At 71.7% G+C, this 56,250-nt stretch carries 54 protein-coding genes (2 of these 54 running past the window's edge); 25 read left to right on the forward strand and 29 right to left on the reverse strand.

The genetic code is table 11. The features are described from left to right. Both EDF55_RS07055 and uxaC read left to right on the forward strand, forming a co-directional pair. On the forward strand, positions 1-478 hold the final stretch of the coding sequence (locus EDF55_RS07055; protein WP_123654221.1) for a LacI family DNA-binding transcriptional regulator. 566 nt of this gene lie to the left of the window's left edge; 478 of the gene's 1,044 nt are visible here — the last part of the coding sequence; its start codon lies off the left edge, out of view; it ends in the stop codon at positions 476-478. A 35-nt stretch (positions 479-513) separates the two neighbouring features. Further along, entirely contained in the window at positions 514-1,944 is a 1,431-nt protein-coding gene (gene uxaC, locus EDF55_RS07060) for a glucuronate isomerase (protein WP_123654222.1), read from the forward strand. On the opposite strand, the gene EDF55_RS07065 is transcribed toward uxaC, so the two are convergent. The 4 genes from EDF55_RS07065 to EDF55_RS07080 form a co-directional block, all read right to left on the reverse strand. After that, positions 1,941-2,804: a sugar phosphate isomerase/epimerase gene (locus EDF55_RS07065; RefSeq protein WP_123654223.1), complete on the reverse strand. Its 864-nt coding sequence runs from the start codon at positions 2,802-2,804 to the stop codon at positions 1,941-1,943. The two genes, uxaC and EDF55_RS07065, sit on opposite strands and share 4 nt — an antisense overlap. A 73-nt stretch (positions 2,805-2,877) precedes the next feature. Next, positions 2,878-3,255, reverse strand: coding sequence for a type II toxin-antitoxin system death-on-curing family toxin (locus tag EDF55_RS07070; RefSeq protein ID WP_123654224.1), 378 nt, complete (start codon positions 3,253-3,255; stop codon positions 2,878-2,880). Positions 3,256-3,301: 46 nt separating this feature from the next. Continuing rightward, positions 3,302-4,009, reverse strand: coding sequence for a response regulator transcription factor (locus EDF55_RS07075; RefSeq protein WP_123654225.1), 708 nt, complete (start codon positions 4,007-4,009; stop codon positions 3,302-3,304). Next, positions 4,006-5,271 carry a sensor histidine kinase gene (locus EDF55_RS07080; RefSeq protein ID WP_123654226.1) on the reverse strand — a complete coding sequence of 422 codons (1,266 nt, stop codon included), beginning with the start codon at positions 5,269-5,271 and terminating at the stop codon, positions 4,006-4,008. Before EDF55_RS07080 ends, EDF55_RS07075 begins: the two co-directional genes overlap by 4 nt. A 215-nt stretch (positions 5,272-5,486) precedes the next feature. Between EDF55_RS07080 and EDF55_RS07085 the strand changes: the two genes are divergently transcribed. After that, complete coding sequence (locus EDF55_RS07085) at positions 5,487-5,726, forward strand: SHOCT domain-containing protein (protein ID WP_123654227.1); 240 nt, start codon at positions 5,487-5,489, stop codon at positions 5,724-5,726. 3 nt (positions 5,727-5,729) lie between these two features. On the opposite strand, the gene EDF55_RS07090 is transcribed toward EDF55_RS07085, so the two are convergent. Further along, positions 5,730-6,257 carry a gluconokinase gene (locus tag EDF55_RS07090; protein WP_123654228.1) on the reverse strand — a complete coding sequence of 176 codons (528 nt, stop codon included), beginning with the start codon at positions 6,255-6,257 and terminating at the stop codon, positions 5,730-5,732. Between the two features lie 112 nt (positions 6,258-6,369). On the opposite strand from EDF55_RS07090, the gene gndA reads away from it, so the two are divergent. Continuing rightward, the gene (gndA, locus tag EDF55_RS07095) at positions 6,370-7,827 is read left to right on the forward strand and encodes an NADP-dependent phosphogluconate dehydrogenase (RefSeq protein ID WP_123654229.1); all 1,458 of its coding nucleotides are present in this window, start codon (positions 6,370-6,372) and stop codon (positions 7,825-7,827) included. 302 nt (positions 7,828-8,129) lie between these two features. Here the strand turns inward: gndA and EDF55_RS07100 are convergent, their stop codons facing one another. After that, positions 8,130-8,813 carry a hypothetical protein gene (locus tag EDF55_RS07100; protein WP_123654230.1) on the reverse strand — a complete coding sequence of 228 codons (684 nt, stop codon included), beginning with the start codon at positions 8,811-8,813 and terminating at the stop codon, positions 8,130-8,132. A 159-nt stretch (positions 8,814-8,972) separates the two neighbouring features. Between EDF55_RS07100 and EDF55_RS07105 the strand changes: the two genes are divergently transcribed. Next, a complete protein-coding gene (locus EDF55_RS07105) occupies positions 8,973-10,475 on the forward strand; it encodes a molybdopterin-dependent oxidoreductase (RefSeq protein ID WP_123654714.1) in 1,503 nt (500 codons plus the stop codon). A gap of 60 nt (positions 10,476-10,535) precedes the next feature. Here the strand turns inward: EDF55_RS07105 and EDF55_RS07110 are convergent, their stop codons facing one another. The 10 genes from EDF55_RS07110 to EDF55_RS07155 form a co-directional block, all read right to left on the reverse strand. Next, positions 10,536-11,315 (reverse strand): putative protein N(5)-glutamine methyltransferase, encoded by a 780-nt coding sequence (locus EDF55_RS07110; protein ID WP_123654231.1) that lies wholly within the window; start codon positions 11,313-11,315, stop codon positions 10,536-10,538. 8 nt (positions 11,316-11,323) lie between these two features. Further along, positions 11,324-12,301 (reverse strand): ribose-phosphate diphosphokinase, encoded by a 978-nt coding sequence (locus EDF55_RS07115; protein WP_123654232.1) that lies wholly within the window; start codon positions 12,299-12,301, stop codon positions 11,324-11,326. 91 nt (positions 12,302-12,392) lie between these two features. Continuing rightward, positions 12,393-13,820, reverse strand: coding sequence for a bifunctional UDP-N-acetylglucosamine diphosphorylase/glucosamine-1-phosphate N-acetyltransferase GlmU (gene glmU, locus EDF55_RS07120; RefSeq protein WP_123654233.1), 1,428 nt, complete (start codon positions 13,818-13,820; stop codon positions 12,393-12,395). A gap of 297 nt (positions 13,821-14,117) precedes the next feature. Then, entirely contained in the window at positions 14,118-15,488 is a 1,371-nt protein-coding gene (locus EDF55_RS07125; RefSeq protein ID WP_123654234.1) for an MFS transporter, read from the reverse strand. A gap of 142 nt (positions 15,489-15,630) precedes the next feature. Beyond that, complete coding sequence (locus EDF55_RS07130; protein WP_123654235.1) at positions 15,631-16,698, reverse strand: NAD(P)-dependent alcohol dehydrogenase; 1,068 nt, start codon at positions 16,696-16,698, stop codon at positions 15,631-15,633. After that, the gene (locus tag EDF55_RS07135) at positions 16,695-17,981 is read right to left on the reverse strand and encodes an ROK family transcriptional regulator (protein WP_123654236.1); all 1,287 of its coding nucleotides are present in this window, start codon (positions 17,979-17,981) and stop codon (positions 16,695-16,697) included. The genes EDF55_RS07130 and EDF55_RS07135 overlap by 4 nt, the downstream gene beginning before the upstream one ends. 11 nt (positions 17,982-17,992) lie before the next feature. Then, complete coding sequence (locus tag EDF55_RS07140) at positions 17,993-19,018, reverse strand: sugar phosphate isomerase/epimerase (RefSeq protein WP_123654237.1); 1,026 nt, start codon at positions 19,016-19,018, stop codon at positions 17,993-17,995. A gap of 55 nt (positions 19,019-19,073) precedes the next feature. Next, positions 19,074-20,177, reverse strand: a complete 1,104-nt coding sequence (locus EDF55_RS07145; RefSeq protein ID WP_123654238.1) for a Gfo/Idh/MocA family protein — start codon at positions 20,175-20,177, stop codon at positions 19,074-19,076. Beyond that, a complete protein-coding gene (locus EDF55_RS07150) occupies positions 20,174-20,869 on the reverse strand; it encodes a ThuA domain-containing protein (protein ID WP_123654715.1) in 696 nt (231 codons plus the stop codon). The genes EDF55_RS07145 and EDF55_RS07150 overlap by 4 nt, the downstream gene beginning before the upstream one ends. A gap of 20 nt (positions 20,870-20,889) precedes the next feature. After that, positions 20,890-22,071 (reverse strand): Gfo/Idh/MocA family protein, encoded by a 1,182-nt coding sequence (locus tag EDF55_RS07155; protein WP_123654239.1) that lies wholly within the window; start codon positions 22,069-22,071, stop codon positions 20,890-20,892. 97 nt (positions 22,072-22,168) lie between these two features. Here EDF55_RS07155 and xylA point away from each other — a divergent pair, with 97 nt between their 5' ends. The 3 genes from xylA to EDF55_RS07170 all read left to right on the forward strand — a co-directional run bounded on the left by xylA (position 22,169) and on the right by EDF55_RS07170 (position 25,893). Beyond that, positions 22,169-23,362, forward strand: coding sequence for a xylose isomerase (gene xylA / locus EDF55_RS07160; protein WP_123654240.1), 1,194 nt, complete (start codon positions 22,169-22,171; stop codon positions 23,360-23,362). A gap of 61 nt (positions 23,363-23,423) precedes the next feature. Further along, positions 23,424-24,887, forward strand: a complete 1,464-nt coding sequence (xylB, locus tag EDF55_RS07165) for a xylulokinase (protein WP_123654241.1) — start codon at positions 23,424-23,426, stop codon at positions 24,885-24,887. A gap of 13 nt (positions 24,888-24,900) precedes the next feature. After that, complete coding sequence (locus EDF55_RS07170; protein ID WP_123654242.1) at positions 24,901-25,893, forward strand: acetylxylan esterase; 993 nt, start codon at positions 24,901-24,903, stop codon at positions 25,891-25,893. 3 nt (positions 25,894-25,896) lie between these two features. Here the strand turns inward: EDF55_RS07170 and EDF55_RS07175 are convergent, their stop codons facing one another. Then, the gene (locus EDF55_RS07175; RefSeq protein WP_123654243.1) at positions 25,897-26,505 is read right to left on the reverse strand and encodes a DUF308 domain-containing protein; all 609 of its coding nucleotides are present in this window, start codon (positions 26,503-26,505) and stop codon (positions 25,897-25,899) included. A 136-nt stretch (positions 26,506-26,641) separates the two neighbouring features. Between EDF55_RS07175 and EDF55_RS07180 the strand changes: the two genes are divergently transcribed. The 7 genes from EDF55_RS07180 to EDF55_RS07210 all read left to right on the forward strand — a co-directional run bounded on the left by EDF55_RS07180 (position 26,642) and on the right by EDF55_RS07210 (position 33,705). Beyond that, complete coding sequence (locus tag EDF55_RS07180; RefSeq protein WP_185017208.1) at positions 26,642-27,244, forward strand: DUF308 domain-containing protein; 603 nt, start codon at positions 26,642-26,644, stop codon at positions 27,242-27,244. Further along, complete coding sequence (locus EDF55_RS07185) at positions 27,241-28,728, forward strand: basic amino acid/polyamine antiporter (protein WP_123654245.1); 1,488 nt, start codon at positions 27,241-27,243, stop codon at positions 28,726-28,728. The genes EDF55_RS07180 and EDF55_RS07185 overlap by 4 nt, the downstream gene beginning before the upstream one ends. 34 nt (positions 28,729-28,762) lie before the next feature. Beyond that, a complete protein-coding gene (locus EDF55_RS07190; protein WP_123654246.1) occupies positions 28,763-30,043 on the forward strand; it encodes an arginine deiminase in 1,281 nt (426 codons plus the stop codon). Continuing rightward, positions 30,040-31,143 (forward strand): S1C family serine protease, encoded by a 1,104-nt coding sequence (locus tag EDF55_RS07195; protein ID WP_123654247.1) that lies wholly within the window; start codon positions 30,040-30,042, stop codon positions 31,141-31,143. Before EDF55_RS07190 ends, EDF55_RS07195 begins: the two co-directional genes overlap by 4 nt. Positions 31,144-31,179: 36 nt before the next feature. Beyond that, complete coding sequence (locus EDF55_RS07200; RefSeq protein ID WP_123654248.1) at positions 31,180-32,052, forward strand: universal stress protein; 873 nt, start codon at positions 31,180-31,182, stop codon at positions 32,050-32,052. Beyond that, entirely contained in the window at positions 32,049-32,795 is a 747-nt protein-coding gene (locus EDF55_RS07205; RefSeq protein ID WP_123654249.1) for a hypothetical protein, read from the forward strand. Before EDF55_RS07200 ends, EDF55_RS07205 begins: the two co-directional genes overlap by 4 nt. 70 nt (positions 32,796-32,865) lie before the next feature. Continuing rightward, on the forward strand, positions 32,866-33,705 hold the full coding sequence (locus tag EDF55_RS07210; RefSeq protein ID WP_123654250.1) for a hypothetical protein: 840 nt from the start codon (positions 32,866-32,868) through the stop codon (positions 33,703-33,705). A gap of 316 nt (positions 33,706-34,021) precedes the next feature. Here EDF55_RS07210 and EDF55_RS07215 read toward each other — a convergent pair whose 3' ends face one another. From EDF55_RS07215 to EDF55_RS07255, 9 genes are all read right to left on the reverse strand, one after another. Beyond that, positions 34,022-34,618: a hypothetical protein gene (locus EDF55_RS07215; RefSeq protein ID WP_123654251.1), complete on the reverse strand. Its 597-nt coding sequence runs from the start codon at positions 34,616-34,618 to the stop codon at positions 34,022-34,024. A 5-nt stretch (positions 34,619-34,623) separates the two neighbouring features. Next, the gene (locus EDF55_RS07220) at positions 34,624-34,953 is read right to left on the reverse strand and encodes a hypothetical protein (protein WP_123654252.1); all 330 of its coding nucleotides are present in this window, start codon (positions 34,951-34,953) and stop codon (positions 34,624-34,626) included. 8 nt (positions 34,954-34,961) lie between these two features. Then, on the reverse strand, positions 34,962-35,459 hold the full coding sequence (locus EDF55_RS07225) for a hypothetical protein (protein WP_123654253.1): 498 nt from the start codon (positions 35,457-35,459) through the stop codon (positions 34,962-34,964). 101 nt (positions 35,460-35,560) lie between these two features. Further along, the gene (locus EDF55_RS07230; protein ID WP_123654254.1) at positions 35,561-37,462 is read right to left on the reverse strand and encodes an alpha/beta hydrolase; all 1,902 of its coding nucleotides are present in this window, start codon (positions 37,460-37,462) and stop codon (positions 35,561-35,563) included. Further along, positions 37,459-37,791 carry a hypothetical protein gene (locus EDF55_RS07235; protein ID WP_123654255.1) on the reverse strand — a complete coding sequence of 111 codons (333 nt, stop codon included), beginning with the start codon at positions 37,789-37,791 and terminating at the stop codon, positions 37,459-37,461. Before EDF55_RS07235 ends, EDF55_RS07230 begins: the two co-directional genes overlap by 4 nt. An 88-nt stretch (positions 37,792-37,879) precedes the next feature. Next, complete coding sequence (locus EDF55_RS07240; protein WP_123654256.1) at positions 37,880-40,363, reverse strand: glycoside hydrolase family 3 N-terminal domain-containing protein; 2,484 nt, start codon at positions 40,361-40,363, stop codon at positions 37,880-37,882. Then, positions 40,360-41,244 (reverse strand): carbohydrate ABC transporter permease, encoded by an 885-nt coding sequence (locus EDF55_RS07245; RefSeq protein ID WP_123654257.1) that lies wholly within the window; start codon positions 41,242-41,244, stop codon positions 40,360-40,362. Before EDF55_RS07245 ends, EDF55_RS07240 begins: the two co-directional genes overlap by 4 nt. Beyond that, positions 41,241-42,263, reverse strand: a complete 1,023-nt coding sequence (locus EDF55_RS07250; RefSeq protein WP_123654258.1) for a carbohydrate ABC transporter permease — start codon at positions 42,261-42,263, stop codon at positions 41,241-41,243. The genes EDF55_RS07245 and EDF55_RS07250 overlap by 4 nt, the downstream gene beginning before the upstream one ends. 8 nt (positions 42,264-42,271) lie before the next feature. Then, the gene (locus EDF55_RS07255) at positions 42,272-43,567 is read right to left on the reverse strand and encodes an ABC transporter substrate-binding protein (RefSeq protein WP_123654259.1); all 1,296 of its coding nucleotides are present in this window, start codon (positions 43,565-43,567) and stop codon (positions 42,272-42,274) included. A 159-nt stretch (positions 43,568-43,726) separates the two neighbouring features. Between EDF55_RS07255 and EDF55_RS07260 the strand changes: the two genes are divergently transcribed. Then, positions 43,727-44,755 carry a LacI family DNA-binding transcriptional regulator gene (locus tag EDF55_RS07260; RefSeq protein WP_123654260.1) on the forward strand — a complete coding sequence of 343 codons (1,029 nt, stop codon included), beginning with the start codon at positions 43,727-43,729 and terminating at the stop codon, positions 44,753-44,755. Between the two features lie 206 nt (positions 44,756-44,961). Here EDF55_RS07260 and EDF55_RS07265 read toward each other — a convergent pair whose 3' ends face one another. Next, positions 44,962-45,903: a helix-turn-helix transcriptional regulator gene (locus tag EDF55_RS07265; protein WP_165931451.1), complete on the reverse strand. Its 942-nt coding sequence runs from the start codon at positions 45,901-45,903 to the stop codon at positions 44,962-44,964. A gap of 119 nt (positions 45,904-46,022) precedes the next feature. On the opposite strand from EDF55_RS07265, the gene EDF55_RS07270 reads away from it, so the two are divergent. Both EDF55_RS07270 and EDF55_RS18730 read left to right on the forward strand, forming a co-directional pair. Next, on the forward strand, positions 46,023-46,481 hold the full coding sequence (locus tag EDF55_RS07270; RefSeq protein ID WP_123654262.1) for a MarR family winged helix-turn-helix transcriptional regulator: 459 nt from the start codon (positions 46,023-46,025) through the stop codon (positions 46,479-46,481). Between the two features lie 155 nt (positions 46,482-46,636). Continuing rightward, on the forward strand, positions 46,637-46,786 hold the full coding sequence (locus EDF55_RS18730; RefSeq protein WP_185017210.1) for a hypothetical protein: 150 nt from the start codon (positions 46,637-46,639) through the stop codon (positions 46,784-46,786). Between the two features lie 139 nt (positions 46,787-46,925). Here the strand turns inward: EDF55_RS18730 and EDF55_RS07275 are convergent, their stop codons facing one another. After that, complete coding sequence (locus tag EDF55_RS07275; protein WP_260235851.1) at positions 46,926-47,942, reverse strand: LacI family DNA-binding transcriptional regulator; 1,017 nt, start codon at positions 47,940-47,942, stop codon at positions 46,926-46,928. Between the two features lie 133 nt (positions 47,943-48,075). Between EDF55_RS07275 and EDF55_RS07280 the strand changes: the two genes are divergently transcribed. Genes EDF55_RS07280 through EDF55_RS07300 form a run of 5 tightly spaced genes read left to right on the forward strand, consistent with a single transcriptional unit; the run spans position 48,076 to position 53,140 of the window. Next, positions 48,076-49,311, forward strand: coding sequence for an ABC transporter substrate-binding protein (locus EDF55_RS07280; RefSeq protein WP_123654263.1), 1,236 nt, complete (start codon positions 48,076-48,078; stop codon positions 49,309-49,311). A gap of 2 nt (positions 49,312-49,313) precedes the next feature. Continuing rightward, a complete protein-coding gene (locus EDF55_RS07285) occupies positions 49,314-50,297 on the forward strand; it encodes a carbohydrate ABC transporter permease (protein ID WP_123654264.1) in 984 nt (327 codons plus the stop codon). Then, positions 50,290-51,171, forward strand: coding sequence for a carbohydrate ABC transporter permease (locus EDF55_RS07290; protein WP_123654265.1), 882 nt, complete (start codon positions 50,290-50,292; stop codon positions 51,169-51,171). The genes EDF55_RS07285 and EDF55_RS07290 overlap by 8 nt, the downstream gene beginning before the upstream one ends. Before the next feature lie 35 nt (positions 51,172-51,206). After that, on the forward strand, positions 51,207-52,037 hold the full coding sequence (locus tag EDF55_RS07295; RefSeq protein ID WP_123654266.1) for a ThuA domain-containing protein: 831 nt from the start codon (positions 51,207-51,209) through the stop codon (positions 52,035-52,037). Between the two features lie 35 nt (positions 52,038-52,072). Beyond that, positions 52,073-53,140 carry a Gfo/Idh/MocA family protein gene (locus tag EDF55_RS07300; protein WP_123654717.1) on the forward strand — a complete coding sequence of 356 codons (1,068 nt, stop codon included), beginning with the start codon at positions 52,073-52,075 and terminating at the stop codon, positions 53,138-53,140. Between the two features lie 142 nt (positions 53,141-53,282). On the opposite strand, the gene EDF55_RS07305 is transcribed toward EDF55_RS07300, so the two are convergent. Further along, on the reverse strand, positions 53,283-53,747 hold the full coding sequence (locus tag EDF55_RS07305; protein ID WP_165931453.1) for a MarR family winged helix-turn-helix transcriptional regulator: 465 nt from the start codon (positions 53,745-53,747) through the stop codon (positions 53,283-53,285). 166 nt (positions 53,748-53,913) lie between these two features. Between EDF55_RS07305 and EDF55_RS07310 the strand changes: the two genes are divergently transcribed. Both EDF55_RS07310 and EDF55_RS07315 read left to right on the forward strand, forming a co-directional pair. Then, positions 53,914-56,067 (forward strand): MDR family MFS transporter, encoded by a 2,154-nt coding sequence (locus EDF55_RS07310; protein WP_185017212.1) that lies wholly within the window; start codon positions 53,914-53,916, stop codon positions 56,065-56,067. 4 nt (positions 56,068-56,071) lie between these two features. After that, positions 56,072-56,250, forward strand: partial view of a TetR/AcrR family transcriptional regulator gene (locus EDF55_RS07315; RefSeq protein WP_123654268.1) — the 5' end (the start) only. 403 nt of this gene lie beyond the right edge of the window; only the first 179 of its 582 coding nucleotides appear in the window; it begins with the start codon at positions 56,072-56,074; its stop codon lies beyond the right edge, outside the window.

The following is a 56,250-nucleotide window of genomic DNA, read 5'->3' on the forward strand; positions in this document are numbered from 1 at the left end:
GGACAGCTCGTGGTCGAACGAGCGCCGCTGGAAGGCGCTCGTGCAGGTCGCGAAACGCCTCGACGTGCGGGTCGCCCGGATCGGCCCGCACGCGCCGTTCGTCGACTCCGGTGCCGCCGCCGCGGACGCCGCCGTCAACGCCGGCGCCACCGCGTGCATCGCCTTCAACGACCTCATCGCCATCGGGATGCTCGGCCGGCTCCGGGAACGCGGCATCCGCGTCCCCGAGGACATCAGCATCGTCGGCTGCGACGACATCTTCGGCGCCGACTTCTGCAACCCGCCGCTCACCACGATGACGTCGCCGATCGAGCGCGCCGGCCGGGTCGCGATCACGATGCTGCTCGGTCGGCTCGGCGCCATCCCCGCCGAGCAGCTGCCCGGCGAACGCATGCGCGGAGCCGTCGCGCTGCCCACCCACCTGACCGTCCGCGAGTCCACCGGACCCGCGCCTTCCGCGCGTCCGCGTGCGTCCTGACCGCGCCGCCGCGCGCCTTCCCTGAGGAGTCGACGATGACCCAGCACACCCCGACCGCCACCGTGCTCGCCCCGCACCCCGACCGGCTGTTCCCCGCCGACCCGGCGACGCGCACGATCGCGCGGACCGTCTACGACGCGGTCAAGGACGCCCCGATCATCTCCCCCCACGGCCACGTCGACGCGTCGATGATCGCCGCCGACGAGCCGTTCCCGGACCCCGCAGCGCTCCTCATCACGCCCGACCACTACGTGCTCCGGCTCCTCCACGCGAACGGGGTGCCGCTCGACGCGCTCGGCCGCGACCCGCAGGCGACCCCGAGCGGGCGGTCGATCTGGCACCAGCTCGCGTCGCACTGGGACGACTTCCTCGGAACCCCGGTCCGGTACTGGTTCGAGACCGAACTGCACGACGTGTTCGGCCTCGACCAGGAACCGTCCGCCGCGAACGCCGACGCGCAGTACGACCGCATCGCCGCAGCGCTCCGCGAGCCCTCGTTCCGGCCGCGCGCCCTCTTCGACACCTTCGGCATCGAGGTCCTCGCCACCACCGACGCCCCGACGGCGGACCTCGCCGCGCACGCGCGGCTCGCCGCCGACCCGTCGTTCACCGGCCGGGTGGTCCCCACGTTCCGTGCGGACGCCGTCTTCGACCCGTCGCGACCGGACTGGAGGCACGTGGTCACGTCGATCGGCGAGGCCGCCGGCATCGACACCGGTTCCCACCACGGGCTCCTGGCAGCACTGCGCGCACGTCGCCAGCACTTCATCCAGCACGGCGCCACGGCCACCGACACCGGGGTGCTCGACGCCGGTTCCGCCCCGCTGCCCGCCGCCGAGCGCGAACGGATCCACACCGCGGCGCTCCGCGACCCGTCGTCCGTCACCACGGCGGACGCCACCGCCTACCGGCACGACATGCTCTTCCGCTGGGCCGAGATGAGCGTCGACGACGGACTCGTCATGCAGCTGCACCCCGGGGTGATCCGGAACCACCACACTCCGACCCTGGAGCGCTTCGGACCCGACACCGGACACGACCTGCCCGCCGTCGGCGCGTTCACCGAACCCCTGCGTCCGCTCCTCGAGGCGTTCGGCACCGCACCCGGCTTCCACCTCGTGCTCTTCACCGTCGACGAGACCGTGTTCTCCCGGGAGATCGGTCCCCTCGCCGGGTTCTACCCCGCCGTCTACGCGGGCGCGCCGTGGTGGTTCATCGACACCCCGGCCGCGATCGGACGCTACCGGGGCGCCGTCACCGACTCGGCGTCGTTCACGAAGACCTCCGGGTTCATCGACGACACCCGCGCGTACTGCTCCATCCCCGCGCGGCACGACATGGCCCGGCGCGCCGACGCCGCGTACCTGGCCGGACTCGTCGTCACGCACCAGGTCTCCGAGGAGGACGCCGTCCGCACGGCACGCCGGATCGTGTCCGACATCCCGAAGGCGACGTTCAAGCTCTAGACACGCTGCTCCGTCGTTGCCGGGTGCTCGGTCACAGCGCGGTGCTCGGTCGCAGCGCGGTGCTCGGTCGCAGCGCGGACGAGGGCCAGGGCCGCCGCCATCCGCGGCTCCGGGTCCCCGTCCCAGCGGCACTCCAGGGAGACCCGGCCGCGGTAGCCGCCGTCGTGCACCGCCGCGAGGAACGCCGGCCACGGCCACGCCGATGCGGAGTCCCCCGGGGGCTCGCGGTCGTGGTCGGAGACGTGCACGTGGCCGATCCGCGCGGCCAGGTCGCGCACCACGTCGAAGGACTCCGACTCCGCCTGGACGTGGAAGAGGTCCGCGACGACGTCGACGTCCTCGAGGTCGTGCTCGTCGAGGAACGCCACCGCCTCGGCGATGGTGTGGACGAGGTTCGTCTCGCTGCGGTTCAGCGGCTCGAGGACGATCCGGAGGTCGTGCTCCGCAGCGGTGTCCCGCGCCGACCGGACGACCCGGGCGAAGCGCTCGCGTGCCACCGCGACGGGCATCCCGTCCGGGGCGGTCCGTGCGGTGCCCGAGCCGAAGACGATCACCGCGCCTGGTTCCGCGACCGAGGCGACGATCGGGAGCACCTGGGCGAAGTAGTCGTCGACGCGGTCGGGCTCCGCGGTGAGGAGCGGCAGGTCCGGTGGGACGAACAGCGCGAAGGAGGGGAAGCCCTGTCCCGCGTAGAACTCGTTCCTCCGCCACCGGTCGCTGTGCTGCGCCCCGCCGTGCTGCGCTTCGCCGTGCACGGCGAGGTTGCTCGTGATCGCCGGTTCGACGTGGTCTGCGCCAGCTCGTCGTGCCGCTTCCGTCAGTTCCGCTCCGGCGACGATGCCGATCCCGCTGAAGGCCATGCGCCCATGCTGCTCCGGGTCGGGAACCACCGGGCTCGTTGCCACCTGTTGCCACGCCGGCAGTCCCCGCGTGTCACGGTGCCGAGACGAACCCCTCCAGGCGCTCCGCGATCGTGTGTACGTCGTCGAGACGGCCCTCGGCGATCGCGACGATGAAGTCGTAGGACTCGTCGTTCGACATCGTCAGCGTCCGGCCGTTCACCCCGAGGAACACGACGAGGACCATCAACCCGAGCCCCTTGTTCCCGTCGACGAGGGAGCGGTTCCGGACGACGGAGTGCACGAGTGCAGCGGCCTTGTCGACGAGCGTCGGGTACGTGTCCCGTCCACCGACGGTCGCGGCGGCGCGGGCGAGCGCAGCCTCGAGGAGTCCGGGATCGCGCACCAGGACGTCGCCACCGATCGTGCGCCGAGCGATGTGGAGCGCTTCGTCCAGCGTGAGGTGGATCATCGCGTATCAAGGTTGGTATCGCGGGGCGCCTTGCAGTCGAGGAGCATCAGGCGCTCCAGCCGGGAGTGGCGAGGCCGGTCTCGTAGGCGAAGACGACGAGCTGGGCGCGGTCCCTGGCGCCGAGCTTGATCATCGCGCGGGACACGTGGGTCTTCGTCGTGGCCGGGCTGACGAAGAGCCGCTCGGCGATCTCGGCGTTCGTCAGCCCGGCGGCGACGAGTCGCATGACCTCGCGCTCCCGGTCCGTCAGGACGTCGAGTCCGGGAGCCAGCGACGCGGGCTTGGCGTGGGTCGCATAGGCCTCCACCAGGGACCGGGTGGCTCCGGGTGAGAGCAGCGACTCCCCCGCGACCACGGTGCGGATCGCCCGGAGGAGTTCGGCGGGCTCGGTGTCCTTGACGAGGAACCCGGCAGCGCCGCCGCGGATCGCCTCGAACACGTAGTCGTCCTCCTCGAAGGTCGTGAGGACGATGACGTGGACGCCCGCGAGCGCCCGGTCCGCGGAGATCCGCCGCGTGGCTTCGAGACCGTCGGTCCCCGGCATCCGGATGTCCATGAGCACGACGTCGGGTCGCTCACGGGTGACGACGTCGACGGCCGTGGAGCCGTCCGGTGCCTCACCGACGACCGTCATGCCCGGCTCGGCGTCGACGAGCGCTCGGAGGCCGGCGCGGATCAGTCCCTGGTCGTCGACGAGGACGACCCGGATCGGATCCGGCACGGGCGTGGTGGCGGGCGCGGTGTCACTGGTCATCCGGTCCCTGCTTCCCCGATCGGCAACCGCGCGACGACGCGCCACCCGCCGTCCGCTGTCGGCCCGGCGTCGAGGCTGCCCCCGACCGCCGCCGCGCGCTCGCGCATGCCGGTGATGCCGTTTCCGTGCTCCCTGGACGGAGCGCTCGTCCGGCGGAGCGCCGGCTCGGTCGCCGTGCCGGACGCCGTGGCCGGTGCATCGGTCACGCTGATCTCGAGGAGGTCCGCGCCGACGTCGACGAGGACCACGGCGGAGTGCTCGGGCGCGTGCTTCATCACGTTCGTCACGGACTCCTGCACGATGCGGAAGGCGTTGCGGTCGACGACCCCACCGACGACACCGACGTCGCCGTGGACATCGAGCCGGACGTCGACGCCGGCATCACTGGCCCGTGCCACGAGGTCGGGGATCCGATCGAGCCCCGGGGTCGGGTTGCGTTCGGATCCCGTCGGGCCGTCGACCGCGCGGAGCACACCGAGGATCGTGCGGAGTTCGACCAGGGCCTGCCTGCTGGTGTCGCGGATGCTCGTCAGGGAGTCCCGCGTCTGCTCCGGCAGCGCGGCGCCGAGGTGGAGTGCGACCCCGGCCTGCAGGTTGATCAGGGACATGCTGTGCGCGACGGAGTCGTGGAGTTCCCGGGCGATCCGCACGCGTTCGTCGTCGGCACGCTGGCGTTCGGCTGCGGCGCGGGCATTCCGGGCATCGGCGGCACGGGCGACCCGGACACGGACCAGTTCGGTGATCGCGATCGTCGCCGTGAGCCACGCCAGGCTCAGCGTCATCGTGGTCACCGTCGGGAACGGCGCCCGACCCATCAGGGTGTCCGCCGTCGGCAGGAGCACCTGGGCAATGCCCGCGGCGACGTAGACCGGGATGCGGTGCCCGCGGAACCACGCGTTCGCGAGTGCCATCGTGAGCGCCGCGACGAAGGGACCGCGGGGGCTGACGACCAGCGCGAAGCCGATCGTCGTGCCGAGCGTCACCGCCAGCACCGCGACGGGCCACCGCCACCGGAACGGCAGGACGACGACGCCGGCGACGAGGAGCGCCACCGCCAGCGGACCGAGCGCCACCGCGCCGACCCCGGCATCGACATGCCGTGCCCACGGGGGCCCGGTGCCGTCCGCGAACCCGCCGGAGAACCGCGATGCCACGAGGGTGCCGACGATCTGCACCAGGGCGACCGGGAGGACACGACCGACCCGCGCGAAGCGTCGTCGACCGGCCCAGGGGCGGTCGAACAGTGCGGTGTCGGTGGTCATGCGTCGAGCCTAGGGTCGGCACGGATCGGGGGCATCCGGCACCAGCCGGACCTGTGGACTACTCCCCCGGGCGTAGTCGGCTGTGGAGAACCACGTGCACTACGACCGCGGGAGCAGGCGGAAGTGGGGTCGGGTGGCGGACGCGTGACGAGCCTCCAGACCGGAGCCTTGGAGGGTCGCAACTGCGACACCCGAACCGCCCCCAGGAGGCCCTCATGCTCACCACACTCGCCGTCGCCGCGCCGTACATGCACGGCGGCGGGTTCCCGTTCTTCGTCTTCCCCGCGTTCTTCTTCTTCGTGTTCCTGGTGGCGTTCCTGGTCTTCGGCGTCTTCCGCCGCGGCAGCTGGCGCGCGCTCGCCGACGCACGGTCGGTGCTCGCCGACCGGTTCGCGCGCGGCGAGATCAGCGCCGAGGAGTACCGGTCACGCCTGTCCGAGCTCAGCCGGAAGTAGCAGTCAGGGCAGGACGTCGAGGATCGCCGCGACGGTCTCGTCCACGGAACCGTGGATCGGGATCGACGCGGCGGCCTCGTCGGCCTCGGGGCGCTCGAGCGTGGCGAACTGCGAGTCGAGCAGCGAGTTCGGCATGTACTCGTGGTGCCGGTGCGACTGGCGCTCGTGGATGAGCTCCTCCGAGCCGTCCAGATAAGCGATGAAGAGATCCGGCGCGCTGTCGCGGAGCCGGTCCCGGTACGTCCGCTTCAGCGCCGAGTTCGCCATCACGCAGCGCTTGCCGCCCGCCTCGACCTCGACGATCCGCGCTGCGCAGGCGTCGAGCCAGGGCCAGCGGTCCTCGTCGGTCAGCGGGATCCCCTGCCGCATCTTCTCCTTGTTGGCAGTGGGGTGCAGCCCGTCGGCGTCCACGAACTCGCACGTCTCGCCCCGGTCCTGCAGGGCTGCGGCGAGCGCTTCGCCGACGGTCGACTTGCCGGAGCCGGAGACGCCCATCACGAGCACGGGCGGTCGGACGGATCGGTCGCTCATCCCTCCACCGTATGGAACTCGGTGAACAGTCTCCACAGGTTGCCGTAACACCGATGCGGTCACAGCCCGGGGACCGTAGGTTGGGCGCAAACGTCAGGACAAAGGAGTGGACGTGGCTGACAGCAACGAACAGGCGAACATCGGCGTGATCGGTCTCGCCGTCATGGGGTCGAACCTCGCACGCAACCTCGCGTCGCGTGAGGGCAACACCGTCGCGGTCTACAACCGCACATACGCACGGACCGAAGAACTCCTCAAGGAGCACGGCGACGCCGGCTTCATCGCGTCGGAAGACATCGACGGCTTCGTCGCGTCCCTGTCCAAGCCGCGGACCGCGATCATCATGGTGCAGGCCGGCAAGGGCACCGACGCGGTGATCTCGCAGCTGGCGGAGAAGTTCGAAGAAGGCGACATCATCGTCGATGGCGGCAACGCGAACTTCCACGACACCATCCGGCGCGAGCACGACCTGCGCGAGAAGGGCCTGAACTTCGTCGGCACCGGCATCTCCGGTGGTGAAGAGGGCGCGCTGAAGGGCCCGTCGATCATGCCGGGCGGCTCGATGGAAGCCTGGGAGACCCTCGGCCCGATCCTCAAGTCGATCGCCGCGGTCGCCGAGGGCGAGCCCTGTGTGACCCACATCGGTACCGACGGCGCCGGGCACTTCGTGAAGATGGTGCACAACGGCATCGAGTACGCCGACATGCAGCTCATCGCCGAGTCCTACGACCTGCTCCGTCGCGTCGGGGGCCTCTCGGTCGAAGACCTCGTCGCGGTGTTCCAGGAGTGGAACGGCGGCGACCTGGAGTCCTACCTGATCGAGATCACGGTGGAGGTCCTCAAGCAGCGGGACGCCGACTCGGGCAAGCCGCTCGTCGACGTCATCCGCGACGAAGCGGGGTCGAAGGGCACCGGCGTCTGGACCGTGCAGAACGCGGTCGGGCTCGGCATCCCGGTGTCCGGCATCGGGGAAGCGGTGTTCGCCCGCGCGGTGTCGTCGAAGCCGTCGCAGCGTGCAGCGGTCCAGAAGTCGATCACGAACCGTCCGTCCATCGCCGAGGTACCGGACACCTTCGCCGACGACGTCCGCGCGGCGCTCTACGCGTCGAAGGTCGTCGCGTACGCGCAGGGCTTCGACCTGATCATCGCGGGGGCGAAGGAGTACGGCTGGGACATCAACCTCGGCAACGTCGCGAAGATCTGGCGCGGTGGCTGCATCATCCGTGCACAGTTCCTCAACCGCATCGTCGAGGCCTACGACAAGAACCCGTCGCTCGAGTCGTTGCTGGTCGACCCGTACTTCGCGAACGCGGTGGCCGAGGGCGAAGCCGCCTGGCGTCGCATCGTCGGCATCGCCGCGGCGTCGGGGATCCCCGCGCCCGGGTTCTCGTCCGCGCTGTCGTACTTCGACTCGCTCGCGTCCGAACGGCTGCCCGCGTCGCTGATCCAGGGGCAGCGCGACTTCTTCGGTGCGCACACGTACCAGCGGATCGACAAGGACGGCACGTTCCACACGCTGTGGTCCGAGGACGACCGTCGCGAAGTCGAGCAGGAGCCGTCGACGCACTGACTCGCTGCCGCACGGAACGGGTCTCGCCATGCGGCGGGGCCCGTTCTGCGTGCTGGCGGGGTGCGGCGGCGGGCAGGCGGCGGCGTGCGCAGGCGGGCGGCCGTCGGCCGTCAGGCCGTCAGGCCGTCAGGCCGTCAGGCCGTCAGGCCGTCAGGCCGTCAGGCCGTCAGGCCGTCAGGCCGTCAGGCCGTCAGGCCGTCAGGCCGTCAGGCCGTCAGGCCGTCAGGCCGTCAGGCCGTCAGGCCGTCAGGCCGTCAGGCCGTCAGGCCGTCAGGCCGTCAGGCCGTCAGGCCGTCAGGCCGTCAGGCGACGATGCGCTCCCGTGCGAGCTCGGCGAGGAGCCGCTCGAGCTTCGGTCCGCGACCGAGCAACCGGCGTGAGCCCGGCGCCGTCCGGACGTAGAAGGTCGCGACGGCGATCGAGTCGTCGGCCCGCACGTAGTGCATGGCGATCGCGCAGGCGTTCCGGTCAGACGGTGTCGGCACGTCCTCGAGCCCGACGTGCATCACCCGGCTCCACCGGATCACGAGCAGCCGGGTCGCCCGCCGTTCGTCGAGTTCCCACAGGGACGCCTCGGTCGCCCCGAACGCCCAGGTGATGCGGTGTCCGAGCGTGACCTCGGACCGCGCTTCCTCGACCATGGTCCGGAGCTCGTTCGTCGGTGCGGCCGGGACCAGCCACACCGTGGGGTCGATCCGCCGGATGGCCAGCGCGAGCGACTCGTCCTCGCGCCGGCGGCGGAGGCCCTGCATGCGGAGCACCCCGGCCAGGATCACGCTCACCCCGAGCGCGATGACGATCACCTCGGCGATGCCGAACGCCGTGAGGTCCGCTTCGGGGGTCCGTGCGACGACGACGATCCGCGCGACGAGGAGCGCAGCCCAGACCCCGACGATGACCCAGCGCACGATCGCGAGGCGCCGAGCCGGTGACGACGTGTGCCGGGCGCGTCCGTCCCGTGGGACACGGTCGGGTCGGCTCAGCACACCCTGATCCTCGCACGCCGCACTGCACGGCGACACCGAGGAGGGGTGAACGCACGGCACCAACCGTTCACAGGACGACGGACCTACGATCAGGACGTGCCCACCAGCGGAACGTCGCTCCGGCCACGCCTGCTGGCTGCGGTCACCGGTGTCGTGGCGATGCTCGCGTTCCTCGGGGCCGCCGAACTCGGGGCGCTCGTCCTCGGCGGTGCCGGCAGTCCGCTCGTCGCCGTCGGTTCAGCCGTCATCGACCTCGCCCCGGCCGGCGCGAAGAACACCATGGTCGCGCTCTTCGGCACCGGCGACAAGGTCGCGCTCTTCGTGCTGATGGCCGTCCTGATGACCGCGATCTCCGCCGGCGCCGGGATCCTCGAGCGCGCCCGGCCACCCTTCGGTGCCCTGGTCTTCGCCGCCGGTGGTGCTCTGTCACTCCTCGCGGTGACCACACGATCGGGTGCCGGCCAGTTCGACGGCGCTCCGAGCATCATCGGCGTCGCTGCAGCGGTCGTCGTGCTGCGGCTCGTCATGGCCCGACTCCGCCGGTGGGAACTCGTCGCCGCGACCCCGACCCGCGCCGCGTCCGCCATGCCGGAACGCCGGGCGTTCATCGTGTGGTCGGTCACCGCCGGTGCGCTCGCGCTCCTCGTCGGCACCGGAGCACGACTCGGCTCGGCCGCGATGCAGCGCGCAGCGGCCATCCGACGAGCGGTACACCTCCCAGCGCCGAAGACGGCGTCCCCGGCGGTACCGGCCGGAGCCTCCCTCGACGTCACCGGGATCACCCCCTACGTCACGCCGAACGCCGACTTCTACCGGATCGACACTGCGCTCCGCGTCCCCTCGATCGACCCGGCCGACTGGAGCCTCCGCATCCACGGCGCCGTCGAGCACGAGATCGAACTGACCTGGGACGACCTGCTGGCACTTCCCCTCGAAGAGCACATGGCGACGCTGAGTTGCGTGTCGAACGAGGTCGGCGGGGACCTCATCGGCAACGCACTGTGGCTCGGCTACCCGATCCGCCACCTGCTCGCGAAGGCCGCCCCGACCGGCGACGCCGACATGGTGCTCTCCCGGAGCATCGACGGATTCACCGCCGGTACCCCCCTCGACGTGCTGCAGGACGACGGGACGGCGGCGCTCCTCGCCGTCGGCATGAACGGCGATCCGCTGCCGGCGGAGCACGGCTTCCCGGTGCGGATGGTCGTGCCCGGGCTGTTCGGGTACGTCTCGGCGACGAAGTGGGTCACCGAGATGGAGGTCACCCGGTTCGCCGACGCGCAGGGCTACTGGACGCCGCGCGGGTGGTCGGAGCGCGGGCCGGTGAAGCTGGAGTCCCGCATCGACACCCCGGCCAACGGTGCGACCGTGCAGGTGGGCGACCGCGTCCCGATCGCCGGCGTCGCCTGGCAGCCGCACACCGGTGTGAAGGCCGTGCAGGTCAAGGTCGGAGCCGAGGACTGGCAGGACGCCGAACTCGCCGACTCGGTCTCCGCCGACACCTGGCGGCAGTGGGTCTACCGGTGGACCGCCACGAAGGGCTCGCACGAGGTGCAGGTGCGCGCGGTGAGCACCGACGGTGAGGTGCAGACGAGCGTCCAGCGACCGCCGGCGCCGAACGGTGCCACCGGCTGGGACACCGTCACGCTCACCGCGCGCTGACGCGCCCGCGGCCGCGCGCGGCCGTGCGGGCGCAGCGCGGGCGCGCGGGCGCAGCGCGGCTCAGGCCGGGAGGGTGGCCACGACGCAGGTGCCGTCGACGTCGTCGTCGTGCTCGATGCGCGCGGTGAAGCCGGCGTCGGTGAAGGCCGCGGCGGACACCGGTGCTTGGGCCTCGGACACCTCGATGACGACCGAACCGCCTGCACGCAGCCACTCTCCCGCGCCGAGGGCGATCCGGCGGTGCAGTTCGAGGCCATCCCCGCCACCGTCGAGCGCGACACGGTGCTCGTGGTCGCGTGCTTCGACCGGCATCGTGGCGATGGCGTCCGTCGGCACGTACGGGGCGTTCACCGCGATGACGTCGACGGCCCCGCGGAACCGGTCCGGCAGCGGCGCGAAGAGGTCGCCGCGCACCACGATCCCGCGGTCGCCGATGTTCTCCGCGGCGATGTCGACGGCATCCGGGTCGATGTCGGACGCGACGAGGTCGAGCGCTCCGACGCGCTCGAGGAGCGCGACCGCGATGGCACCCGCACCGCAGCACAGGTCGACCACCCGGTCGTAGCGGTGCAGGAGCCGAGCGGCCTGTTCGACGACGACCGCGGTCCGGGCACGCGGGACGAAGACGCCCGGCGTCACACGGATGCGGTGCTCGTCGAACGCGGCCCAGCCCAGGACGTACTCGAGCGGTTCCCCCGCGAGTCGACGCTGGACCAGGGTGCGCAGCCGGGCGGGGTCGCCGTCGCCGGCGGCCAGGAGGAGATCGGCTTCGTCCTCGGCGAAGACGCTCCCCGCCGCCCGGAGTCGGGCGGCGAGGGCGTCACGCGCAGGGTGTGGCACGGGAGCCGTCAGGCGGCGCCGTCGAACATCGAGGTGACCGAGCCGTCGTCGAAGACCTCGTGGATGGCGCGGGCGAGGAGCGGCGCGATCGGCAGGATCTCGAGGCGGTCCCAGCGCTTCTCCACCGGCACCGGGAGCGTGTCCGTGACGACCACACGGTCGATGAACTCACTCTGCAGGAGCTCGGTGGCGGGGTCGGAGAACACGGCGTGGGTCGCGGCGACGACGACACCGATCGCGCCGGCGGCCTTGAGGGCCTCTGCTGCCTTGGCGATGGTGCGGCCGGTGTCGATGAGGTCGTCGACGAGCAGGCACCAGCGGCCGGAGACGTCACCGACGATCTCGTGCACGCTGACCTGGTTCGGGACGAGCGGGTCGCGGCGCTTGTGGATGATCGCGAGCGGCGCACCGAGCTTCTCGGACCAGATGTCGGCGACGCGGACGCGCCCCATGTCCGGCGAGACGACGGTGAGCGTCGACGGGTCGAGGATCTGCTTGAAGCGCTCGAGGAGCACCGGCATCGCGAAGAGGTGGTCGACCGGGCCGTCGAAGAAGCCCTGGATCTGCGCGGCGTGCAGGTCGACGCTCATGATCCGGTGCGCGCCGGCGGCCTTGAACAGGTCGGCGACGAGTCGCGCCGAGATCGGCTCACGACCGCGGCCCTTCTTGTCCTGCCGGGCGTAGGGGTAGAACGGCGCGACGACGGTGATGCGCTTCGCCGAGGCACGCTTCAGGGCATCGACGATGATGAGCTGCTCCATGAGCCACTCGTTGATCGGTGCGGTGTGCGACTGGATGACGAAGGCGTCACAGCCGCGGACCGACTCGTCGAAGCGGACGTAGAGCTCGCCGTTCGCGAAGGTCCGGGCATCGGTGGGGACCAGGTCGACGCCGAGTTCCTCTGCGATCTCCGCGGAGAGAGCCGGATGTGCCCGCCCCGAGACGAGGACGAGTCGTTTCTGGCCGGTCGTTTTGATTCCGGACAAGTGCCGTACTCACTCCCTGACCCCGAGGGGCCGTGTGTCCAGGACCCGTCGCCGGGCCCTCTTGTGGCGGCGGATCGCCGTCGAGAAGGTGTCATTCGCCTCGCGCACGCCGAGCTGCCTCGGCCGCCGGCGTGCCGGGTCGGTGTTCTTCGACCCAGTCGTCGGTGTTGCGCTGTGGGGCGTAGCTGATCGCGAGCGACCCGGCCGGCACGTCCTTGCGGACGGTGGTGCCTGCGCCGGTGTACGCCCCGTCGCCAATCCTAACCGGGGCGACGAAGACGTTGTGCGAACCGGTGCGGACGTTCGACCCGACCTCGGTCCGGTGCTTGTCGACGCCGTCGTAGTTCGCAGTGATGGTGTTGGCCCCGATGTTGGAGTTCTCTCCCACCTCGGCGTCACCGATGTAGGACAGGTGCGGCACCTTGCTGCCCCGGCCGATCTTCGCGTTCTTGGTCTCGACGAAGGTGCCGATCTTGCCGCCGTCGCCGAGGATCGTGCCCGGGCGGAGGTACGCGAACGGTCCGACGGAAGCGCCGTCGCCGATGACCGCAAGGGTGGCGTCGGTGCGGTTCACGGTGGCACCCACGCCCACCTCGGTGTCGCGGAGGGTCGTGCCGGGTCCGACGACCGCGCCCGACGCGATCGCCGTCGCGCCGATGAGCTGCGTGTCCGGCAGGATCTCGGCGTCGGGTTCGATCGAGACGTCGAGGTCGATCCAGGTCGACGTCGGGTCCTGCACGGTGACGCCGGCAAGCTGGTGACGGCGGACGATGCGGTCGTTCAGCACGCGGGCGGCGTCCGCGAGCTGCGCGCGGTCGTTGATGCCGGCGAGGAGCCAGGGGTCATCGAAGGTGACAACGTCGACGCGCCCCCCGCGCGACGCGATGAGAGCCGGTGCATCGGTGATGTACTTCTCGCCCTGCACGTTCGCCGTGGTGAGCGACGGAAGCACCGTGCGGAGTTGTGCGAGGTCGAAGGCGTAGATCCCGGCGTTCGTCTCCGTGATCGCGCGCTGTTCGTCGGTGGCGTCCTTGTGCTCGACGACCCCGGCGAACCCGCCGTGCTCGTCGCGCAGGATGCGCCCGAGGCCGGTCGGGTCCGGAGCGATCGCGCTGACGAAGGTGGCGGCGTTCGCGCCGGCGTGGTGCACGTCGACGAGGCGACGGAGCGACTCGGCTTCGACGAGCGGCACGTCGCCCGAGAGCACCACGACCGCACCGTCGAAGTCGGCGGGCAGCGCTGCCACCGCGACTTCGACCGCGCGCCCGGTGCCGGGGACGTCGTCCTGGTCCACGACGATGGCGTCGGGCATGCGCTCCGTGACCTCTGCCGCGACCAGTTCACGCTCGTGCCGCACGACCACGGCGATGTGCGCGGGCTCGAGCGACTCGGCGGTGCGCAGCACGTGGGCGATGAGGGGCAGGCCGGCGAGCCGGTGGAGCACCTTCGGGGTGGACGACTTCATGCGCGTGCCCTGCCCGGCGGCGAGGACGACGACGGCGATCCGCTGGTCGGTCATGTCCCCATCCTGGCGCACCCGGACCTCCGAGCACGAGCCGGCCACGGCCCTGTGCAGAACCATGCGCGGATCCGCAGCCTGTGGACGGGTCGGTGCCGAGCCTCCCGGCCGCGGGTGGGTCGGAATGGGTTCATGTGTCCGCACGAGACGACACCGCACGAGTCGTACGACGCCCGTCGTGTCGGAACATGCGGCCGCATCCGGTGCGTTCGCAAGGGTCGACACCGCGGGAGTCGATCGACGGCCGCGGTGTCGGAACACTTGCGCCGTCCCGGGTGCCAGAGGTGCCGCGGCGGATCAGCGCACGCGCCCCTCGTCCCGCACGAACGCCATCAGCACCAGGCCCGCGAGCAGCACCACCACGATGCCGATGATCCCGAAGCGCGTCGACCCGCCGATCGTCACCGCGATCCCGAACATCGCCGGCGCGATGAACGCCGCCGCCCGCCCCGTGGTGGCGTACAGCCCGAAGAGCTCCCCCTCTTTCCCGGGGGTCGCGAGCCGCGTCAGGTACGCCCGTGAGGACGCCTGCACCGGCCCGACGAACACGCACAGCGCGAGTCCGAGGACCCAGAAGCCGACGGGGGCGCTCCCGACGAAGAGCACTGCGGTGCCGCAGACGACCAGTCCGACGAGCGACACGGTGATCAGGGCGCGGGAGCCGAAGCGGTCGTCCAGCCGGCCGGAGAGGGCCGTCGCGACCCCGGCCACGACGTTCGCGACGATGGCGAACTCGATCACCCCGGACGCGCTGAAGCCGAAGACCTGCGCGGCGATGATCCCGCCGAAGGTGAACACCGCGCCGACGCCGTCCCGGAAGACGGCGCTCGCGATGAGGAACGCGAGGACGTTCCGCCGTTCCCGCCAGAGCCGTGCGATGTCCCGGCCGAGGTCGCGGTACGCGGAGAACAGGGTGCCGGTGCGGGTGCGGTCGGCGGGGGCCTCGGGGATGACCAGGAAGAGCGGGATCGAGCTCACGGTGAGCCAGATCGCGGCGATCCCGATCGCGACGCGGACGTCCCACTGCCCCGTCGCGACGGTCGCGGGCAGGTCCAGGAGCCCGGCGGTGCCCGACCCGCCGAAGTCCTGGATGCAGAGCACGAGCAGGACCACGAGCAGCACGATGCCGCCGAAGTACCCGGCCGCCCAGCCGATCGCCGAGACCCGCCCGGTCCGGGGGCCGGAGGCGACCTGCCCGAGCATCGCGTTGTAGCCGACGCAGGCGATCTCGTACGCGACCGTGCCGATGCCGATGAGGGCCGCTCCGAGCACCAGGAACGGCTGGCTCGGCGCGACGAACACCATCGCCCCGATGGACAGCGCGATGCCGATCGTCGCGATGAGCACCGAACGTCGGCGGTGTCCGGACGAGTCCGCCAGGCGTCCGACCGCCGGGGCGACGAGCGCGACCACGATGCCGGCGATCGTCAGTGCGGCCGAGACGACGGCCGCGTTGTGAGCGAGCTCCCGTTCGACGGCCTGGCGGGCTGCTCGGGACGAGTCCTCCGCCGCGACCAGGGCCGGGTCCACGAACGCGCGGCTCGCCAGGTAGGTGCTGAACACGAACGTCGTCACGACGGCGTTGAACGCGGCCGAGCCCCAGTCCCAGAGGGCCCAGGACACGAGGGCGCGCCGGTCGGTGCGCTGCGGCGGTGGAGCGACGGTCATGCGCGAACCGTAGCGCGTCCGGGTGACGCACCGGTGGCCCCGTTCCGGGTCACGTGCCGACCGTGCGCCGGACGGGAGGCGCGGTGCCGGTGGCGAGCCGAGCCTCCCGTCCGCAGTGTGCACGCGCCGCGCGCGACGCGCGCTACGCGGCGGGGACGCCGGCCGGGTAGACGACGGACTTCAGGGACGCCGGGTCGGTGTCGCTCTCGAGGGCCTCGCGGACGTCGTCGAGCCCGAAGCGGCCGGTGACCAGCGAGTCGAGGTCGACCTGCCCGGACGCGACGAGCTCGATGGCGACCGGCCACGTGTTCGTGTACCGGAAGATCCCGGTGACCGTGACCTCGAGGTTCTGGATGTGCTCGACGGGCAGCGTCATCTCGGAGTTGCCGAGCCCGACGAGGACCGCGGCTCCGGCGGGTCCGACGGCCTTGATCCCGTCGGAGACCGCGCGGGGTGCGCCGCTCGCGTCGATGAACGCGTCGACGGGGGCGATGTCGGACGCGACGGACACCACGGTCGGGTCGACGACCTCGGTCGCGCCGTAGGACAGTGCGCGCTCCCGACGCTCGGCGACGAGGTCGCTGATCACGATGCGGGACGCGCCGAAGGCCCTGGCCGCCTGCGCGCAGATGATGCCGATCGGACCGGCACCCGCGATGAGGACCGAGGAGCCGGGGACTATCCCGGCCTTCCGGACGGCCGCGATGCCCACGGAGAGGGGTTCGAGGAGCGCGCCGGCCTCGAACGAGACGGTGTCCGGCAGCGTGTGCGCGAACTCGGCCTCGATCGTGACGTACTCGGCGAACGCCCCGTCCACCGGCGGCGTCGCGTAGAAGCGCATGTGCGGGCAGAGGTTGTACCGGCCGGCGAGGCACTGCGCGCACCGGTGGCAGGGGCGCTGCGGTTCGACCGCGACGCGCTCCCCCACGCGGCCCGCGTCGACGCCGTCGCCGACGGCGACGATCGTGCCGGAGAGCTCGTGGCCGAGGACGAGGGGCTCCTCGACGACGAAGTCGCCGATCCGGCCGTGCCGGAAGTAGTGCACGTCGGAGCCGCAGACGCCGACCGCGGCGACCTGGACGAGGACGTCGCCCGGGTCGACCGCGGGGACGGGACGGTCCTCCACGGTGAGGTCGTCCTGGCCCTGCAGGACGCTGACGCGCTGGGTGCTGCCGCGCTGGGTGTCGGAGCGCTGGGTGCTGGTGGTCATGGGGTGGTCGCTTCCTGCGAGGTGGAGGTGGGATCAGGAGTGGGAGTGGGGGCCGGGGCGAGGGTCGGGTCGTCGAGCAGGTCGCGGAACCCGAGCTCGGCTGCGCCACGGAGGAGCACGTCGGCGCCGAGCGCGGTGGGCACGATCCGGACCCGGTCGGCCATCGCCGCCATCGACTGCGCCCGGACCGCGGTGACGATCCGGTCACCGACGTGCCCGAGGAGCACGCCGAGGAACCCGCCGAGGACGACGACCTCGGGGTTGACGGTGTGGATCGCGTTCCGGAGCCCGGTCGCGAGCGCCGCGACCTGGCGGTCCACGACCCGCTCGACCTCGGGACCCCCGGCGTCCAGCGCGGCGGCGAGGGCCGGCAGGTCGTCCGCGTCGACCCCGGTCACGGCGACGAGGGCGGCTCGGGAGGCTTCGGTCTCGAGACACCCGAACGCACCGCAGTGGCACCGGATCCCGTTGTCCGCCACGAACGTGTGCCCGAGCTCGCCCGCGTAGCCGTCCGCACCGCTCAGGGGTCGGTCGGCGCTGATCACGCCGCCACCGATGCCGCTCGCGCCGCCGTTGAGGTACACGAGGTCGCGGACCCCGCGCCCGCTGCCGTAGAGGTGCTCAGCCCGGGCACCGAGGTTCGCGTCGTTCGCGACCCGCACCGGCCGTCCGGTCGCGACGGCGAGGGGTCCGGCGAACGGCTCGTCGCGCCAGCCGAGGTGCGGGGCGTACCGGACGAGGCCGTCCTCGACGCGGACGGTGCCGGGGATCGAGACGCCGATCCCGACCGTGCGGAACGACCGCATCACGTCCTGCAGGCCGTCGAGGAGCCCGGCGACGATGCGCACGGCGTCCGCGGCGCCCGGCCGGTGGTCGGTGTGCTCGGTGACGCGGTGCCGGATGCTGCCGTCGAGACCGACGAGGGCGACCGTGACGGCGTCGATCTCCACGGTCACGGCGACGGCGACGACGTCCGGGGACGCCCGGACGACGGGGCTCGGACGGCCGACGCCGGGTGCGGCTCCCTCGGACTCGCGGACGAGCCCGAGGTCGACGAGCTCCCCGACGAGCGCCAGCGTCGTCGAGCGGTTCAGCCCGGTGCGGCGGGTCAGGTCGGCGCGCGTCAGCGGTCCGTCCTCGTGCACGATCCGGAGCACGCGGGCGGTGTTCCGCCGCGGCCGGTCGGCGCCGGGCGCAGACTCGCGGGCCACGGGGTCGCGGGGCACGGGCTCGCGGGCGACGGGGTCGCCGGGCACGGGCTCGCGGGGCACGTCGGGTGGCATCGGCGCGGCGCTCACCGCGACTGCGAGAACGCCGCGTCGAAGGCGGCGTCGGGCGGGGCGATCGTGCCGAGGCGCCGGATGAACGCCAGTGCCTCCGGGCCGCCGACGAGCCGGTCCATGCCCGCGTCCTCCCACTCGACGCTCGTCGGCCCGGTGTAGCCGATGTGGTTCAGCACGCGGAACACACGCTCCCACGGCACGTCCCCGTGGCCGGCGGTGACGAAGTCCCAGCCCCGCCGCGGGTCGCCCCACGGCAGGTGCGACGCGAGCCGCCCGTTGCGGCCGTCGAGCTGTTTCACCGACTGCTTGCAGTGCACGTGGTACACCCGGTCGGCGAAGTCGAGCAGGAAGGCGGCGGGGTCGAGGTCCTGCCACACGAAGTGCGACGGGTCGAAGTTGAACCCGAACGCCGGCCGGTCCGCGAAGACCTCGAGCGTGCGCTTCGCGGTCCAGTAGTCGTAGGCGATCTCGGACGGGTGGACCTCGAGCGCGAACCGCACCCCGACCTCCTCGAAGACGTCGAGGACCGGCGACCAGCGGTCGTGGAAGTCCTGGTACCCGGCGTCGATCATCCCGGGCGGCACGGGCGGGAACCCGGCGACCGTCTTCCAGATCGAGGACCCGGAGAACCCCGTGACGGTGTCGACACCGAGCGCAGCGGCGGCGCGGGCGGTCCACTGCAGTTCCTCGGCGGCCCGCTGCCGGACGCCCTCGGGGTCGCCGTCGCCCCACACGTGCGGCGGCACGATGTCCTGGTGCCTGGCGTCGATCGGGTCGTCGCACACGGCCTGGCCGACCAGGTGGTTCGCGATCGTCCAGACGCCGAGCCCGTTGTCGTCGAGGATCCGGCGGCGGTCCGCGACGTACTCCGGGTCGGTCGCGGCACGCCGGACGTCGAGGTGGTCGCCCCAGCAGGCGATCTCCAGTCCGTCGTACCCCCAGCCGCCGGCGAGCCGGGCGACCTCCTCGAACGGCAGGTCCGCCCACTGGCCGGTGAACAGGGTGACCGGCCGAGAGGCTCGTGGTTCGTCCGTCATGCTGCTTCCTTCCGTCTCGGGCCGGTTCCCGGGCCGTGGCCGGGTCGGACCGTCGTCACCAGGTGTCCGGTCGCGCGTCGAGCGGGGCCGTGGCGGCGCGCTCCGGCCGGGACGTCACGGGCACCACGGTGTGTTCCCGTGCGGCGGTCGCGACCGCTTCCATCACCTCGAGCACGTGGTACGCCAGGTCCCCGGACGCCCGGTGTGGACGGTCGGTGGCGATGGCGTGCGCCATGTCGGCGAGGCCGTACCCGCGCCCGGCGTCGGCGTAGCCCGCGCGGACGGGGAGTTCCCGCCACGTGCGGTCGTCGGCGGTGGCGATCGAGGCGGTCTCGGAGAACGCGTTCGGGTCCGGGACGGCGAGGGTGCCGGCCGTGCCGTACACCTCGAACAGCGGGGAGCGTGTGGCCCAGACCTCGAAGGAGACGGTCACGGTGGAGACGACCCCGCCCTCGTGCTCGAGGATCGCGACGACGTGCGTGTCGACGTCCACCGGGATCGCGGCACCGGCGTCCGGACCGGATCCGACCGTGCGTGCACGGGCGGACCGGGTGGCGCTCCCGCTGACCCGGACGACCGGGCCGAAGAACGCGACGAGGCTGGTCAGGTAGTACGGCCCCATGTCGAGCAGCGGACCGCCGCCCGGCTGGTAGTAGAACGCGGGTGCCGGGTGCCACAGCTCGTGCCCGGGTGCGCTCCACGCGACGGCCGCGCCGACCGGGTCACCGATCGCGCCGTCGTCCAGTGCGGCCCTGGCGGTCTGGATCCCGGTGCCGAGGACGGTGTCGGGCGCGCTGCCGACCCGGAGTCCGGCGGCGCGCGCCTGCTCGAGCACCGGGGCGGCCTCGGCGGTGGAGGTCGCGAGGGGCTTCTCGCCGTAGACGTGCTTGCCCGCGGCGAGCGCCGCGAGCGCGACCGATGCGTGCGCCGCCGGGATCGTGAGGTTCAGGACGACGTCGACGTCGTCGTGCGCCAGGAGCTCGTCGACGCCGAGGGCGAGGACGCCCTGCTCCGCCGCGACGGTCGCTGCCCGCTCGGTGTCGAGGTCGGCGACGGCGGTGAGCTGGAGCCCCGGCAGGGCGGGGAGGTGCTGGAGGTACTGCCGGCTGATGTTCCCGACGCCGACCATCCCGACGCGGAGCGCCGCGCCGTCGCTCATCGGGCTGCCCACAGGAGTCCCCGTTCGATGACGGTGCGGAGCGGCTGGGACTCGACGACCTCGAGCCGGTGGCCGGGCGCGGAGACGAAGACCCGTCCCGCGCCCCACTGCCGCGTCCAGATCGCCGGCGAGGTCACCGGACGGTTCCACGCGTCGAAGTCGCGCGCGTCCTGCGTCGTGGTGGCGAGCACGTCGCAGTACTCGTCGCTCAGCACCCAGTACTGCTCGGTGACGAGGTCGAAGTCCGCGATGCCCTCGGTGATCGGGTGGGTCCGGCCGAGGTCCGTCATGTGCACCGTGTAGTGCAGGTAGTTGTCGGCCTGGTCGCCGGCGCGCTCGGCCGGGGGCTTGGCCGCGTGGTGTGCGAACTGGCCGCCGATCATGTGCAGGTAGTCGGCGTTGGCGCGGAACGAGTCCGCGATGCCGCCGTGCCACCCGGCGAGTCCGGTGCCGGCGAGCACGGCGCGCTGCAGGCCGGCGAACTCGTCGTCGGCGATGGTCGACATCGTGACGACCTGCACGATCAGGTCGACGGTGCGCATGAACGCCTCGTCGGCGTAGACGGCGGTGGAGTCCTCCACGCGGACGTCGAACCCGTGCTCCCGCAGGAAGGGGACGAACGCGTCGGTGGTCTCGACGGGTTGGTGTCCGTCCCACCCGCCTCGGACGATGAGTGCCTGGCGCTGCTGCATGGTGCCCTTCTGGTCGTCGTTCACGGGATGGCCGTCCAGCTGCTGCCGTCGGCGGCGCTGCGTTCGACGGCGTCGAGCACGCGCTGCACGTGCAGACCGTCCTCGAACGAGGGCGAGGGGTCCGTACCGGCGACGATCGCGTCGACGAAGTCCTTCACCTGGTGGCTGAAGGTGTGCTCGTACCCGATGAGGTGCCCGGTCGGCCACCACGCGGCCATGTAGGGGTGTTCGGGTTCGGTGACGAGGATCCGCCGGAAGCCCTGCTCGCCCGCGGGGCCTGCGGACTCGTAGAGGCGGAGCTCGTTCATCGACTCGAGGTCGAACTGGATGGCGCCCTCGGAGCCGCTGATCTCGAGCGTCAGGCCGTTCTTCCGCCCGGTGGCGTAGCGCGTCGCCTCGAACGTGCCGATCGCGCCGTCGGCCGCACCGCCGCCGAGCCGGCCGATGAAGAACGCGGCGTCGTCGACGGTGACCTGTCCGCGCTCGCTCGACGCGGTGCCGGAGAGTCCGACGCCGTCGGCGAGCAGGGGGCGCTCGGTCACGAAGGTCTCGAGGGTGCCGGAGACGCTGGCGAGCTGCGCGCCGGTGACGTGTTCGACGAGGTCGATGGCGTGCGCGCCGATGTCCCCGAGCGAGCCGGAGCCGGCGAGCGACTTGTCGAGCCGCCACGTCATCGGACCGTCGGCGTCGGCGAGCCAGTCCTGCAGGTAGAGCGCGCGGACCTGCCGCACGGTGCCGATGCGGCCGGCCTGCACGAGCTGTCGTGCGAAGGCGATCGCGGGCACCCGGCGGTAGCTGAAGCCGACCATGGCGCGGACACCGCGTGCCCGGGCGGCTGCGGCGGCGGCCGTCATCGCCTCGGCCTCGGCCACGGTGTTCGCGAGCGGCTTCTCGCACAGGACGTGCTTGCCTGCCTCGAGCGCCGCGATCGCGATCTCGACGTGCGAGGAGCCCGGGGACACGACGTCCACGACGTCGATGTCCGGGTCGGCGACCACCGCGCGCCAGTCGGTCGACGCTGCCCGCCAGCCGTACCGCACCCTGGCGGCTTCGGCGCGGTCCGGGTCACGCCCGACGACCACCGCCATCTCCGGTTCCACGGCGAGGTCGATGAACCTCGGGGTGGTCCGCCAGGCCTGCGAGTGGGCGGCTCCCATGAAGCCGTGTCCCACCATCGCGACCCGAAGTCGTTCCTGTGCCATCCGCTCGCTCCCTTGCGATCACGTCCTTGCCACGATCCACCCTAACGCTTATGTTGGGCGCGGCAACATTTTGTTTCGACGACGAACGGTGACCATCATGGCAACGACGCCCACCCGTGCAGACAAGTTCTCCTTCGGTCTCTGGACCATCGGCTACAACGGCTCCGACCCATTCGGCGGCCCCACCCGCCCGCAGCTCGACGTGGTCGAGGCGGTCGAGAAGCTCGACGAGCTCGGCGCCTACGGCCTGACCTTCCACGACGACGACCTCTTCGCGTTCGGCTCGACCGACGCCGAGCGTCAGACCCAGATCGACCGCCTCAAGGGCGCGCTCGAGGCCACCGGGATCATCGTGCCGATGGTCACCACGAACCTCTTCTCCGCCCCGGTCTTCAAGGACGGCGGCTTCACGTCCAACGACCGGCAGGTCCGCCGCTTCGCGCTCCGCAAGGTGCTCCGCAACGTCGACCTCGCCGCCGAGCTCGGCGCGAAGACCTTCGTGATGTGGGGTGGCCGCGAGGGCGCCGAGTACGACAGCGCCAAGGACGTGCAGGCCGCGCTCTCCCGCTACAAGGAGTCCGTCGACCTGCTCGCCCAGTACGTCACCGACAAGGGCTACGACATCCGCTTCGCCATCGAGCCGAAGCCGAACGAGCCCCGCGGCGACATCCTCCTGCCGACCCTCGGGCACGCGATCGCGTTCATCGACACCCTCGAGCGTCCGGAGCTCTTCGGCGTGAACCCCGAGGTCGGCCACGAGCAGATGGCCGGGCTGAACTTCACGGCCGGCATCGCCCAGGCGCTCTACTCCGGCAAGCTCTTCCACATCGACCTCAACGGCCAGCGCGGCATCAAGTACGACCAGGACCTGGTGTTCGGCCACGGCGACCTGCAGAACGCGTTCTCCCTCGTCGACCTGCTCGAGCACGGCTCCCCGCAGGGCGGTGTCGCCTACGACGGCCCCCGCCACTTCGACTACAAGCCGTCCCGCACCGAGGACATCTCCGGTGTCTGGGACTCCGCCGCGGCGAACATGCGCATGTACCTGCTCCTCAAGGAGCGTGCGCAGGCGTTCCGCGCCGACCCCGAGGTCCAGGCGGCCCTCTCCGCGGCCAAGGTCGACGAGCTGTCCACCCCGACGCTGAACGACGGCGAGTCCTACGACGCGTTCCTGGCCGACCGCTCCGCGTTCGAGGACTTCGACGCCGACGCCTACTTCGGCGGCAAGGGCTTCGGCTTCGTCCGGCTGCAGCAGCTGGCCGTCGAGCACCTCATGGGCGCGCGGAATTGAGAGCGGACGCGCCAGCGGCCGCATTCCGCGCGCCGAGGCGGCCTACCGCCGAGGAGAGCTGATGACACTGGTGGCAGGGGTCGACTCGTCGACCCAGTCCTGCAAGGTCACGATCCGTGACGCCGACACCGGCGCCGTGGTCCGCGACGGGCGCGCGTCCCATCCGGACGGCACCTCGGTCGACCCCCGCCACTGGTGGGACGCCCTCGGCGCCGCCGTGGCGGACGCCGGTGGGCTCGACGACGTGGCGGGCATCGCGATCGCCGGCCAGCAGCACGGCATGGTCGTGCTCGACACCGACGGACGCGTCGTCCGCGACGCGCTCCTCTGGAACGACGTCCGCAGCGCCGACGCGGCCGCGCAGATGGTCGAGGAACTCGGACGGGAGGCATGGGTCACCCGGACGGGTCTGGTCCCGGTGGCGTCGTTCACCGGGACGAAGCTGCGGTGGCTCCGCGACGCCGAGCCGGAGAACGCACACCGGGTGGCGGCCGTGGCACTCCCCCACGACTGGCTGTCCTGGCGGCTGCGCGGGTACGGCCCCGCGGGCGAGAGCCCGCTCGGACCCGACCTGGACGCGCTCGCGACCGACGGCTCGGACGCCAGCGGCACGGCGTACTGGGACCCGGCGCGCCGGGACTACGACCCGGAGCTGTTCGAGCTCGCGTTCGGGCGACGGATGCGCACGGCGACGACGGGCGACGAGGACGCCGTCGTGGTCCCCCGCGTCGTCGCACCGGACGAGGCGATGGGCACGCTGTCGGCGGACGTGACACTCCCCGGCGGCGCGGTCGCCCGCGCCGGGCTCGTCATCGGGGCCGGCACCGGCGACAACGCCGGAGCCGCGCTCGGCCTCGGACTCGCCGCAGGCGACGTCGCGGTGTCCCTCGGGACCAGCGGGACCGTCTTCGGCGTGACCGACACCGGGCTCGCCGACCCGAGCGGGACCGTGGCGGGCTTCGCCGACGGAACCGGGTCGCGCCTCCCGATCGTCACGACACTCAACGCGGCCCGCGTGCTCGAGGTGATCGGCGGCCTGCTCGGCGTCGACCACGGCGAGCTCGGGCGCCTCGCACTCGAGGCGCCGACCGGTGCCGACGGTCTCGTGCTCGTGCCGTACTTCGTCGGCGAGCGCACGCCGAACCGACCGGACGCGACCGCGTCCCTGCTCGGCATGACGCCGGCGACGACCGACCGGGAGCACCTGGCCCGGGCTGCGTTCGAGGGCATGCTCTGCGCGCTCGCGGACGGCCTCGCCGCCGTCGAGGCGTCCGGCGTCAGAGTCGAACGGCTGCTGCTCATCGGCGGTGCCGCGCGGAACGAGGCGGTCCGCACGATCGCCGCGCAGGTGTTCGGCCGCGACGTGCACCTGCCGGAACCCGGCGAGTACGTCGCCGCCGGGGCGGCGCGTCAGGCAGCATGGGCACTGACCGGGTCACTGCCGACGTGGGAGGTCGCCACGACGACGGTCCCCGCCGACCCGCACCCCGAGGTGCTCGAGCGCTACCGCGCCGCCGTCCGCTGAGGAGGACCCCACGATGCCGCTGACCGACCTGCCCCTCGACGAGCTCCGCACCCACCGGCCGGAGGTCCGCTGTCCGGACGACTTCGACGCGTTCTGGGCGGACACGATCGCGTCGGCTCGGGCGGCGGCGGAACGTGCCGGTGCCGTGCCGGTCCTGACGCCGGCGGTGACGCCGGTGACCGCGCTCACCGTGGAGGACCTCGTCTTCCCCGGCTTCGCCGCCGACCCCGTCCGCGCCTGGGTGACCAGGCCGGCCGGGGCGGGCGACGAGCCGCTGCCGGCCGTCGTCGAGTTCCTCGGGTACAACGGCGGACGGGCCCTCCCCGGCGAGCGCGTCGCCTGGGCCCTCGCCGGGTACGTGCACGTCGTGATGGACACCCGCGGCCAGGGCAGCGGCTGGGGCGGCGGCGAGACCCCGGACCCGCACGGCTCCGGCCCGCACATCGGCGGGTGGATGACGCGCGGGATCGAGGACCCGGCCGACCACTACTACCGGCGCGTGTACACCGACGCGGTGCGGTTGGTCGACGCCGTCCGGACCCTGCCCGGTGTCGACCCGGCGCGGATCGCGCTGACCGGCGGGAGCCAGGGCGGCGGGATCACGATCGCGGCGGCGGCACTCGTGGAGGCGCACGTCGGGCCGGTCACCGCGGTGATGCCGGACGTCGCGTTCCTCTGCGACTGGGAGCACGGGGCACTCGTCGCGACGAGCGACCCGTACCAGGAACTCGTCCGCTACCTCGCCGTGCACCGGGACGCGGCCGAGACGGTGTGGACCACGGCGTCGTACCTCGACGGCGTGAACTTCGCGGCCCGGATCACGGCGCCGGCGCTGTTCTCCGTCGCGCTCATGGACGACGTGGTGCCACCGCGGACCACCTTCGCGGCGTACAACGCCCTCGCGTCGACCGACAAGCACATCGAGGTCTACCCGTACAACGGTCACGAGGGCGGCGGCTTCCGGCAGTGGGAGCGGCAGGCGGCCTTCCTGGCGGCTCGTCCCTGACACTCACCGAGGACGTCCCGGTGCGCTGCGGGTCTCGTAGCGCGCCGGCACCCAGGTGAGGACACCCTCGAAGAGCTGGGCGGCGGAGAACAGCACGAGGAAGACGGCGCTGGACGCGGTCGACGCGCGAACCCCGATCACCGGGTACAGGAGCAGCGCGACGGCGATGCAGACGCACAGGACCGCGGCGACCAGGGACAGGGAACGCGCGGACGAGAAGGTCGACCCGGTGAGCACCACGCCGGCCTCGAGGACCCAGGCGATCGCGATCACGACCACCCAGGCGCTGAGCTCCCCCGGCGGGTGCACGACCGCGGCCACGCCCGCGACCAGGACGAACGTCCCGAGGACGCCGTGCACGACGCGACGGGGCATCGCCATGCCGTCGCCCGCACCGGCCCGACCGATGCGCAGGAGTCCCGCCATCACCATGTACGAGCCGAGGAGGTGCACCTCCGCGTCGATCGCGGCGGGGGGACGGGTGAGGACGAGGACCGCCACGATGAACCCGACCACGCCGAGGACCACGAGCACGGCGCCCTGCCGTGCTCGCCGCGCCGCCGGGCGGGGACGCTGACCCGACCAGTCGGCCGGCACCGGTTGCTCTGTCATGGCCGCGACCCTGCCCCCGATCGGCGCCACCGGATTCACCCGCAACGGATGAACCCGCCCGGCCTGAGCGGATGTAGTCCTGTCATCGGCGCGGCACGGATCACGACGACCATCGCGCGGAAGGGCAGTGGGGATCGTGAGTGGTGCAGGCGCAGGGGCAGGTGCAGGGGCGCCGGGGCAGGAGCCCGTCGTCGTCCCGGACGACGCGGCGGAACGGCGACTGCGCATCGCGCTCGCCGTCGTCGGCGTGGTCGCGGTCCTCGCCGGCGTCACCGCCCTGGTCCTCCCGCACGCGACGGTGGTCGCGGTCGTCTGGGTGTTCGGCATCCACCTGGTGGTGTCCGGCGGAGCGATGCTCGTGCGCGCGGTCGCCGTCGGCGGGTCGTCCGGATGGCGGCGGATCGCGCTCGTGGTCGTCGGCCTGCTCGTCGTCGCCGGCGGGGTCATCGCGATCCTGCACCCGCCGGTCGGGATCCGCGTCCTCGTGCTGGTGACCGGGTTCGCCTGGGCGTTGGAGGGCATCGCGCTCCTGTACGCCCCCGGCGGCGGCCACCGCGGCCTGACCATCACGGCGGCGGTCCTCAGCGTCCTCGGCGGAGTGCTCCTGATCAACGTGCCGGCACTCGGCACGGTGTTCGCCGTCGCCGCCGTCAGCTGCGTGCTCGTCGTCTTCGGCGTCGTCCAGCTGGTCGTGGTCGCGACCTGGTCGGGCGCCGCCGAGGAGGTCGACCTGCCATGACGGTCCAGGAGCAGGAGGCACCGAGCACGCAGGGCGACAAGTCGCTCTCCGTCCTCGCGTTGGCGGCGATGGTCGTCGGTTCGATGGTGGGTGCCGGCGTGTTCTCGCTCCCCCGGAACTTCGCGTCCGGAGCCGGCGTCGTCGCGACGGTGATCGCGTGGATCGTGGCGGGCGTCGGGATGCTGATGCTCGTCTTCGTCTTCCAGGCACTCTCGACGCACCGGCCGGACCTCGACGCCGGCATCTTCGCCTACGCCAAGGCGGGGTTCGGCAACTACATCGGCTTCTTCTCCGCGTTCGGCTACTGGGCGAGCGCCTGCGTCGGCAACGTCACCTACTGGGTCCTCATCGGCTCGACCCTCGGCTCGGTGCTGCCCGCCTTCGGGGAGGGCGACACGCTCCTCTCCGTCGTCGTCACCTCGGCGATGCTCTGGGCGTTCCACCTGTTCGTCCTCCGCGGCACGAAGAACGCGGCGGTCCTCAACACCGTCGTCACCATCGCGAAGCTCGTCCCGATCCTGCTGTTCGTCATCGTCGGGGCGATCGTCGGCACGCACTGGGAGACGTTCCGGCTGAACCTCTGGGGCGGCGCGGAGCCGAGCGCCGGGGAGCTGTTCTCGCAAGTGCGGTCGACGATGCTCGTCACGGTCTTCGTGTTCCTCGGTGTCGAGGGGGCGACCGTCTACTCCCGGTACGCGCGCCGGCGCGAGGACATCGGCCGCGCCACCATCAGCGGCTTCCTCGGGGTCCTCGCCGTCTTCGCCCTCGTCACCCTCGTGTCGTTCGCCGCGCTCCCCGCCGCCGAGCTGAGCGGTCTGCGCCAGCCCTCGATGGCCGGCGTGTTCGGCGCGATCGTCGGGACCTGGGGCACGGTCCTCATCAACGTGGGGCTGGTCGTCTCGGTACTCGGTGCGTACCTGGCCTGGACGCTGATGTCGAGCGAGGTGCTGTACCAGGCGGCGCGACAGGAGGACGCCCCGCGGTTCCTGACCAAGGTCAACCGGCACGGCACGCCCTGGATGGCGCTGGCCTTCACGAGCGGGCTCATCCAGGTGTTCCTCGTCATCACGATGTTCTCCGACGACGCGCTCACGTCGATGCTCGAGCTCTGCAGTTCCCTGTCGCTGATCCCGTACTTCCTCACCGCCCTGTACGCGGTGCAGTACGGCATCCCGCGGTGGTCGCGGCGCGCGCACCGTGACGTCGACCCGGCCCTCGTGCCGAGCGGTGGGCTGTCACGTCGACAACTCGTCGCGGCCTTCGTCGCGGTCGTGTACACGGTGTTCCTCGTCATCGCGGCCGGCCCCCAGTACCTGCTGCTGTCGTTCCTGATCTACGCCCCGGCGACGGTGCTCTACGTCATCGCCCGACGGGAGCGCACGCTCCGGGTGTTCACCGGCCCGGAGGTGGTCCTCTGCGTCGTCGCGGTCGCGGGCGCCGTCGTCGCCGTCATCGGGCTCGTCACCGGTTTCATCACGCTCTAGTCACCGCATGCACCACGCTCCAGGAGGAGGCACCATGGACAGCGAAGCCACCACGCTCGACGACCAGGAGACCGGGTCCGGACCACGGTTCGGCGCCTACTCCGAGGTCGGCACGCTCCGCCGGGTCCTGGTCTGCGAACCCGGACTGGCGCACCGGCGCCTCACACCGAGCAACAACGACGCGCTCCTGTTCGACGACGTCCTCTGGGTCGAGAACGCGCAGGACGACCACCGCGACTTCGTCAGGAGCCTGCGGTCGCGTGACGTCGAGGTGTTCGAACTCCACCAGGTGCTCGCGGAGACGCTCGCCGTCCCCGGCGCCCGCGACTGGTTGCTCGAGCGGAAGATCACGCCGAACGAGGTCGGCCCGCTCCTCGTCGACGCGACGCTGGAGCACCTCGGCGGGTACACCGACCGCGAGCTCGCGGACGTGCTGATCGGCGGCCTGAACGTCGAGGACCTCGACCCCGAGGGGCGCCCGGACCACCTCCGGCTGCACGGGGACGCCTCGGCCGCCGACTACCTCATGCCGCCCCTGCCGAACATGCTCTACACCAGGGACACCACCTGCTGGATCAACGGGGTGTTCACGCTGAACCCGCTGTACTGGCCGGCGCGCCACGACGAGACCCTGCTCATGAAGGCCGTCTACACGTTCCACCCCGAGTTCGCCCCGGCGCTCGACCGGCACGTCTGGGGCGACCCGGACGAGGACTGGGGCCTGGCGACCATCGAGGGCGGCGACGTCCTGCCGGTCGGCAACGGGGTCGTCCTCATCGGGATGAGCGAGCGCACCTCGCGGCAGGCGATCACCCAGGTCGCGTCGGCGCTCTTCGCGCGCGGCGAGGCGGAGCGGGTGATCGTCGCGGGGATGCCGAAGCTCCGGGCGGCGATGCACCTCGACACCGTGCTCACCTTCGCCGACCGGGACGTGGTCACCGTCTACCGCGCCATCGTCGACCACATCCACCCGTTCACGCTGCGACCGGGGCCGGACGGCGGGGTGCACGTCACCGACGAGACCGCGCCGTTCCTCGACGTCGTCGCCGCGGCACTCGGTGTCGACGGGCTCCGGGTCGTGGACACCGGCGGCGACGAGTACGCCGCGGAACGCCAGCAGTGGGACAGCGCCAACAACGTCGTCGCCGTGGAGCCCGGCGTCGTGTACGCCTACGACCGGAACACCCTCACCAACGACCTGCTGGGCGGCGCCGGCATCGAGGTCCTGACGATCCGGGGTGCCGAACTCGGCCGGGGGCGCGGCGGCGGGCACTGCATGACCTGTCCGCTGCTGCGCGACCCGCTGCCCGCATGACCGGCGCACCGGGGTCGACCACCCGGCCGACGACCCGACAGGTCCTGGTGTTCACCGGGGTGGTCTGCGCGCTCGTCGGGATCGGCGTGGCAGCCGGGGCCGTCGGGAGCCGCGCGGGCGACCGGGGGACGACGGCCGCCGCACTCCCCGCGGGCACCGGCACGTGCGACGCCGCGCAGGTCGCCCGTCACGTGCTGCCGAGCATGGTCACGATCCGCGTCGGGTCGGCGTCCGGCGAGGGCTCCGGCAGCGGCGAGGTCATCGACGCGTCCGGCATCGTCCTCACGAACGACCACGTCATCGCGGCGGCCGACGGCGACACCGTCTCGCTCGAACTCGACGACGGCACGGAACTGTCGGCGACGATCATCGGCCGCGACCCGCGCACCGACCTCGCCGTCCTCCGCGCCGAGACCGACCGCGCGCTCACGCCGCTCGGCTGGGGCGACTCCGACGACCTCGTCGTCGGCGAGCCCGTCGTCGCACTCGGCGCACCGCTCGGGCTGACCGGCACCGTCACGACCGGCATCGTCAGCGCGCTCGGCCGGAGCGTGCCCGTCCCGACCGGGGACGGCAGCGGCACGACCGTCCTCACCGGCGCCGTGCAGACCGACGCCGCGATCAACCCCGGCAACTCCGGCGGCGCCCTCGTCGACTGCCGCGGACGGCTCGTCGGGATCAACACCGCGATCGCCACCGTGCCGAGCGCCAGCGGCGTCAGCAGCGGCAGCGTCGGGATCGGGTTCGCCGTCCCTGCCGCCGTCGCACGGCCGATCGCCGCGGCGCTCCGTGCCGACGGCCGCGTCGCACACCCGACGCTCGGCGTCCGGACGGTCCCCGTCGTGGTCCGGCACCGCGACGACGCCACCGCGGTCGGGCTCCAGCTCACCGCCGTGGCCGACGACGGCCCCGCCGCGGTGGCCGGCCTCCGTCCCGGCGACGTGGTCACCGCGATCGGCGGCGTCGACACCCTCCACCCGGACACGGTCGCCCTCCTCGAGGCGACCCGTGACGCCGGTGACGACCTCCGCATCACGGTCGTCCGCGACGGCGACGAGCACGTGGTCACCGCGACCCTGGTCGCGGCCGCGACGTCCTGAACACCACACACGACAGAGAGAGGACCACTGGTCACGATGGACACGGATCGGTTCGGGAAGATCGTCGTCGGCTTCGACGGCTCGGAGGAGTCCACCGCTGCACTCCTGGCAGCGCTCACGCTGGCGGACGGCCTCGACGCGCAGGTCGACGTCGTCACGTCGTGGCGATGGCCGGTGACCTGGAGCAGCCTCCCCGTCGGGAGCTCGTGGTCACCGCTCCACGACGCCGAGGAGATCCGGCAGCAGGCGACGGAGCTGCTCGAGAACACCGGGCCGCACCGCGCGGAGGTGATGACCCGCGAAGCCGAGGGGAGCGCCGCCGACGTGCTGCTCTCCGCCGCGGTCGGCGCCGCGCTCCTCGTCGTCGGCAGTCGCGGGCGCGGCGGGTTCCGCGGACTCCTCCTCGGCTCCGTCAGCACCGCGTGCATGCAGCACGCGCCGTGCCCGGTCCTCATCCACCGCGGGGTGGAGCACCCCGAGGCCACCGGTGTCCCCACCATCGTCGTCGGGGTCGACGGATCGCACGAGTCCGGGCAGGCGCTCCGGTTCGCCGTGACCACGGCACGCCGGCTCGGCCACCGGGTCCGGGTGATCACCACCTGGCAGTGGCCGAAGGCGCTCAACCGGGACGAGGCCCCCTTCGACCACTGGTCCCCGGAACGCGATGCCCGGGCGACGGCGTCGTCCGCACTCGACGCCGCCGAGGACCTCATCGACGATGACGTGGAGGTCACGAGCGACCTCGTCGAGGGGTCCCCCGCCGAGGTCCTCATCGACGCCAGCCGGGACGCAGCACTCCTCGTCCTCGGCAACCGTGGGCTCGGCGGGTTCCGCGGGCTCCTCGTCGGATCGGTCAGCCAGGAGTGCGCCCAGCACGCGCACTGCCCGGTCGTCGTACACCGCTCATGACCGGCCGAACCCGGGGCCGCGTCGGTGCCCGGCTCCTCTGTTCCCTCGCCGTGCTGACGTGCGTGGTCGCGACGGTGAGCGGCTGCGACCGGGCGCGGCCGGACGCGGACACGCCACGGGAGGCCGTGCAGGGCACGTGGGTCCTCGACCACGACGTCGACGCACCGGAGGTCCCGTTCGTCACCTTCGCGAAGGACCGGTCGTGGAGCGCGTCGGACGGCTGCGACCGCGTGTACGGGACGTGGCGGATCACCGCCGCCAACCGCCTGACCGTCGTCACCGGCCCGCACGCCGAACTGTCCTGCGCCGGCGCGGAGATGGTCGACGCGGTGCTCGCCGCCGACACCGCCCGGGTGCCCCGCGCGACCGAACGGCTCCAGCTCCGGGGCGGTGGGTCGACGCTCGCGCTCGATCCGTCGACCGACCCGGACGTCGGCGGCCAGGGCCGGCCGATCGGCTACTGGGTGCACGACCACTCGGCGGGGTCGCCGTACCTCTCGCTGCGGGCCGACGACTCGTACCGGCTGTCCGACGGGTGCGGCACCAGCACGGGCACGTGGAAGTTCTCCACCACCGAGCAGGTCCGGCTGTACCCGACCGACACCGCCAGCAGCACCACGTGCCAGGACGGCGACGACCCCGGGGTGGGTGCCAGCACCCGCGGCAGGGTCTCCGGGAGCACGATGACGCTGAGCACCACGGACGGCGCGACGACGGGCACGCTCCACCGATTCGAGCGATGACCGCGACGAGCGGGTTTCTTGCGGGTTCCCGTCTGCCGTCCGCAGCGTGCTCCGCGCTAGTGTCCGGACCATGGGATACCCGAAGTCCCCTGCGCAACGTCGCGCAGGCACCGTCCTCTCCCGGCTCACCACCGGCGCCCGTTCCGTGACCGCGCGACAGCTCGGCCGGCTCCCCCACGTCGCAGCACGGACACTCGTGCGGCTCGCCAGCGGCTCCGAGACCCGTCGGATGCTGAACCAGGAGCTGCTCGGCGTCGGCGCGGCCACCCCGGCCGACGTGCTCGGCAACTACCTCCGCGGGTACGTGCCCCTCGGCCTCGAAGAGCGCCCCGACGACGTGGTGTGGTCGCTCGTCCAGCCGCGCGCCGTGATCGACGCCGAGAGCGTGCACGTGCCGGACCGGGTGCGCCGCTACAGCCGGAACAGTGACCTGACGATCGACCTCCGCGCACCGTTCGACCCGGTGATCGCCGGGTGCGCCGAGCGCGAGTCGACCTGGATCACCCCGGCGGTCGTCGCGGCCTGGCAGGAACTCGACCGCGCCGGACACGTCCGCGCGTGCGCCGCGTACCGCGACGGCGAGCTGCTCGCGGGGCTCTGGGGCATGGAACTCGGCTCGACGTTCAGCATCATGAGCATCTTCCACCGGGAGAGCCGAGCGGGGACCGTCCTCCTCGCCCGCGTGATGGGCGAGCTCGGCGCCGGCGTCGACATGATCGACTGCGGGTTCATCACCGAGCACATGCCCCGGTTCGGCGCGCACGAGATCTCGCTCGACGAGTTCCAGCGCCGCGCTGTGGACGGGCTCGTGGCGTCGGTCACCGCACCGCAGTCGGAGCCGACGCCGGGGCCGGAGCCGACACCGGACTCGACGCGACCGGCACCGGCGCCACGGATGGCGCAGGTCTAGCCAGTCCACGGAGTCGACGCCCGGACGCCTGCTCGTTCCATTCGGTCGACGCCCGGGCGGTCCGGTATCGATGCGGACCCCCGTGCCCCGCCGTCCGGTCGCAGCGCCACCGGTCGAAGGTGCTCCGGCAGCGCGAGCCGGTCGTCGGCTGTTCGTCGTTCGGAGTGTCCTGCACGTTGAGAAGACGTACCGAGGAGCGGGATCGTCACGCTCTCCAGCAGAATGCGTCCGCGCCGCGGCACGGCACGGCAAAAGCGACACCACTCCCGACGATGCGCCGCGCATTCACTTGCGCGATGTCGCTTTCGCCGGCCGCTCAGCCCGTCGTCGCCGCCGACGGTGACGCTGAGGGCGAGGCCGTCCCGGGGATGTCCGGCGACGTGTTCGTGTGGCGTTCCCCGTAGTTCTCCCGGTTGAGCGCGTCTGCGTCGCCGGGAGCGCACGGCGTCTGAATCTCGACTGTGCTCCCGTACTCCGTCGTGCCGAACTCGATGAAGAAGCCGTCGTCGAACGTTCCCGCACTCGGGTACCGCAGCTGGGTGCCGGGGGCATCGCCGCCGATGTGGGTACGCACGGGTTCGTACCCGGCGCTCCGCCACAACCGCTCGATCCGGTCAACGGTGTCCGCACGCGTGTGCTTGTCGGTCCCCGGGCCGAGGCGGGTGATCCCCCATCGCGCTCCGTCGGCCCCGCAGGCTTCCGCTGCTGAGTCGGACGCGAGCCAGGACCCGCCCACCGCATCCTGGGTCGACTCCGCGAGGGCGTTCCCCGCGGTCCAGGCGATCTCAGCAGATCCCACGCCAGCGGTCTTCGCGTCGGCCATCGTCGGCTCCGTTCCCGAACCCGAACAGCCGGCAACGAGCAGCGCGAAGGCGATCGCGCTGACGACTGCCAGGTTGCGGAGGTGCTGCACAGCGGTCAGACCGAGGCTGCCCAGAACAGGAGCGCTCCGTAGAGGGCGGCCACCTGCAGGACGTACGCCCCGGCGGCCACGATCCCGACGATGCCGATCACGCGCGCTGCCGGCCGTGGTCCGGAGACACGCCGCAGCGCGACCGACACCCAGATGAGCAGGACGAGGAGCACGACGGCGCTCACGACGAAGCCCCAACCCTGCTCGAGCATGCGCTGCTCCGCGCTGAACGCCACGACGCTGAGCGCGATCGCTGCCAGACCGGGGCCGACGATCCACCAGCTCCGGCCGCGTTCATCGGTCCCGTCCCCCTGCGCGTACCCGTCCGTGGGCATCCGCGAGCTCACGAGGTGCTCTCCGCCGACGGTGCCGCCGTCCCGGGGATGTCCGGTGGGGTGTTCGTGTGGCGTTCCCCGTACTTCTCCCGGTTGAGCGCGTTCGCGTCCCCCGGCGTGCACGGCGTCTGCAGCTGCAGCGTGCTCGCGTGTTCCGTGATGCCGAACTCGATGAAGAACCCGTCGGCGAGTGTGTTCCCGGCGGGGTACCGGAGCTGCTTTCCGGGGGCGTCCCCGGTGATGTCCGAACGGACGGGATCCCATCCCTTTGCGCGCCATCGGGTCTCCATGCGGTCGAGCGCGACGTCACGGGCATCCGTGTCGGTGCTCGGGCCGAACCGCGCGATCACCCACTGGGCCCCGTTGGCGCCGCAAGATCGAGCCGCAGTGTCGGCCGAGAGCCAATCACCCCCGATGAGCGCCTGGGTCGCTTCCGCCTCGGCGTTCATCCGGTCCCACTCGCGCTTGGCGCCCGCTGAGTCCGTCCCTGATGCAGTCGATGTCATTGCTGGCTCCTTCGGCGAGGTGTCGGTTGCGCAGCCCGCGACGACGAGGCCGAACGCCAGAACCGGGATGATGACCGTGGTTGGTCGGCGGCGTCGGTCGGTCAAGGGATCCTCGTTCCGGTCGGGGTGTACCCGAGGCTCGTGTAGCCGGTGTTCCTGAGCGGCGACGTCCCCGCATCCAGGTACCCGTACTCGGTCACGGGCTGGCTCCGGAGCCGCGCTTCGGTCGCGGGCGTCGCCCCGTGGTCATCAGTGCCAGGGTAACGGTGCCCGTCGATGGTCTCGGTGTTCGACGAGAACGTCCGCGCACCCCAACTCGGGTCGCCCGGGTTGAGCCGATGTGTGCTGTGCAGGGCGAGCACCTGACCGCGGTTCGCGGTGAAGGGGTTCCCGGTGTTGATGGGTTGGTCGCCACCGAACGCCGGACGCGGTACTTCCACAGCGCCTCGGCCGATGTTCGCGATGTAGTCCTCCTTGCCCTGGGACGCCCACACGTGACCCTGCGGGACCTCGACCGCGTGGACGTCGGGCACGCGCGGGTCGATCCCGGCGGAAGCGAGGAGGGTGAGGTTCGCGACCGGCGTCTTGGCGACCGCGAGCGTGGCGGTCGTGGTGCCGTACGAGTGCGCCACGACGGAGAGGTGCGAGCCCCCCGACCAGGAGCGGGTTCCGGAGACGCCCCCGAGGAAGCCACTGAGGTTCCGGGCTCCGGCCTCGGCCTTCGCGGACGCGAGGACCTCGGCGCTCGGTGGCATGTCGGGGGTGTCGTAGCCGATCCACGCGACGGTCGCCATCTCCTGACGCACGCCGATCTGGTCCGCCGCGAAGCGCTGCGCCAGCGAGAGGTTCTCGGCGGCACCGGCCCAGGCACGCATGCTGCCCGCCACCGTGTTCCCCATCCCCGGCACGTCCACCGTCACGTTGCTCGCGGTGTCGAGGTCACCCACCGCGACGGCAGCGAGCGGCGGCTCACCGAGCGTCAGCGCGACGATCGTCCGGGGTGCCGCCGGCGTGCTGGCGAGGAGCGTCTCGTCGAGGGCCTCGAGCGCGCCGATGCGGTCTGCGAGCCGCCGGTACTCCGCACCCTCGGCCGCACTGAGGGGCTCCCCACGGCTGATCCTCGCGGTGAGCGTGTCGTACCGGTCACGGGCCTTCGGCAGCTCGACGTCGAGGGTGTGCTGGTTCGCACGGCCACGATCGGCGTACCGCACGCCGTTGAGGTTGCCGACGACCGCGGAGAGCCCGGTGACGAGCGCGGTGCGCTCATCGGCTCCGAGACCCGTCCACCACGCCTTCACCGAGCCGGTGCTCGGCGGGTGGTCGAGCATCCGCTGCGCTTCACCCGGGTGGTCCGCAGCCCATCGGGCGAGCGCGTCCGGCCCCTTCGCGGCGAGGGCGGCGAACATCGGGAGACGGGCGGCGTCCTGGAACGCCCGAGACGCGGCAGCGAAGTCGACCTGGGTGAGCACCGCCGGCAGGGTGTTCCCGCTGAGCTCCGGCAGCACCAGCGGGCCGCCCCCGATCTGCCCGCGGATCGCCTGTCCGAGGTCGTCCTGCGCGCTCCGCCACCGGGTGTTGAGCCGTCGCGCTCGTCCACGGAGGTCGTCGTTCAGCGCGCGGTACTCCTCGGGCACCGCCTCGTCGCTGTCGGATGCGGCGACCTTCGCGCGGAGTTCGTCGATGTCCGCGAGCAGCGCGCGCCTGGTCCGCCGCACCCCGCCGAGTTCCTCGGCGAAGACGTCGAGTGCGGAGGCCACCGCGGCCCCCGCCGCTCCGAGTGCGTCCGCCTTCTCGGTGGCGCCGTGCATCGCGTCCGGCAGCGTGTCCGTCGCGCCCGGCGACGACAGCACCCCGCCGATGCCGTGCCATCCGTCACGAACCGCACCGGCGCTTCGCTGCACCTGCGCGGTCGCGGTACGGAGCGCGCTTGCGCTGTCGCTGACCGGCCCCGCCGTCGGGGTGACGGTCGGCAGCGCGGACTCGTCGATCAGGCCGGCCTTCATCGGGGCACCCCTCGGGAACCGGCGCGGGGTGCGGCAGCGGTCGCCGTGTCGGCCATCGTCGCGTCGGCCTCGGCGAAGGCAGCCATCACACCGGTGGCAGCGGCGATGCCCCGCTCGACGGTCCGGACGGCCGCCGTCGCGTCGCCCTGTCGTGCGCTGACGAACGCCTGTGCAGCGCCCACCGGATCGCTGCCGGTCAGCGCGGCGACCACGTCGCGGAGCGCCCCCTCGACATCGATCGCCGCGCGCTGCATCCTCGTCCCTGCCGCCGCGGCATCGTCGATCTTCGACTGCGCCCCCGCGACGTCGACCTTCCACCCCTGACCCATGGGCCCCCGTCCGTCCCGGCAAGCGTAGCGCTTGCTACAGACGGGAGGTCGGGGGCCCGGCGACCTGTGGACGACTCCGCCCGAGCGGTCAGACCACCGTCCAGCGCACCACGCGCGGCTCGGCGAGCGACACCTCGTGCACCGGCCCGGCGACCCGCAGGGTCGCACGATCCGTGGCCGTCCCGGGGACGGGCTCTGCAGCCGCCCCGTCGGAGACCGCGACGATCCCGCCGGAGTCGAGCGGGCCTCCCGGCCGTGATGCCGACGCGTGCGACGCGACCCACACCTCGACGTCACCGGGCTCGACCACCTTCCGCATCCGCCGGTCGGTGAACGCGAACCGCTGCACGGGGACCGTGAAGCGGACCCGGGCGGACTCCCCCGGCGCGAGCGACACCCGGGCGTACCCGAGCAGCTGGACCACGGGGCGCGTGACGCTGGCGTGCACGTCCTGCCCGTAGAGCTGCACGACGTCGGAGCCGCTCCGGGATCCGGTGTTGCGGACCGTGACGGTCGCGGTGAACGTGCCGTCGGTGGTGACGCCGTCGTCGACGACGAGGTCCTCGTGCACGAACGTCGTGTACGTCAGCCCGAAGCCGAACGGCCGGACCGGGGTGGAGTCGGCTGCGGTGACGTCCGACGCCCCGCCGAGCCGCGGGTGCAGGTACGAGTACGGCTGTGCGCCGGCGGACCGGGGCAGCGAGACGGGCAGACGGCCCGACGGTTCCGTGGCACCGGTGAGCAGGTCGGCGATCGCGAGGCCGCCCCCTTCTCCCGGGAAGAACGCCTGCACCACGGCGGACGGACGGGGTCCGGGGCCGTCGAGCGCCCAGCCGATCGCGTACGGACGGCCGGTGAGCAGCACCAGCACGGTCGGGGTGCCGGTGGCGACGACCGCCTCGACGAGCTCGCGCTGCACGCCGGGCAGGTCGAGCGACTCGGAGTCGTTGCCCTCGCCGACGGTGCCGCGGCCGAACAGGCCGGCCTGGTCGCCGACGACGACCACGGCCACCTCGGACGCTGTCGCGGCAGCGACGGCGTCGTCGAACCCGGACCGGTCGTCCCCGGTGACGGCGCACCCGGCGGCGAACCGGACGTCCGCAGCGGACAGCGCCTGCGACAGCGCCTCTGACACGGTCGGGATCGAGAAGCCGAGGGGCAGGTCCGGGTGGCTCGCGAGCACGTGGTTCGCGAACGAGTAGCAGCCCTGCAGGGCCTCCGCGCGGTCGGCGTTCGGGCCGATCACGGCGACGCGCGCGGTCGACGACCCCAGCGGCAGGACGCCGTCGTTCGACAGCAGGACGAGGGACTCCTCGGCCAGACGCCGGGCGAGCGCCTGGTGCTCCGGGGTGTCCAGGTCCACGTCGGTGGGCGGTGCGTCCGCGTACGCATCCGGGTCGAGCAGCCCGAGCCGCTCCTTCTGCCGCAGCACGCGCAGGACGGCGCGGTCGACCAGTGCCTCGTCGACGTCGCCGGCGCGGACACGGTCGACCAGCGGTGCCAGGTAGGCGTCACCGGTGGGCAGCTCGACGTCGATGCCGGCCTCGAGCGCCATGGCAGCGGCCTCGCCCCGGTCGGCGGCGATGCCGTGCATCACCTCGAGGAACGCGACGGAGAAGTAGTCCGCGACGACGGTCCCGTCGAAGCCGAGCCGGTCACGCAGCAGGTCCGTCAGGAGCGACCCGTTCGCGGCAACCGGCACGCCGTCGATCTCCGCGTAGGAGTTCATCACGCTGCGCGCGCCACCGTCGAGCAGCGCCATCTCGAACGGCGGCAGGAACACGTCGGCGATCTCCCGGGCGCCGGCGTGCACGGGTGCGTGGTTCCGCCCCGCCTGCGATGCCGAGTACCCGAGGAAGTGCTTCAGTGTCGCGTCGACGCCGGTGCTCTGCACCCCGCGGACGTAGGCGGTGCCGACGGTGCCGACCAGGTACGGGTCCTCACCGATGCACTCGTCGACACGGCCCCAGCGTGGGTCCCGGATGACGTCGAGCACGGGTGCGAGGCCCTGGTGCACACCGAGCTGCCGCATCGAGCGGCCGATGACCGCGCCGACCTGCTCGACGAGGTCCGGGTCGAACGACGCACCCCACGCGAGCGGGGTCGGGAACGTGGCGGCCTTCCACGCGGCGAGCCCGGTGAGGCACTCCTCGTGGACGAGCGCCGGGATCCCGAGCCGGGTCTCGCGCTGCAGACGGCGCTGCTCCGCCCACAGCCACGCGGCGCGCTCGTCCGGTTCGACGGGGCGGGTGCCGTAGACGCGGGTGAACTGGCCGAGGCCGTTGCGGGTGATGTCCGCGAGCGACGCCGCGGGGGCGTCGGCGTCGGCGTCGCTCGCTGCGGTCATCTCGCCCTGCATGGGGGCGACGAGGCCGTTCTGGTCGAGCCAGTAGCCGACGAGCTGGGCGGTCTTCTCCTCGAGCGTCATCTGGGCGAGGAGGGACTCGGGGCTGCGGGTCGCGGCGGTCGCGGTCGTCGTGTCGGTCGCGTCGGTCGTGTCCGTCGCGTCGGTCGTTCCGGCCTGGAGGCTCGTGGGCGCGTCCGTCACGCGGGTCGCGTCCGTCGCGGTCATCCCTTCACCGCCCCGGTCAGGCCGCCGACGATGCGTCGCTGGAACACCGCGAAGAACGCGAGCGCCGGGATCATCGACAGCGAGGTGAACGCCAGGACCTTGGCGGTGTCCACGGAGTACTGCGACGAGAACGCCTGCACCCCGAGCGGCAGCGTGTAGTTCGCCGCGTCGTTGAGGATGAACAGCGGCAGGATGTAGCTGTTCCAGCTGCCGATGAACGCCAGGATGCCGGTCGTCACGACCCCGGGCAGCGACAGCGGCACGACCATCCGGAAGAAGAACCCGATCCGGCTCGCACCGTCGATCGCAGCTGCTTCCTCGAGCTCGTCCGGGATCGCCCGGAGGAACGGCACCAGGATGATGACGGTCGTGGGCAGCGCGAACGCGATCTGCGGCAGGATCACCCCGGCCAGGCTGTTGGTCAGCCCGAGGTCCTTCACGAGCAGGTAGAGCGGCGTGATCGCGACGGTGATCGGGAACATCAGGCCGGCGGCGAAGAGCGAGTACAGCGCACCGCGGCCGCGGAACTGGTAGCGGGCGAGCACGAAGCTGACCATCAGCCCGAGCACGACGACCCCGATGGTGGTCGTGACGCCCGCGATCAGTGAGTTCCCGAGCTCCTGCCAGAACACGCCGCTGGAGAGCACGGCGCTGTAGTTGCCGAAGTTCCAGGGCGCGGGCAGGCCGGCCGGGCTCGACGTGATCTGCGCGTTGGTCCGGAAGCCGCCGAGCACGATGTACGCCACGGGGCCGATGCAGACCGCGATGAACAGCAGCGCGATGAAGTAGGTGCCGAGGTTCCGTTCCCGGCGGACCGGGCCCTCGTGCCCCCGGTTCCGGCCCTTGCGTCCCGGCGCGACGATCGATGCGGTGGCGGTCATCGTGTGGCCTTCTCGGTGAGGGCGCCGGCGGTGTCGCGGCGCAGGACGAACCGCTGGTACACGAGTGCGATGACCAGCGAGATGAGGAAGATCACCACGGCCACGGCGTTGCCGTACCCGTAGTTGCCGGAGTTCCGGCCGTTCGCGACCATGTACGTCGCCATCGTCGAGGTCCCCGCGGTGGAGGCGATGTACTGGCCCCAGATGATGTAGACGAGGTCGAACAGCTGGAGCGACCCGATGATCGAGAGGAACGCCCAGATGCGCAGCGTCGGGCCGAGCAGCGGCAGCGTGATGCGCCGCTGGATCTGCCAGTAGCCGGCACCGTCGAGCTGCGCGGCCTCGAACAGCTCCTCCGGGATGCTCTGCAGCCCGGCGAGGAACAGGATCACCGCGAACCCGATGTACTTCCACGAGATGATCGCCAGGAGCGTCCAGATCGCGATGTCCGGGTTCGAGAGCCAGTCGTTCCGCAGCGCCCCGAGCCCGAGGGTCTGCAGCAGGTCGTTCGCCGCGCCGGCCGAGGAGAGCATCAGGCTCCACCCGGTGCCGACGATCACCTCGGAGATGACGTACGGCACGAAGATGAGCACGCGGATGAGGCCGCGGCCGCGGATCCGCTGGTTGAGCAGCAACGCCAGGATGATCGCGATCGGTCCCTGGACGAGGAGCGACCCGATGACGATGAACAGGTTGTGCCACAGCACGCCGCGGAAGTCCGGGTCGGTGAAGATGATCTTGTAGTTGTCGAGCCCGACGAAGTCCGTCGGCGCCCCGTAGCCCTGCCACTTGTAGAAGCCGTAGTACGCGGCGAGTCCGACGGGCAGGATGACGAAGGCGACGAACATGATCGTCGCGGGTCCGGCGAGCAGGGCGACCTCGACCCGCTTGCGGACGTCGGCGGCCGGCTTCCGGGGCCGGGGGGCCGGGGCCGACGGCTGCGTGCCGTCGGCCCCGGTCCGGCCCGCGTCCGCCCGCTCACCGGAGCGGGGCGGACGCGGAGCGATCGAGGTGGCCATGGGGTGCGTCAGCCCTTCGCCGCGGCCTGGTTGACCGTCGTCACGATGTCGTCGACGCTGCCCTTGCCGGCGAGCAGGTTCACGACGCTGGTGTTCAGCGCGTTGCCGACGTTCTGGCCGTACAGGGTGTCGAGGTAGTTCGAGACGAACGGTGCCTTGTTGTACGCCGCGAGGACGTTCTTCAGGTACGGCTCCGTCACGACGCTCTGCGCCGACTGGTTCGCCGGGATGGCGTTGAAGGCCTTGTAGTAGGCCTCCTGCACGTCCTTGCCGGTCATGTAGTTGAGGAACTGCGTGCACGGCACCTTCGGGGCCTTCGCGGAGCAGGAGTACCCGTCGACCGCGCCCATCATCGAACCAGGTGCACCCTTGCCGCCCGAGACCTCGGGGAAGGGGAAGAAGCCGAGGTCGGCGAGGGGCTTGCCGTCCGGGGTCAGGGAGGAGATCACGCCCGGGTCCCAGGCGCCCATGAGCTCCATCGCGGCCTTGTGGTTCGCGACGAGACCGGCGGAGCTGCCGGCGCCCTGCTGCGCTGCGGTGGTGAGGTAGCCGTCGTTGAAGGGCTTGGTGTCGAAGAACGCCTTGGTGTCCTTGCCCGCCTGCTCCCAGCAGCTGTTCGTGAACTTCAGGTCCTTCGCGGCGCCGTTCAGCGTCTTCTCGCTGCAGGCACGGAGTGCGAAGTTGTAGTACCAGTGCGCGGCCGGCCATGCGTCCTTCGCACCGACGGCCACCGGCTGGATGTCCGCGGCCTTGAGCTTGGCGATGTCGGCGTTCAGCTCGGCCATCGTGGTCGGGGTGCCCTTGATGCCGGCCTGCTCGAAGAGGTCCTGGCTGTACCAGATGCCCTCGGGGTTGACGTCGACGGGCATGGCGTAGGTCTTGCCGTCGCTCTCGTAGCCCTTGAACGCGCCGTCGCTGATCTGCGCCTTCGCGGTCTTGCCGATCGAGCCGGAGATGTCCATCAGCTGGCCCGCCTGGACCATGGCGGCCATCTTCCCGCCGCCGCGCTGCAGGAACACGTCGGGGGCGGAGCCGGAGTTCAGCGCGGTCTGGAGCTTGCCGTCGAGGTCCTCGTTCTGGATCGCCTGGATCTTGATCGTGACGTTCGGGTGCAGCTGCTCGAAGTCCTTGACGGTCTTCTCCCAGAACGCCTTGCCGGGGCCGGTGGTGGAGTTGTGCCAGAAGGTCATCGTGACCTTGCCGTCGCTGCTCGCCGCGTCACTGCCTGCAGAACAACCTGCGGCGGTGAGTGCGGTCGCCCCGATCAGCGCGATGGCTGCCGCGGCTCGGATCTTCCTCGTCATCGTGGAACTCCTCGGTGTCGTCGTTGACATGCGCGACATCGGCTGCCGCTGGAGAGAGCGTGCCAGGCGCTCACGCAACTTGTCAATCGATATCGATAACGTTTTCTAAACTGCCCCGAACCGGTCCCCACGGCGCGCTTCGAGCGGTACGGTGAGCACATGGAGACCGCTGTCGGCACGCACCCCGGCCCGGGCCGCGTGACGATCGCCGACGTCGCACGTGCCGCCGGGGTGTCGATCCCGACGGTGTCGAAGGTCATCAACAACCGCGACGGCGTGGCCTCGGCGACGATGCTGCGGGTGCAGGAGGTGGTCGAGCGACTCGGCTACGAGACCTCCCTCGTCGCGCGGAGCCTCCGGAGTTCGCGGACCGGCGTGATCGGCATCCTCGTCCCCGAGTTCGAGCCGTTCTCCACCGAGCTCCTCCGCGGTGTGTCCGCAGCGGCGATCGGCACCGGGTACGAACTCCTCGCCTACGCCGGACTCGTGACGGGCGCCAGTCAGCCGGGGTGGGAGCGCCGATCGCTGTCCCGGCTCTCCGGCACCCTCATCGACGGGGCCATCGTCGTCACCCCGACGACGGCGCTCCCGACCTCCTCGATCCCCGTCGTCGCCATCGACCCGCACACCGGCCCAGAGGGTCACGCCACCGTCGACACCGACAACGAGGGCGGCGCACGGAGCGCCGTCGAGCACCTGCTCGCGCTCGGGCACACCCGCATCGCGCACATCCACGGGCGCGCCGACCTCGCCTCGGCACAGCTGCGCGAGACGGGCTACCGCGGGGCACTCGCCGCCGCCGGCATCCACGTCGACGAGGACCTGGTCCGCGCCGGCGACTACCAGGAGGACCGGGCCACCGCCGTCGCCCGCGAGCTCCTCAGCATCCCGGACCGGCCGACCGCGGTGTTCGCCGCGAACGACTCGTCGGCGATCGGTGTGCTGCACGCCGCGGCCGCACTCGGGCTCCGGGTCCCCGAGGACCTGTCCGTGATCGGCTTCGACGACGTCCCGCAGGCCTCGACCACCACGCCGCCGCTGACCACCGTGGCACAGCCCCTCGCCGATCTCGGTGCCGCCGCCGTGGAGATGCTCCTCACGATGCTCCGTGGGGAGCCGTCGCCGGAACACGTCCGGCTGTCCACGAGCCTCCGCGTGCGCCAGAGCACCGGCCCCGTCCCGTCTTAGCCGCGCCGTCGCCGCCGTCGCGCCGTCGCGCCGCGGTGTAGGCAGTCGAATCGCGCGTAGGGGGTCCGGAGTTCCGACTGCCCACGCGCGATTCACCTTCTCAGCGCACCCGTGATGGGAAGGAACGCACTCGCCGGGCACCGCGCACGCGCCGCGCGCACCGCGAGCGCCGCGAGCGCCGCGCGCACCGCGGGCCGCGCGCCGCGTCAGCGCCGCAGCGTCTGCTTCGGGTACTCGCCGAACCGCTCCAGGTACACCGCCGAGAACCGCCCCAGGTGCGCGAACCCCCACCGCCGCGCCACGTCCCCCACGGTCACCGACTGCGGGTCGAGCTCGAGCAGGTCCTGCCGGACGTGGTCGAGCCGGACCCCACGGAGGTAGGTGAGCGGCGAGACGCCGAGCACCCGCGCGAAGGACTCCTGCACCGACCGCACGCTGAGCCCACCGACGGCGGCGAGGTCCGCGACCGTGACGGTCTCCCGGGCGTGCGCGTGGACGTACTCGACCATCGTCCGGAGCCGCGCGTTCCTCGGCGCCGACAGCTCGGCGGGCAACGCATCCACCTTCGGCGGGAACATCCCGAGGAAGGCCGCGGCGACCCCGCGCTTCGCGTCCGCCCACGCCGTCGAGTCGACTCCGTCCCGGAGCGCACGGGACAGCGCCCCGAGCGCGTCGTGCCACGGGCCGAGGCCCGCGTCGTCGTCCGCCCGGGTCCGGTCGAAGCGGAGCGGCCCGTCGCCGAGGTCGTAGCGTTCCGCGGCGACGTCCCGCACCAGGGAGCGCGCGATGTGCACGAGCCGCTGGTCGTGGTCGGTCCCGCTGAACACGAACTCCTGCTCCGTCGGGGAGAGCAACGGCGCATCATGCCACATGTCGTGCCGCTCGCCGGCGACGTCGACGACCGCCGTGCCCGACGTGATCCACTGGACGACGTAGTGGTCCCCCGGCGACACGCTGCCGCGGAGGAACCCGGTGACCCGGCAGCGCCGGATCGTCACCTCGTCGTCGCCGACCGCCGTGTACCGGTAGGAGTACGCCTCGCCGGTGCGCCGCGACGTCCACGCGCGCCCGACGTCGGCCGCCGTCAGGTCACGGATCGCCGACTCGGGGTCGCGCCCGGCGACCTCGAACCGGATGAGTTCGCTCACGCTGCTGCCCGCCACGCCGTGCCGGTGCCTGCGCGCCCCATCGCGTTATCCGGATACGCTGACCCGGTGCCCTGGGCGTATCGTGTCGCCCAGCCGACCAGCGCTGAGGAGGCGACCGGGTGACCGCCAGCGACCTCGACCTGGACCTCGATGCCGCACTCACGCGGCTCGACGGAGCGCTGGCCATGCTGCGGACCCGGCTCCGTGAAGAACTCGACGTCGCCGGTGTCGACCTGTCGCTCGTGCAGTTCGTGTCCCGTGCGGAGAGCGGGAGTCGCCCGGTCCGCGTCAAGGACCTGGCCTCGCACCTCGGCATCACCGGGCCGGCGGTCACCAGTGCGGTCGATCGACTCGAGCGGGCCGGTCACCTGGTCCGTCGCCCGAACCCCGAGGACGGTCGCAGCCGGCTCATCGGCCTGACGGAGACGACACGGCGCCGCTACCACGCTGCGATGGACAGCACGAACGAGCACCTGCACGAGCTGATGTCCTCCTTCTCCGATCGTGACAAGGCCAGGTTCGTCCGCATCATCGACCGCGTGGTCACCGCGCTCGACGGCGGCGCACCCAACCCCTGAACGGCAGAGTAGAGGGCACGCGGCACCGCTCCGAACGATTGTCCACCGTGCGCAGTTGCATAAGTGTTCTACCTAATTCCGGACCGTGCAAGGCGAACCGCCGTACGGTCGAACCGGCGGGGAACACGGGGAACGGATCAGGACGGAGGACAGCCATGAGCAACTACGACACCGAACCGGGCATCGATCCGGTCCGCATCACGACGTTCCGTCGGATGCACCGCAAGTGGAAGTTCGGTGAACAGCCGCCGGAGGACCAGACGCTGTTCGACGACCTCTTCACGGAGACGACGCGTCAACGCTGACGTCGCGGACACGCGGACGAACACACGGCCGGGAGGCCCGGTGCCGGTCGGCACCGGGCCTCCCGTCGTGTGCGCGGTCCAGCTCAGTGCACGCCGCACGCAGCCGCTGCGGGCCCGCGCTGCGCGCCCCGCGCCGCGGTCAGGCGGGCGCCGGGGCCGTCGAGGCGGCGACGTGGAGCTCGCACGGGATCAGGGCGTGCGTCAGGTCGGTCGACGCACCCTCGAGCCGGTCGACGAGGGACTCGACCGCGAGACGGCCGAGCGCCGGCCCCGGTGCGTTCAGCGTCGTGAGCACGGGCTCGGTCGCGGTGCCGGCGCTGTCCGAGGACACGATCGCGATCACCGAGACGTCCTCGGGGACACGGCGCCCGCCGGCGCGGAGCCCGCTCACCAGCCCGAAGTTCGAGTCGTCCTTCATGATGACGGCCGCAGTGACGTCGGGGTCGCGGACGAGGAGCTCCGCCGCCGCGCGACGCCCGCCCTCCGCCGAGGCACCGGACGCCACGACGGTGCCCGCGATGCCACGGCGGGCGACCGAGGCACGGAACGCCGCCTCGGAGCGCACCTTCGGCCCGTACTCCGCCATCGCGGTGCCGTCGAGGTCCTCGACGACCAGGCCGATCCGGCGGTGTCCGAGGCCGGTGAGGTGGTCGAGCGCGTCCTCGACGGTGCGCTCGAAGTCGATGTCCACGAACGAGATCGCGGAGGGGTCGGCGGTCCGGCCGATCGACACGAACGGGACGTCCATCCGGGTGAGCTGCTCGATCCGGGGGTCGTGCATCGTGACCTCCATCACGATGACGCCGTCGGCGAGACCGCCGGAGATCAGGTCGCGGACGTCGTCGGCAGTGGCCGCTGACGGCCAGAGCACGAGGTGGTACCCGAGCTCGGACGCACGACCCGCGGCGCTCGTGAAGAACTGCAGCGCCGTCTGGCCGAGGCGGTGTTCGAGCACCGGGAACAGCAGCGCGATGATCCGCGTCCGCCGGCTCGCGAGCGCGCGGGCGACGACGTTGTTCCGGTAGCCGAGCTCCCGCATCGCCGCGGTCACCCGGTCCCTGGTCGCCGGGGAGACCCGCTTGTTGCCGTTCACGACGAAGGACACCGTGGCGATGGAGACCCCCGCCCGGTCGGCGACCTGCTGCATCGTCGCCATGTCGTCTCCTGTCGTGTGCTCCGCTCACTGTACTGGGGAGCTGCTCGGAAAAAGTTCGTCTAAGCGCTTTACTATCGAAGCGCTTAGATGCTAGCTTCGGCGCACTCGGCCACCACCAGAGAAGAGCGAAGCAATGAAGCCTCGACACCGCAGGGTCGCCCCTGCCCTCACCGCCGTCGCCATGCTGGCGACCATCCCCCTCGTGCTCGCCGGTTGTTCCGGCGGGTCGTCCGCCTCATCGGGCGGCAAGGTGACCTCGATCACCGTCCTGGACTACTACAACCAGGGCAACGACAAGAAGGTCATCGGCGACTACCTCGACAAGTGCGGCGCCGCCAACGACGTCACGATCAAGCGGAGCCTGGTCCCCGGGGCCTCGCTCATCCAGAAGGTCCTCCAGCAGGCGTCGTCGAAGACCCTGCCGGACGTCCTCATGCTCGACAACCCGGACCTCCAGCAGATCGCCGAGACCGGTGCGCTCTCGCCGCTCACGGACTACGGCATCTCCACCGACGGCTACGCCAAGGGCGTGCTGCAGGCCGGCACCTACAAGGGCAAGGTCTACGGCCTCGCCCCGACCGTCAACACCATCGCGCTGTTCTACAACAAGGACGTGCTCGCGAAGGCCGGCATCACCCCGCCGAAGACCTGGGACGAACTGAAGACCGACGCGGCGAAGCTCACCGCCGGCAGCCAGTACGGCTTCGCGGTCGACGCGAACGCCACGTACGAGGGCACCTGGCAGTTCCTGCCCTTCATGTGGTCCAACGGCGGCGACGAGAAGAACATCGCCACCACGAAGACCGCCGAGGCGCTCGGCCTCTGGACCGACCTGGTCAAGGACGGCTCGATGTCCAAGAGCGTCGTGAACTGGACGCAGGCGGACGTCAACGACCAGTTCATGGCCGGCAAGGCCGCGATGATGATCAACGGCCCGTGGCAGATCCCCGGCCTCAAGGCGTCGAAGGTCGACTACGGCATCGCGCAGATCCCGGTGCAGTCCGCGAGCGACACCGCGGTCGCCCCGCTCGGCGGTGAGGTCTGGACCGTCCCGAACACCGGCGACTCCGCCAAGCAGAAGGTCGCGGCGAAGGTCGTCTCCTGCATGAACGACGCGAAGAACCAGCTCGCGATGGCGAAGCTCCGCTACACGATCCCCTCGAAGACGTCGGCCGCCGAGCAGTTCGGCAAGGACGTTCCGGAGGAGCAGGTGTTCGTCGACCTGGTCGCCAGCGCCCGCGCACGCACCGGTGAGCTCGGAGCCGACTGGCCCAAGGCCGCCACGAAGATCTACACCGCCGTGCAGTCCGCGCTGACCGGGCAGGACTCCCCCGCCGACGCGCTGAAGAACGCGCAGTCGAGCAACTGAGCATGACCAGCACTGCAGAGCCCATCGCCCCGCAGCGGGCCGTCGGCGACGGGGCATCCGCCTCGTCCCGGCGGCCCGGGCGCCGGGGGCCGGGAACGCGCGGCAGGAGCCTCCGCTTCGAGCGGATCGCCCAGCTGCTGTTCCTGCTCCCCGCCGTCGTCTTCCTGGTGTTGTTCTTCGGCTACCCCGTCGTGAAGAACATCATCATGAGCTTCCAGGCGTACACGACGAGCACCTTCTACACGGGCGAGGCCCCGTGGGTCGGACTCGCGAACTACGTCTCCGTCGTCTCGTCCCAGCTGTTCGGCACCGCGCTCCTCAACACGGCGCTGTTCACGATCGGCTCCATCGTCGGTCAGTTCGTCATCGGGCTCGCGCTCGCGCTGTTCTTCCGACGGAACTTCCCGCTCTCCGGGCTCCTCCGCTCCCTGCTCCTGCTGCCGTGGCTCCTGCCGCTCATCGTCTCGAGCGCGGTGTGGAAGTGGATGCTCGACCAGGACTCCGGCGTCCTCAACCAGTTCCTCAACGTGTTCGGGATCGGCTCGGTGCCCTGGCTGACGAGCCCAGCCGTCGCCCTCATCACGGTGATCGGCGTGAACATCTGGATCGGCATCCCGTTCAACACGACGATCCTCTACGGCGGTCTGCAGGACATCCCCGCCGAGCTGTACGAGGCGGCGTCGCTCGACGGCGCCACCGGGTGGAAGGCCTTCTGGGCGATCACCTGGCCGATGCTCCGCCCGGTCGTCAGCGTCACGCTCGTGCTCGGCGTCGTCTACACGATCAAGGTGCTCGACATCATCCTCGGGTTGACGAACGGCGGCCCGGCGAACGCCACCCAGACCATCGCCACGCAGTCCTACGACCTGTCGTTCAAGCAGTTCGACTTCGGGCAGGGCGCCGCGCTCAGCAACATCCTCATCGTGATCTCCGCGCTGTTCGCGATCGTGTACCTGCGCCTGAACCGGAAGGCCGTCGATGACTGAGGCAGCACGCACCACGACGCTGCGCACCCGCGCACTCACGGTCCAGGGCCGGAGACCCGCCCGCGCCACCACCCCGAAGCAGTGGATCCTGTCCGGCGTGGGGATCCTGATCCTCGCCGTGATGCTGTTCCCCGTCTACTGGATGATCAACATCTCGCTGCAGCCGGCGGGCCCGGCGATCGAGGCCGCCTGGTTCCCGATCCATGCGCAGCTGCACGGGTACGCCCAGGCGATCGCGGACCAGGGCGGGGCGCTCGTCACGAGCCTCCTGATCGCCCTCGGCAGCGTGGTCGTGAGCCTGGTCATCGCGACACCGGCGTCGTACGCGCTCGCCCAGTTCAAGGTGAAGGGCGTCGGGGCCGTCCTGTTCGGCATCCTCATCTCGCAGATGATCCCCGGCATCGTCGTCGCGAACGCGCTGTACGCGGCGTACAACGACCTCGGCCTGCTCAACACGATCCCCGGGCTGATCCTCGCCGACTCGACCGCGGGCGTCCCGTTCGCGATCCTCATCATGCGGGCGTTCATGCAGAACATCCCGCCGTCGATCATCGAGGCGGCGAAGGTGGACGGTGCCGGCAACTTCCGGGCGTTCCGCTCGGTCGTCATCCCGATCAGCTTCAACGCCCTGATCACCGCGGGGCTGTTCGCGTTCCTGTTCACGTGGAGCGACTTCCTGTTCGCGCTGACCCTCACCACCACCGGTGACGTCCGCCCGATCACGCTCGGCATCTACAACTACATCGGCACCTTCACCGCCGACTGGTCGACCGTCATGGCCGCAGCGGTGATGGCGTCGATCCCCGCCATCGTGCTGCTCCTCGTGGCACAGAAGTTCATCGCCGCCGGGGCCACCGGCGGTGCCGTCAAGTGATCCCAGCACCACCACGACCCCGGAAGGCCGACACCATGACCACTACCCCGCTCCGCATCACCGTCTGGGGCGAGAACGTCCACGAGCAGGTCGAGCAGCACGTCGCGGACCGGTACCCCGACGGCATGCACGGCGCGATCGCGGACGGCATCCGGGAGAACCTCCCCGACGCGCTCGTCCGGACCGCGACGATGCAGGAACCCGAGCACGGTCTGACCGACGAGGTCCTCGCGCAGACCGACGTCCTCACCTGGTGGGGGCACGCGGCACACGCCGACGTCGACGACGCCGTCGTCGACCGGGTGCACAAGCACGTGCTCGCCGGCATGGGCCTCGTCGTCCTGCACTCCGGCCACTGGTCGAAGATCTTCGGCAAGCTGATGGGCACGACGTGCACGCTCCGGTGGCGGAGCGAGCACGACCAGGAACTCGTCTGGACCGTGAACCCGCAGCACCCGATCACCCGCGGCGTGCCGAACCCGATCGTCATCCCCGAGCAGGAGATGTACGGCGAGTACTTCGACGTCCCGACCCCCGACGAGCTCGTGTTCATCTCGGGCTTCACCGGCGGCGAGGTGTTCCGGAGCGGCATGACGTACCGCCGCGGCCTCGGGAAGATCTTCTTCTTCTCCCCCGGCGACCAGGACTTCCCCGTGTACCACCACAAGGACGTCCGCCGGGTGATCGCGAACGCGACCGAGTGGGCCCGCCCGGAGCGCGAGCGCGAGATCCCGACGCTCCGCCGCTACGACCTCGGGGAGTACTTCGAGGGCCAGCACTACCGCGGCCCGTTCGACGACGCCCCGGTCGCGGAGACCGAGACGGCCGCGGAGACCGAGACCGAACCGGCCGAGGCCCGCGCGTGACGCCCCTCCGCGTCGTCCAGGTCGGCGCCGGCGGCATGGGCCGGGCCTGGCTCGGCACGGTCGCCGCCGACCCCGAGGTCGAACTCGTCGGCATCGTCGACCTGGACCTCGACGCAGCACGCGCCGGCGCGGAGACGGCCGGGGACCCGTCGATCCCGGTCGGCACGAGCCTCACCGCACTCGCGGCGGAGACCGGTGCCGAGGCCGTCCTCGACGTCACGGTGCCGGTCGCCCACCACCCGATCACGCTCGAGGCCCTGCACGCCGGCCTGCCGGTCCTCGGCGAGAAGCCGGCAGCGCAGACGGTCGCCGAGGCACTCTCCCTCGCCGCAGCCGCCGAGTCCACCGGTGTGCTGTTCATGGTGTCCCAGTCCCGCCGCTACAACGACCGGCTCGTCGCCTTCCGGCAGCACGTCCGCGGGCTCGGCGACCTCGGCACGCTGAGCACCCGGTTCGCGAAGGCCCCGCACTTCGGCGGCTTCCGCGAGGAGATGGACGACGTCCTGCTCCTCGACATGGCGATCCACCCGTTCGACTCCGCCCGCTACGTGCTCGAGCGGGATCCCGTGTCGGTGTACTGCGAGTCGTACAACCCGTCGTGGTCCTGGTACCGCGGGGATGCTGCTGCGGCGGCGGTGTTCACGTTCGAAGACGACATCCGCTACGTCTACGACGGCTCGTGGTGTGCGCCCGGCGCGGAGACGTCGTGGAACGGCGACTGGCGCGCGTCGGGTGCGGCCGGGACCGCGCTCTGGGACGGCGACCACGACCCGTCGAGCGACCTCGACGGCACACCGGGGTCCCCCGCTGCGGCTGACGGCGTCGGCGAGGAGATCGCCGGTGCGCTGTCGTCCTTCGTCCGGGCGCTCCGCACCGGGGTCACCCCGGACGGCGAGGTCCACGGGAACATCATGAGCCTGGCGATGGTGGAGGCCGCCATCGCGTCGACCCGGTCGGGGCAGCGCGTCGTGATCGACGAGGTGCTCGACCGCGCGCACGCCGAGGCGCTCGCAGCCGAGCGCGACGACGCTGCGCGCGAGCGCCTGGCGGCGTGGGGCTCGGTCCGCAACGCACTCACGGCGGCGGTGCCGGCCACGGGGTGAGACGGCGACCCACAACGGACGGGAGGCCCGGTGCCAGCTGGCACCGGGCCTCCCGTCCGTCTGCGGCCGGCTCCGCACCGTGCGAGGTTCCGGACACCGTGCCAGCGCCTGCCACACCGTCCGCGACCTCGCACAGTCCGCGTCAGCGGCGGTGGACCGCCGCCCGGAGCACGTCGTCGGCGCGGTCGTTCAGCCGGCCGAGCAGCGCCGCGAGGGCGCGCAGGTCGTCGTCGGCGAACTCCCCCACGATGTCGTCGAAGGTCTCGTCGCCGTGGGTGTCGAGCTGGTCCAGCAGGCGACGCCCCGCTGGCGCGAGCTCGAGCAGGCTCGCGCGCCCGTCCTGGGGATCCGGTGTCGTCCCGAGGTGACCGGCCGACACGAGCGATGCCACGCGACGACTCACGACCGGCCGGGACAACCCGGTCAGTTCCGCGACGGCCGTCGACCGGACCGGGCCCAGGTGTTCGACGGCCCGCAGGAGCACCCGCGCCGTCGGGTCCAGGCCGCCGCGCTCCTCGATCAGGACGGAGCGGAGCGCCTGCCGGACCCAGAGGCGGTCGAGCTGCTGCCGGAGAGCACGCTCGGAGTCGTTGCGGTCGTCGGTCACGTGGCCAAGCGTACGACCCGAATTTAGTTGCTTGCTGGAAGCATCTGGTGTAACTTTGCAGTCGCTGCAAGGTCGAGACCGGTGCCGACGCCCACCCCAGGGGTCCGCGCGCACGGCACGTCCGGTCTCCCCCGCAGCCGACCGACCGATCGAACCGAAGGAACCCATGTCAACCGCCACCGCACCCGTCCCGGTGCACCGCGGGCGTCACAGCGCCCCCGCTCCCGGCAGCGCCGGGAACGGCCAGCAGCCGCTCATGACGCACCGTCAGATCCTGCTCGTCATCTACGGCCTGATGGCGGGCATGTTCCTGTCCTCGCTCGGGCAGACGGTGTTCGGCACCGCGATCCGCACCATCGGCGACGACCTGCACGGCCTCGACCAGCAGGCGTGGGTGACGACGGCGTACCTGATCACCTCGACGATCGCGACGCCGATCTACGGCAAGCTCTCCGACATCTTCGGCCGTCGGCCGCTCTACATCTTCGGCATCGTCGTCTTCATCCTCGGCGCCGTGCTCTCCTCGATGTCCACGTCGATGCTCATGCTCGCCGGCTTCCGCGCCGTGCAGGGCATCGGCGCCGGCGCGCTGATGTCGCTGCCGCTGGCGATCATGGGCGACATCCTCGCGCCCCGCGAGCGGGCGAAGTACCAGGGGTACTTCCTCGCCGTGTTCGGCATCTCCTCGGTGATCGGCCCGCTGATCGGCGGCCTCCTCGCCGGCACCAGCGAGATCCTCTTCATCACCGGCTGGCGCTGGGTGCTCCTCATCAACGTGCCGATCGGGATCGCCGCGCTGATCATGGTGATCGTCTTCCTGCACCTGCCGAAGGTGCACGACAAGGCCGAGAAGCCGAAGGTCGACTGGTGGGGCGCGACCGCCGTCATCGTCACGCTCGTCCCGCTGCTCCTCGTCGCCGAACAGGGCCGCACCTGGGGCTGGGGCTCCGCCGCCGCCATCGCCTGCTACGTGATCGGCGTCGTCGGTCTCGTCGCACTGCTCCTCATCGAGTCGAAGATGGGCGACGCGGCGATCATCCCGCTGAAGCTCTTCCGCTCCGGCACGTTCTCGATGGCCACCGTGATCGGGTTCCTCGTCGGGTTCGCGATGTTCGGCGCGATGCTGACCATCCCGCTCTACCTGCAGATCGTCGTCGGCCTCAGCCCCACCCAGTCCGGCTTCGCGACGCTGCCGCTCGTCGGCGGCCTGATGATCGCGTCGATCACCTCCGGCCAGATCGTCGCCCGCGTCGGCCGGTACCGGATCTTCCCGGTGATCGGCACCGCGCTGGTGTCCGCCGGCTACGTCGTCCTGACGTTCATGTCGATCGACAAGCCGCTCTGGTTCCTGATGATCGGGATGTTCCTCATCGGCCTCGGGCTCGGCTCCGTGATGCAGTCCCTGACCCTCGCGTCGCAGGGGTCCGTCCAGGCACGTGACATGGGCGTCGCCACGTCCTCCGCGACCTTCTTCCGCCAGATCGGTGGCACGCTCGGCACCGCGGTGCTGCTGTCGATCCTGTTCTCCGTCATGCCGACGAACATCGTGCACGCGACCGCGAACCGCGCCGACCTCACGAGTGCGCTCGATGCGGCGCTCGACCCCACCGTCGCATCCGCTCCCGCGAACCGTGGCGTGATGCGGCAGATCTGGACGCCGATCGTCACCCCGATCGAGGAGCAGGTCGACGCCGGGCTGGCGGACGGCACGACGGCGGCGAAGCAGGCGGCCGACCAGGCCGTCACCGACCAGGTCACCGCAGCCGTGCAGGCGCAGGTCGCGGCGGGCACCGTCCCGGCTGCGGCAGCGCAGACCGTCATCGACCAGCAGGTCGCAGCGGCCACCCCGGCCGCCGAGGCCACGGCACTCGACGCCGCCGCGTCGAAGGCGCACGCATCGGTCTCCGACGGTGCCCTCGTGGTCGACTGGTCGGACGACGCACAGCGCTCGTACTACGTCGGCCAGGCCGTCCCGACGATCGTCGAGTCGCTGAACGACTCGTCGAACGACTCGAGCGCGTCGGCCACGAACGACACCTCGTTCCTGACCGGTGCCGACAGCCGCCTCACTCGACCGTTCATGAGCGGGTTCAACGCCTCCGCCGTGACGATCTACTGGGTCGGGCTCGGGGTCATCCTGCTCGCGTTCGTCCTGACCTGGTTCTTCCGGGTGCCGCCGCTCCGTGCGCGCTCCGCACTGCAGGAGCGGGCCGACATGTCCGCTTCGGCCGAGCTCGAGGCGGAGGCCGGGATGGCCGCTGCCGAAGCCGGGTCCTTCACCGGGCCGATGACCGGCTCCACGCCGACCGTCCGGCGGTGACGTCGTGACCCCCACCGTGGCCGAGTCCGAGCCGTGCTCGCTCCGGGAGCGGAAGAAGCAGCAGACCCGGCAGGCCATCCACGACGCCGCGCTCCGGCTCGTGGCGGACTCCGGCCTCGGTGGGGTCACCGTCGAGCAGATCTGCGCGGCGGCACACGTCTCCCCGCGGACCTTCTTCAACTA

The sequence above is a fragment of the Curtobacterium sp. ZW137 genome (assembly GCF_003762905.1).
Taxonomy (GTDB): Bacteria; Actinomycetota; Actinomycetes; order Actinomycetales; family Microbacteriaceae; genus Curtobacterium.

Excerpts from the sequence above, each read along its gene's own strand:
- EDF55_RS07240 (WP_123654256.1), bottom strand. The coding sequence starts at position 40,363 with ATGACCGCGACGGACGCGACCCGCGTGACGGACGCGCCCACGAGCCTC.
- EDF55_RS07130 (WP_123654235.1), bottom strand. The coding sequence starts at position 16,698 with ATGACCACCAGCACCCAGCGCTCCGACACCCAGCGCGGCAGCACCCAG.
- EDF55_RS07300 (WP_123654717.1), top strand. The coding sequence starts at position 52,073 with ATGGGCCGGGCCTGGCTCGGCACGGTCGCCGCCGACCCCGAGGTCGAA.
- EDF55_RS07190 (WP_123654246.1), top strand. The coding sequence starts at position 28,763 with ATGGACAGCGAAGCCACCACGCTCGACGACCAGGAGACCGGGTCCGGA.
- xylA (WP_123654240.1), top strand. The coding sequence starts at position 22,169 with ATGGCAACGACGCCCACCCGTGCAGACAAGTTCTCCTTCGGTCTCTGG.
- EDF55_RS07205 (WP_123654249.1), top strand. The coding sequence starts at position 32,049 with ATGACCGGCCGAACCCGGGGCCGCGTCGGTGCCCGGCTCCTCTGTTCC.
- EDF55_RS07250 (WP_123654258.1), bottom strand. The coding sequence starts at position 42,263 with ATGGCCACCTCGATCGCTCCGCGTCCGCCCCGCTCCGGTGAGCGGGCG.
- EDF55_RS07285 (WP_123654264.1), top strand. The coding sequence starts at position 49,314 with ATGACCAGCACTGCAGAGCCCATCGCCCCGCAGCGGGCCGTCGGCGAC.
- EDF55_RS07200 (WP_123654248.1), top strand. The coding sequence starts at position 31,180 with ATGGACACGGATCGGTTCGGGAAGATCGTCGTCGGCTTCGACGGCTCG.
- EDF55_RS07150 (WP_123654715.1), bottom strand. The coding sequence starts at position 20,869 with ATGCAGCAGCGCCAGGCACTCATCGTCCGAGGCGGGTGGGACGGACAC.
- EDF55_RS07290 (WP_123654265.1), top strand. The coding sequence starts at position 50,290 with ATGACTGAGGCAGCACGCACCACGACGCTGCGCACCCGCGCACTCACG.
- EDF55_RS07310 (WP_185017212.1), top strand. The coding sequence starts at position 53,914 with ATGTCAACCGCCACCGCACCCGTCCCGGTGCACCGCGGGCGTCACAGC.
- EDF55_RS07070 (WP_123654224.1), bottom strand. The coding sequence starts at position 3,255 with ATGATCCACCTCACGCTGGACGAAGCGCTCCACATCGCTCGGCGCACG.
- EDF55_RS07080 (WP_123654226.1), bottom strand. The coding sequence starts at position 5,271 with ATGACCACCGACACCGCACTGTTCGACCGCCCCTGGGCCGGTCGACGA.
- EDF55_RS07170 (WP_123654242.1), top strand. The coding sequence starts at position 24,901 with ATGCCGCTGACCGACCTGCCCCTCGACGAGCTCCGCACCCACCGGCCG.
- EDF55_RS07225 (WP_123654253.1), bottom strand. The coding sequence starts at position 35,459 with ATGACATCGACTGCATCAGGGACGGACTCAGCGGGCGCCAAGCGCGAG.
- EDF55_RS07155 (WP_123654239.1), bottom strand. The coding sequence starts at position 22,071 with ATGGCACAGGAACGACTTCGGGTCGCGATGGTGGGACACGGCTTCATG.
- EDF55_RS07195 (WP_123654247.1), top strand. The coding sequence starts at position 30,040 with ATGACCGGCGCACCGGGGTCGACCACCCGGCCGACGACCCGACAGGTC.
- EDF55_RS07175 (WP_123654243.1), bottom strand. The coding sequence starts at position 26,505 with ATGACAGAGCAACCGGTGCCGGCCGACTGGTCGGGTCAGCGTCCCCGC.
- EDF55_RS07090 (WP_123654228.1), bottom strand. The coding sequence starts at position 6,257 with ATGAGCGACCGATCCGTCCGACCGCCCGTGCTCGTGATGGGCGTCTCC.
- EDF55_RS07085 (WP_123654227.1), top strand. The coding sequence starts at position 5,487 with ATGCTCACCACACTCGCCGTCGCCGCGCCGTACATGCACGGCGGCGGG.
- EDF55_RS07125 (WP_123654234.1), bottom strand. The coding sequence starts at position 15,488 with ATGACCGTCGCTCCACCGCCGCAGCGCACCGACCGGCGCGCCCTCGTG.
- EDF55_RS07140 (WP_123654237.1), bottom strand. The coding sequence starts at position 19,018 with ATGACGGACGAACCACGAGCCTCTCGGCCGGTCACCCTGTTCACCGGC.
- EDF55_RS07280 (WP_123654263.1), top strand. The coding sequence starts at position 48,076 with ATGAAGCCTCGACACCGCAGGGTCGCCCCTGCCCTCACCGCCGTCGCC.
- EDF55_RS07245 (WP_123654257.1), bottom strand. The coding sequence starts at position 41,244 with ATGACCGCCACCGCATCGATCGTCGCGCCGGGACGCAAGGGCCGGAAC.
- EDF55_RS07105 (WP_123654714.1), top strand. The coding sequence starts at position 8,973 with ATGCTCGCGTTCCTCGGGGCCGCCGAACTCGGGGCGCTCGTCCTCGGC.
- xylB (WP_123654241.1), top strand. The coding sequence starts at position 23,424 with ATGACACTGGTGGCAGGGGTCGACTCGTCGACCCAGTCCTGCAAGGTC.
- EDF55_RS07075 (WP_123654225.1), bottom strand. The coding sequence starts at position 4,009 with ATGACCAGTGACACCGCGCCCGCCACCACGCCCGTGCCGGATCCGATC.
- EDF55_RS07275 (WP_260235851.1), bottom strand. The coding sequence starts at position 47,942 with ATGGCGACGATGCAGCAGGTCGCCGACCGGGCGGGGGTCTCCATCGCC.
- EDF55_RS18730 (WP_185017210.1), top strand. The coding sequence starts at position 46,637 with ATGAGCAACTACGACACCGAACCGGGCATCGATCCGGTCCGCATCACG.
- uxaC (WP_123654222.1), top strand. The coding sequence starts at position 514 with ATGACCCAGCACACCCCGACCGCCACCGTGCTCGCCCCGCACCCCGAC.
- EDF55_RS07295 (WP_123654266.1), top strand. The coding sequence starts at position 51,207 with ATGACCACTACCCCGCTCCGCATCACCGTCTGGGGCGAGAACGTCCAC.
- EDF55_RS07065 (WP_123654223.1), bottom strand. The coding sequence starts at position 2,804 with ATGGCCTTCAGCGGGATCGGCATCGTCGCCGGAGCGGAACTGACGGAA.
- EDF55_RS07260 (WP_123654260.1), top strand. The coding sequence starts at position 43,727 with ATGGAGACCGCTGTCGGCACGCACCCCGGCCCGGGCCGCGTGACGATC.
- EDF55_RS07145 (WP_123654238.1), bottom strand. The coding sequence starts at position 20,177 with ATGAGCGACGGCGCGGCGCTCCGCGTCGGGATGGTCGGCGTCGGGAAC.
- EDF55_RS07255 (WP_123654259.1), bottom strand. The coding sequence starts at position 43,567 with ATGACGAGGAAGATCCGAGCCGCGGCAGCCATCGCGCTGATCGGGGCG.
- EDF55_RS07220 (WP_123654252.1), bottom strand. The coding sequence starts at position 34,953 with ATGCCCACGGACGGGTACGCGCAGGGGGACGGGACCGATGAACGCGGC.
- EDF55_RS07230 (WP_123654254.1), bottom strand. The coding sequence starts at position 37,462 with ATGAAGGCCGGCCTGATCGACGAGTCCGCGCTGCCGACCGTCACCCCG.
- EDF55_RS07210 (WP_123654250.1), top strand. The coding sequence starts at position 32,866 with ATGGGATACCCGAAGTCCCCTGCGCAACGTCGCGCAGGCACCGTCCTC.
- glmU (WP_123654233.1), bottom strand. The coding sequence starts at position 13,820 with ATGACCGACCAGCGGATCGCCGTCGTCGTCCTCGCCGCCGGGCAGGGC.
- EDF55_RS07185 (WP_123654245.1), top strand. The coding sequence starts at position 27,241 with ATGACGGTCCAGGAGCAGGAGGCACCGAGCACGCAGGGCGACAAGTCG.
- EDF55_RS07135 (WP_123654236.1), bottom strand. The coding sequence starts at position 17,981 with ATGCCACCCGACGTGCCCCGCGAGCCCGTGCCCGGCGACCCCGTCGCC.
- EDF55_RS07235 (WP_123654255.1), bottom strand. The coding sequence starts at position 37,791 with ATGGGTCAGGGGTGGAAGGTCGACGTCGCGGGGGCGCAGTCGAAGATC.